Annotated in this window: 49 protein-coding genes (1 of these 49 running past the window's edge); 15 read left to right on the forward strand and 34 right to left on the reverse strand. The window is 60.7% G+C overall.

All coding sequences use genetic code 11. The features are described 5' to 3' along the window. Positions 1–310: 310 nt before the first annotated feature. The 5 genes from GSQ88_RS27820 to GSQ88_RS27840 all read right to left on the reverse strand — a co-directional run bounded on the left by GSQ88_RS27820 (position 311) and on the right by GSQ88_RS27840 (position 5,675). On the reverse strand, positions 311–994 hold the full coding sequence (locus GSQ88_RS27820; protein WP_159011002.1) for a helix-turn-helix transcriptional regulator: 684 nt from the start codon (positions 992–994) through the stop codon (positions 311–313). A 72-nt stretch (positions 995–1,066) separates the two neighbouring features. Next, a complete protein-coding gene (locus GSQ88_RS27825) occupies positions 1,067–1,984 on the reverse strand; it encodes an ABC transporter permease (RefSeq protein WP_159011003.1) in 918 nt (305 codons plus the stop codon). 13 nt (positions 1,985–1,997) lie between these two features. Further along, positions 1,998–3,086: an ABC transporter permease gene (locus tag GSQ88_RS27830; protein WP_159011004.1), complete on the reverse strand. Its 1,089-nt coding sequence runs from the start codon at positions 3,084–3,086 to the stop codon at positions 1,998–2,000. Continuing rightward, complete coding sequence (locus GSQ88_RS27835) at positions 3,083–4,687, reverse strand: ABC transporter ATP-binding protein (protein ID WP_159011005.1); 1,605 nt, start codon at positions 4,685–4,687, stop codon at positions 3,083–3,085. Before GSQ88_RS27835 ends, GSQ88_RS27830 begins: the two co-directional genes overlap by 4 nt. Positions 4,688–4,694: 7 nt before the next feature. Further along, positions 4,695–5,675: a BMP family protein gene (locus GSQ88_RS27840; RefSeq protein WP_159011006.1), complete on the reverse strand. Its 981-nt coding sequence runs from the start codon at positions 5,673–5,675 to the stop codon at positions 4,695–4,697. Between the two features lie 309 nt (positions 5,676–5,984). Here GSQ88_RS27840 and GSQ88_RS27845 point away from each other — a divergent pair, with 309 nt between their 5' ends. From GSQ88_RS27845 to GSQ88_RS27855, 3 genes are read left to right on the forward strand one after another with little or no spacing between them, the layout of a single operon-like run. Then, the gene (locus GSQ88_RS27845) at positions 5,985–6,791 is read left to right on the forward strand and encodes a cysteine hydrolase family protein (protein WP_159011007.1); all 807 of its coding nucleotides are present in this window, start codon (positions 5,985–5,987) and stop codon (positions 6,789–6,791) included. A 1-nt stretch (position 6,792) separates the two neighbouring features. After that, positions 6,793–8,004, forward strand: a complete 1,212-nt coding sequence (locus GSQ88_RS27850) for an amidase (RefSeq protein WP_159011008.1) — start codon at positions 6,793–6,795, stop codon at positions 8,002–8,004. Further along, complete coding sequence (locus GSQ88_RS27855; RefSeq protein WP_159011009.1) at positions 8,001–8,693, forward strand: TetR/AcrR family transcriptional regulator; 693 nt, start codon at positions 8,001–8,003, stop codon at positions 8,691–8,693. Before GSQ88_RS27850 ends, GSQ88_RS27855 begins: the two co-directional genes overlap by 4 nt. 9 nt (positions 8,694–8,702) lie before the next feature. Here GSQ88_RS27855 and GSQ88_RS27860 read toward each other — a convergent pair whose 3' ends face one another. Continuing rightward, positions 8,703–8,957 (reverse strand): GlsB/YeaQ/YmgE family stress response membrane protein, encoded by a 255-nt coding sequence (locus GSQ88_RS27860; protein ID WP_159011010.1) that lies wholly within the window; start codon positions 8,955–8,957, stop codon positions 8,703–8,705. A gap of 116 nt (positions 8,958–9,073) precedes the next feature. Continuing rightward, the gene (thiD, locus tag GSQ88_RS27865; RefSeq protein ID WP_159011011.1) at positions 9,074–9,874 is read right to left on the reverse strand and encodes a bifunctional hydroxymethylpyrimidine kinase/phosphomethylpyrimidine kinase; all 801 of its coding nucleotides are present in this window, start codon (positions 9,872–9,874) and stop codon (positions 9,074–9,076) included. 280 nt (positions 9,875–10,154) lie between these two features. On the opposite strand from thiD, the gene GSQ88_RS27875 reads away from it, so the two are divergent. Beyond that, positions 10,155–10,400, forward strand: a complete 246-nt coding sequence (locus GSQ88_RS27875; protein ID WP_159011012.1) for an Lrp/AsnC ligand binding domain-containing protein — start codon at positions 10,155–10,157, stop codon at positions 10,398–10,400. Positions 10,401–10,465: 65 nt separating this feature from the next. On the opposite strand, the gene GSQ88_RS27880 is transcribed toward GSQ88_RS27875, so the two are convergent. Further along, positions 10,466–11,395, reverse strand: coding sequence for a c-type cytochrome (locus GSQ88_RS27880; protein WP_159011013.1), 930 nt, complete (start codon positions 11,393–11,395; stop codon positions 10,466–10,468). A 244-nt stretch (positions 11,396–11,639) separates the two neighbouring features. Here GSQ88_RS27880 and GSQ88_RS27885 point away from each other — a divergent pair, with 244 nt between their 5' ends. Beyond that, positions 11,640–12,059, forward strand: coding sequence for a CHRD domain-containing protein (locus GSQ88_RS27885; protein ID WP_159011014.1), 420 nt, complete (start codon positions 11,640–11,642; stop codon positions 12,057–12,059). A gap of 68 nt (positions 12,060–12,127) precedes the next feature. Here GSQ88_RS27885 and GSQ88_RS27890 read toward each other — a convergent pair whose 3' ends face one another. The 7 genes from GSQ88_RS27890 to GSQ88_RS27925 form a co-directional block, all read right to left on the reverse strand. Continuing rightward, positions 12,128–13,102 (reverse strand): magnesium transporter CorA family protein, encoded by a 975-nt coding sequence (locus GSQ88_RS27890; RefSeq protein ID WP_159011015.1) that lies wholly within the window; start codon positions 13,100–13,102, stop codon positions 12,128–12,130. Positions 13,103–13,186: 84 nt separating this feature from the next. After that, positions 13,187–14,053 carry an alpha/beta fold hydrolase gene (locus GSQ88_RS27895; protein ID WP_159011016.1) on the reverse strand — a complete coding sequence of 289 codons (867 nt, stop codon included), beginning with the start codon at positions 14,051–14,053 and terminating at the stop codon, positions 13,187–13,189. A gap of 42 nt (positions 14,054–14,095) precedes the next feature. Next, on the reverse strand, positions 14,096–14,542 hold the full coding sequence (locus tag GSQ88_RS27900; protein WP_159011102.1) for a c-type cytochrome: 447 nt from the start codon (positions 14,540–14,542) through the stop codon (positions 14,096–14,098). A gap of 198 nt (positions 14,543–14,740) precedes the next feature. Then, positions 14,741–17,050 carry a xanthine dehydrogenase family protein molybdopterin-binding subunit gene (locus tag GSQ88_RS27905; RefSeq protein WP_159011017.1) on the reverse strand — a complete coding sequence of 770 codons (2,310 nt, stop codon included), beginning with the start codon at positions 17,048–17,050 and terminating at the stop codon, positions 14,741–14,743. Between the two features lie 157 nt (positions 17,051–17,207). After that, positions 17,208–18,737 carry a murein biosynthesis integral membrane protein MurJ gene (murJ, locus tag GSQ88_RS27910; protein WP_159011018.1) on the reverse strand — a complete coding sequence of 510 codons (1,530 nt, stop codon included), beginning with the start codon at positions 18,735–18,737 and terminating at the stop codon, positions 17,208–17,210. A gap of 180 nt (positions 18,738–18,917) precedes the next feature. Further along, positions 18,918–20,069: a DegT/DnrJ/EryC1/StrS family aminotransferase gene (locus GSQ88_RS27920; RefSeq protein WP_159011020.1), complete on the reverse strand. Its 1,152-nt coding sequence runs from the start codon at positions 20,067–20,069 to the stop codon at positions 18,918–18,920. Positions 20,070–20,101: 32 nt separating this feature from the next. Next, complete coding sequence (locus tag GSQ88_RS27925; RefSeq protein ID WP_159011021.1) at positions 20,102–21,121, reverse strand: Gfo/Idh/MocA family protein; 1,020 nt, start codon at positions 21,119–21,121, stop codon at positions 20,102–20,104. Positions 21,122–22,091: 970 nt separating this feature from the next. Between GSQ88_RS27925 and GSQ88_RS27930 the strand changes: the two genes are divergently transcribed. Continuing rightward, positions 22,092–24,023 (forward strand): acyltransferase family protein, encoded by a 1,932-nt coding sequence (locus GSQ88_RS27930; protein ID WP_159011022.1) that lies wholly within the window; start codon positions 22,092–22,094, stop codon positions 24,021–24,023. Positions 24,024–24,681: 658 nt separating this feature from the next. Then, a complete protein-coding gene (locus GSQ88_RS27935) occupies positions 24,682–24,990 on the forward strand; it encodes a hypothetical protein (protein ID WP_159011023.1) in 309 nt (102 codons plus the stop codon). Positions 24,991–25,015: 25 nt separating this feature from the next. On the opposite strand, the gene GSQ88_RS27940 is transcribed toward GSQ88_RS27935, so the two are convergent. Beyond that, on the reverse strand, positions 25,016–26,428 hold the full coding sequence (locus tag GSQ88_RS27940) for a mannose-1-phosphate guanylyltransferase/mannose-6-phosphate isomerase (protein ID WP_159011024.1): 1,413 nt from the start codon (positions 26,426–26,428) through the stop codon (positions 25,016–25,018). A gap of 5 nt (positions 26,429–26,433) precedes the next feature. Next, complete coding sequence (locus GSQ88_RS27945) at positions 26,434–27,414, reverse strand: SDR family NAD(P)-dependent oxidoreductase (RefSeq protein WP_159011025.1); 981 nt, start codon at positions 27,412–27,414, stop codon at positions 26,434–26,436. A 198-nt stretch (positions 27,415–27,612) separates the two neighbouring features. Between GSQ88_RS27945 and GSQ88_RS27950 the strand changes: the two genes are divergently transcribed. Together GSQ88_RS27950 and GSQ88_RS27955 are read left to right on the forward strand one after the other, a co-directional pair. After that, complete coding sequence (locus GSQ88_RS27950; protein ID WP_159011103.1) at positions 27,613–28,584, forward strand: lysylphosphatidylglycerol synthase transmembrane domain-containing protein; 972 nt, start codon at positions 27,613–27,615, stop codon at positions 28,582–28,584. Between the two features lies 1 nt (position 28,585). Further along, a complete protein-coding gene (locus GSQ88_RS27955) occupies positions 28,586–29,596 on the forward strand; it encodes an MraY family glycosyltransferase (protein ID WP_159011026.1) in 1,011 nt (336 codons plus the stop codon). A 33-nt stretch (positions 29,597–29,629) separates the two neighbouring features. On the opposite strand, the gene GSQ88_RS27960 is transcribed toward GSQ88_RS27955, so the two are convergent. The 4 genes from GSQ88_RS27960 to rfaD form a co-directional block, all read right to left on the reverse strand. After that, the gene (locus GSQ88_RS27960) at positions 29,630–31,552 is read right to left on the reverse strand and encodes a nucleoside-diphosphate sugar epimerase/dehydratase (RefSeq protein ID WP_159011027.1); all 1,923 of its coding nucleotides are present in this window, start codon (positions 31,550–31,552) and stop codon (positions 29,630–29,632) included. A gap of 78 nt (positions 31,553–31,630) precedes the next feature. Beyond that, positions 31,631–32,929, reverse strand: a complete 1,299-nt coding sequence (locus GSQ88_RS27965; RefSeq protein ID WP_246785063.1) for an O-antigen ligase family protein — start codon at positions 32,927–32,929, stop codon at positions 31,631–31,633. Next, positions 32,926–34,398: a D-glycero-beta-D-manno-heptose-7-phosphate kinase gene (gene rfaE1 / locus GSQ88_RS27970; RefSeq protein WP_159011028.1), complete on the reverse strand. Its 1,473-nt coding sequence runs from the start codon at positions 34,396–34,398 to the stop codon at positions 32,926–32,928. The genes GSQ88_RS27965 and rfaE1 overlap by 4 nt, the downstream gene beginning before the upstream one ends. Before the next feature lie 62 nt (positions 34,399–34,460). After that, entirely contained in the window at positions 34,461–35,441 is a 981-nt protein-coding gene (gene rfaD, locus GSQ88_RS27975; protein WP_159011029.1) for an ADP-glyceromanno-heptose 6-epimerase, read from the reverse strand. Positions 35,442–35,614: 173 nt separating this feature from the next. Here rfaD and waaF point away from each other — a divergent pair, with 173 nt between their 5' ends. Next, entirely contained in the window at positions 35,615–36,697 is a 1,083-nt protein-coding gene (gene waaF, locus GSQ88_RS27980) for a lipopolysaccharide heptosyltransferase II (protein WP_159011030.1), read from the forward strand. A 9-nt stretch (positions 36,698–36,706) separates the two neighbouring features. After that, positions 36,707–37,249 (forward strand): D-glycero-alpha-D-manno-heptose-1,7-bisphosphate 7-phosphatase, encoded by a 543-nt coding sequence (locus tag GSQ88_RS27985; protein WP_159011031.1) that lies wholly within the window; start codon positions 36,707–36,709, stop codon positions 37,247–37,249. A 10-nt stretch (positions 37,250–37,259) separates the two neighbouring features. Here GSQ88_RS27985 and GSQ88_RS27990 read toward each other — a convergent pair whose 3' ends face one another. Beyond that, on the reverse strand, positions 37,260–38,333 hold the full coding sequence (locus GSQ88_RS27990) for a glycosyltransferase family 4 protein (protein WP_174248133.1): 1,074 nt from the start codon (positions 38,331–38,333) through the stop codon (positions 37,260–37,262). A 130-nt stretch (positions 38,334–38,463) separates the two neighbouring features. Between GSQ88_RS27990 and galE the strand changes: the two genes are divergently transcribed. The 3 genes from galE to GSQ88_RS28005 all read left to right on the forward strand — a co-directional run bounded on the left by galE (position 38,464) and on the right by GSQ88_RS28005 (position 42,219). After that, positions 38,464–39,477: a UDP-glucose 4-epimerase GalE gene (gene galE, locus GSQ88_RS27995; protein ID WP_159011032.1), complete on the forward strand. Its 1,014-nt coding sequence runs from the start codon at positions 38,464–38,466 to the stop codon at positions 39,475–39,477. Between the two features lie 188 nt (positions 39,478–39,665). Continuing rightward, positions 39,666–41,474, forward strand: a complete 1,809-nt coding sequence (locus GSQ88_RS28000; protein WP_159011033.1) for an ABC transporter ATP-binding protein — start codon at positions 39,666–39,668, stop codon at positions 41,472–41,474. A gap of 43 nt (positions 41,475–41,517) precedes the next feature. Further along, the gene (locus GSQ88_RS28005; protein ID WP_159011034.1) at positions 41,518–42,219 is read left to right on the forward strand and encodes a fumarylacetoacetate hydrolase family protein; all 702 of its coding nucleotides are present in this window, start codon (positions 41,518–41,520) and stop codon (positions 42,217–42,219) included. A 153-nt stretch (positions 42,220–42,372) separates the two neighbouring features. Here GSQ88_RS28005 and GSQ88_RS28010 read toward each other — a convergent pair whose 3' ends face one another. The 5 genes from GSQ88_RS28010 to GSQ88_RS28025 form a co-directional block, all read right to left on the reverse strand. Next, a complete protein-coding gene (locus GSQ88_RS28010) occupies positions 42,373–44,145 on the reverse strand; it encodes a B12-binding domain-containing radical SAM protein (protein WP_159011035.1) in 1,773 nt (590 codons plus the stop codon). Positions 44,146–44,471: 326 nt separating this feature from the next. Next, on the reverse strand, positions 44,472–44,834 hold the full coding sequence (locus tag GSQ88_RS28015) for a hypothetical protein (RefSeq protein WP_174248136.1): 363 nt from the start codon (positions 44,832–44,834) through the stop codon (positions 44,472–44,474). A gap of 89 nt (positions 44,835–44,923) precedes the next feature. Then, a complete protein-coding gene (locus GSQ88_RS35060) occupies positions 44,924–45,079 on the reverse strand; it encodes a hypothetical protein (RefSeq protein ID WP_174248134.1) in 156 nt (51 codons plus the stop codon). A gap of 206 nt (positions 45,080–45,285) precedes the next feature. Then, positions 45,286–46,746, reverse strand: coding sequence for a flavin-containing monooxygenase (locus GSQ88_RS28020; RefSeq protein ID WP_159011037.1), 1,461 nt, complete (start codon positions 46,744–46,746; stop codon positions 45,286–45,288). 487 nt (positions 46,747–47,233) lie between these two features. Then, the gene (locus GSQ88_RS28025) at positions 47,234–47,959 is read right to left on the reverse strand and encodes a class I SAM-dependent methyltransferase (RefSeq protein WP_159011038.1); all 726 of its coding nucleotides are present in this window, start codon (positions 47,957–47,959) and stop codon (positions 47,234–47,236) included. A gap of 452 nt (positions 47,960–48,411) precedes the next feature. On the opposite strand from GSQ88_RS28025, the gene GSQ88_RS28030 reads away from it, so the two are divergent. Further along, positions 48,412–49,857: a hypothetical protein gene (locus GSQ88_RS28030; protein ID WP_159011039.1), complete on the forward strand. Its 1,446-nt coding sequence runs from the start codon at positions 48,412–48,414 to the stop codon at positions 49,855–49,857. Between the two features lie 109 nt (positions 49,858–49,966). On the opposite strand, the gene GSQ88_RS28035 is transcribed toward GSQ88_RS28030, so the two are convergent. From GSQ88_RS28035 to GSQ88_RS28065, 7 genes are all read right to left on the reverse strand, one after another. Next, a complete protein-coding gene (locus GSQ88_RS28035) occupies positions 49,967–50,950 on the reverse strand; it encodes a phosphatase PAP2 family protein (protein ID WP_159011040.1) in 984 nt (327 codons plus the stop codon). Between the two features lie 168 nt (positions 50,951–51,118). After that, positions 51,119–51,802: a class I SAM-dependent methyltransferase gene (locus GSQ88_RS28040; RefSeq protein WP_159011041.1), complete on the reverse strand. Its 684-nt coding sequence runs from the start codon at positions 51,800–51,802 to the stop codon at positions 51,119–51,121. Between the two features lie 10 nt (positions 51,803–51,812). Further along, complete coding sequence (locus tag GSQ88_RS28045) at positions 51,813–52,811, reverse strand: glycosyltransferase family 2 protein (RefSeq protein WP_159011042.1); 999 nt, start codon at positions 52,809–52,811, stop codon at positions 51,813–51,815. Between the two features lie 185 nt (positions 52,812–52,996). Continuing rightward, positions 52,997–54,559 carry a hypothetical protein gene (locus tag GSQ88_RS28050; RefSeq protein ID WP_159011043.1) on the reverse strand — a complete coding sequence of 521 codons (1,563 nt, stop codon included), beginning with the start codon at positions 54,557–54,559 and terminating at the stop codon, positions 52,997–52,999. Between the two features lie 203 nt (positions 54,560–54,762). Beyond that, positions 54,763–56,166: an adenosylhomocysteinase gene (gene ahcY / locus GSQ88_RS28055; protein WP_159011044.1), complete on the reverse strand. Its 1,404-nt coding sequence runs from the start codon at positions 56,164–56,166 to the stop codon at positions 54,763–54,765. 128 nt (positions 56,167–56,294) lie between these two features. After that, positions 56,295–57,557: a methionine adenosyltransferase gene (gene metK / locus GSQ88_RS28060; RefSeq protein ID WP_210253908.1), complete on the reverse strand. Its 1,263-nt coding sequence runs from the start codon at positions 57,555–57,557 to the stop codon at positions 56,295–56,297. A gap of 69 nt (positions 57,558–57,626) precedes the next feature. Beyond that, a protein-coding gene (locus tag GSQ88_RS28065; protein WP_159011046.1) for a hypothetical protein crosses the window boundary here: on the reverse strand, positions 57,627–57,671 show its final stretch. The gene runs 1,308 nt beyond the window's last position; only the last 45 of its 1,353 coding nucleotides appear in the window; its start codon lies off the right edge, out of view; it ends in the stop codon at positions 57,627–57,629.

Consider the following 57,671-nt stretch of genomic DNA (forward strand, 5'->3'; position numbering starts at 1 on the left):
TACAAAGCAGGCAGCGCAACAGACCAACCTGTAGGGGGTCAATTTTGGACGCCGATCCCCCGGCTTAGGGGGTCAATATTGCAGGCCGAATGACATTGTGGAGACCGGAACGGCACGGGGAGTGCCTGCTGACCGGGGAGCCTACTATTTTATTTTTGCCAGTTAATACCGCGCTTCAGCTTGTTGGTATTTCTGTTGGTATCGGCAGCAATAGGCGCTAAAAATGGCTTAAAATTCAAATGGTTATGGTGTTATACGGTTTCCGGCCAGGGGCACCCTGCCAGTTTCTGTCAGCATGATTCGGGGGCTTTCACTGCGGAATGGACTCCCGGGTTCGCCATTCGCGAAGCATGTCGAACCGGCGGCGCGGATAGCGGCTGTCGGTCATCTTGAGCGAACGAATCCGGTCGGTACGGAAGTGCCGGTAGTCGCGCCGCGTTTCACACCATGCTGCGACGACCCGGATACGTTCGAAAAATCCAAGCGCAATCGGCCAGATCGTGCGCTGGGTATTGTTTTCCTTTTCGTCGGTGTAGGTGATGCGCAACTTGTGCTCGGCCCGGATGGCTCTGCGAATCGTCGGCAATTCGGTATCGCCAGCGGCCGGGCGCTGCGGAGCCACGAGCAGGCTTGAGGTTTCCAGGCTTCTTTGGAGGTCGTCAGGCAATACCGCCGCTATCTTTGAAAGGGCATTCCGCGCCGCCTTGCCGAGCGGTTCATCGGGTTGCGCGGCGACCCAGCGGCCGCCCAGCACCAAAGCCTCGATCTCGTCTTCCGAAAACATCAGGGGTGGCAGCATGAAGCCGGGCCGCAGGATGTAGCCGACGCCAGGTTCGCCGTCGATGTGGGCCCCCTGCGCCTTCAACGTTTCGATGTCGCGATAGAGCGTGCGAAGCGAGATGGAGAGCTCATCGGCCAGCGAGGTTCCTGCGACCGGAATCCGGTGACGGCGCAAGATCTGGATCAGGTCGAGAAGACGTTGAGCGCGCGACATGCTGAATCCCCCTTTCGGGATACTAGCATGTCCTGCTGCCACTTTCTGGCAGCATCCGTCAACATGGGCCTCTCAGCGGCGAAACGGTTCGCCGAGCGTCGCGGGCGCCATCTGGCGGCCGACCAGTCCCCCGACCGCGAGAAGCGCGAGCAGATAAGGCAGCATGATCAAGAGCGCGTTCGGGACGTCAACGCCGAGCGCCGGCAACTGGAACTGCAACGCGGTGGCGGCGCCGAACAGCAAGCAGGCCAGCACCGTGCCGCCGACCCGCCATTTTCCGAAGATCACCGAGGCGATGGCGAGGTAGCCGGCGCCGCGGGTCATGCCCTCCGTAAAAGTGTGGATATCGCCGATCGAGAGGAAGGCGCCGGCCAGCGACGCCATGAAGCCCGCGAACAGCACGCAACCATAACGAATCCGGGTGACCGAAAGGCCTGATTTATCGACCGCCTTGGGTTCGGCGCCGGCCGCGTGGATCGCCAGGCCAATTGAAGTGTAGCGCAACACCAATGCGGTCAGCACGATCAGCGCGATGCCCAGATAAAGCAGCCAAACCTGTTCGAACACCGCGGGCCCCAGCACCGGGATATCGCCGAGCAACGGCGGCTTGATCTTGCCGAGGCCTGGAATTTCCGCGCGCGAGCGCGCCCCGAAGATCTCGCGATAGGCCAGCGTGGTGGCGCCGAGCACCAGGATGTTGATGCCGATGCCGGACACGATCTGGTTAGCGCGCAGCGTGTTGCTGAGCACGGCTTGCAGCAGCGCCACCGGCTGCACCGCGATGATGCCGATCAATAGCCCGATCAGCGGATCGCCGGTGGCCCAGGCCCCGACCGCGGAGGCGAACGCCGACGTCAGCATCATGCCCTCGATGCTCATGTTGAGCACGCCGGCGCGTTCGCTGACCATCTCGCCGATACCGGCCAACAACAACGGCGTCGCGAGCCGGATCGAGGAGCCCAGAAAGACCGCGAACAGCTCCCAGGTCATGTCGGCCTCCCGCTCATTTGCGTTCCCATCGCTCGATGAACAACGCGGCGCCCGCGAGCGTGATCACGATCAGCCCCTGGATCACCACGACCAGCGCGGTGGGCACTTCGGCGACCATTTCCATATTGATGCCGCCGGAGCGCATGAAGCCAAACAGCAGCGCCGCGGCGATCACACCCGTCACCGAACCGCGCGCCAGCAGGCCCGCGACCAGGCCGTCAAAACCATAGCCGGAGGAAAATCCGTCCTTCAGGGTATATTGCTCGCCGAGCAACATCAGCGCGCCGGCAAGACCGCCCAATCCGCCCGCGGCGGCGAGCGCGAAGATCACGGTGCGAGCATAGGAAATCCCGGCGCGGTTCGCCGCCACCGGATTCAATCCGACCGCGCGCAGCCGCAGGCCCAGGATGGTCTTCGACAGCACTACCGCGATCACCACGGCGATCACGATCGCAATCGGCAATCCGATGTGCAGAGGGAACGAATAATCGCCGGTCAATAGCGGAAGTTTTGTCTCTTCGGGGATTTCCAGCGATTCCGGCAAGGTCGCCGAACTGGTCATCGGCTTGCGCAGCAGCGCCGGCGACTGAACGCACCAATAGAGCAACCACACGCCGATGAATGACAACAACAGTGTACTGATCACCTCGTTGGTGCCGGCCTTGATCTTCATGATCGCGGCGATCGCGCCCCACAGCGCGCCGGCGACGACGCCCGCGAGCATCGGCAGGATGAAAGCCAGCCCCAGCGGCAACCCGCTGACATGGCCGTCGAGCGCGACCGCGGTCGCGGCGATGCCGCCGACCGCGATCTGGCCCTCACCGCCGACATTGGTCAAATTGGCGCGATTGGCCAGCACGAAGCCAAAACCGACCAGCGCGAAGGCGATGCTGCGATTGATCGACGCCGCGATCGAATAGGCCGACCCGACGGTGCCATCGATAAAGGCCGCAATGGCGTCACCCACGGGCACGCCGATCAAGGCGATCAGGCCGAGTCCGATCAGCGCGGCAAAGCCGACCGCTGCGATCGGAACCAGCAGCGCGGGACGCAACCTGAAGCGGGGCGCGGCAGCCTTGCCGGTCTGGTCGAGCGCGGTCATGCGTGTACGTTGCCTTGCACGTGTTCTTGCGCGTGTCCCGCCATCATCGCGCCGATATCCTCGCGGCGCGCCGGATCGGCGGCGCAGGCGCCCATGATGCGGCCACGATACAAGACGACGATGCGATCGGCGACGCTGAGCAATTCATCGAGTTCGGAGGACACCAGCAGGATCGCGACACCGCGCGCGGACGCGGCGCGGATGTGATCATAGACGGCAGCAACCGCGCCGACATCGAGGCCTCGGGTCGGTTGCGCCGCGACCAGGCAGGTCAGGTTGGGCAGCGTGATCTCGCGGGCGAGCACGGCTTTCTGCTGGTTGCCGCCGGACAGGCTGGAGAAGGTCGCAGCCGGCCCGCGCGCGCGCACGTCAAATCGCTGCATCATCGCGGCCGCCTCACGCTGCAGCGCGCTGCGCTTGAGGAAGCCGAAACGGGTGAACTCGTCGAGACGGTTGAGATAGATGTTCTCGGCGAGACTCATGCCGGTCACGCATCCCACCGCATGGCGATCTTCCGGAACGATGCCGATACCCGCGGCCGTGATGGCCTTGGGCGCAAGGCCGGTGAGTTCGGCCTCGCCGAGATGAATTCGTCCCTCGGTCGCCGCCATCATGCCCGACAACACCGCGGTCAATTCGCTCTGCCCGTTGCCCTCGACACCGGCGACACCGACGATTTCGCCGCGATCGACAGTGAGCGTAAAATTGTCGAGCCGGGTGACGCCCTGGCTGTCCCGCACCGTGAGCCCGTCGATCTGCAACGCTTCGGTTTTCACGATGGCCGACCGGTCGCGGCGAGCGCGCGGGACCGGGGCGAGACCCAGCACCGAGGCCGCCGAACTGTCGAGCGCCTCGACATTGCCCTGGATCATCGCCCGCACCAGCGCGTCGATATCGGCCGCCGGCGTTGCCGAGGTCGCGACCACCCTGCCGCCGCGCAACACGGTGACGCGATCGGCGATCTTCTTGATCTCGGCGAGCTTGTGGGTGACCAGCACGACCGCCCGTCCCGACGACGCCACGCGGCGGCAGACATCGAGCAGTGCTGCGATCTCATCCGGCAGCAACACCGCGGTGGGCTCGTCGAGCACAAACAACGACGGATCGCGAATCAGGCATTTGACGATTTCGACGCGCTGCCGTTCGCCGACCGAGAGGTCTTCGATCTTCGCATCGGGATCCAGCGGAAGACCGTAATCGACCGCGAGCTTTTCAAGCTGGGCGGCGCATTGCCTGCGGTTGAGAACGCCGCGCTCGCGCCCGAGCAGCACGTTGTCGACCACCGTCATGTCGGGCACCAGGCTGAAATGCTGATGCACCATGGCGATGCCGTGGCCGAGCGCGTCCGCCGGTCCCGACGGCTGAAACGGGACGCCGCGAAACCGCATCGCGCCGCCATCGGGCCGGTGCACGCCGAAGATCAGATTGCACAGCGTCGATTTACCGGCGCCGTTTTCGCCGAGGATGCAGTGGATTTCGCCCGGCCGCAGCTCGAGCGAGACGTCCGACAACGCGGCAAAGCTGCCGAACCGCTTGGTGATCGCTTCAAGCGACAACAACGGCTCGACGCTCGCCGTCTCGATGCCGGACGTCGTGCTCATGACCGAACTAGCCTTTCAGCACGGTGATCTTGCCGGACATGATGTCCTTCATGATCGCATCGAGCTTGGCTTTTTGCTCCGCGGTGCCGCCGCAGATCACCATGCCGGAGGCCTCCGGACCCATCTTGAGGCCGAACTCCTTGTAGCCGGCCTGCCAGGTTCCCTTGACCGCCTCGTCGATCGCGTACTGCACTTGATAGCCCGTGCCGGTGATCGAATACGCCACGTAAAGCGGATCGGTGCCGCAACGATCGGTGTAGCTGCCGATGATGTGGGTGCCCTTTTCCTTGGCGGCCTGTTCCATGCCGCGCAGGCCGAGATTCAGGATGTGATAGTGGATGTCGGCGCCCTGCGCGATCGCCGCAAGCGTTGCTTCCTTCGACTTGGCGACGTCGTCGAAATCGCCGGTGAAATTCGAGGTGTACTTGATGTTGGGGTTGATCGATTTCGCGCCATTGCCGAACTCCTTGCCGGCGTTGACGATCGAGGGAATTTCGAGACCGCCGACATAAGAGATCGCGCCGGTCTTGGATAGCATCGCTGCCGCCGCACCCGCGACATAGGCGATCTCCGCCTGCTTGACGTCGTAGCCGGCGACGTTGGCCGCGGACTCGCCTTCATTGCCGCCGACGATCGAGAAGTGCACTTTCGGAAAACGCTTGGCGATCTTGTAGACCGACGCCTGGGTCTGGCCGCCGACGCCGATCACCAGGTCGTTCTTGCTGGCGAGGTTGGTCAGCGCCTGATCCATGTCGGCGTAGTTGATGTTCTCGATCATCTGCACCTTGATCTTGTCGCCGTATTTCTTCTCCGAGGCCATCAGGCCGTCATAGGAGGATTCCATCCAGCCCTTGTCGGACTTCGACCCCGGGATCAGGATTCCGACCTTGAGCGCGTCGGCGGCGCGAGCGACCGGAGCGAACGTCACCGACAACGCAAACGCAGTTGTGAGCAACGCACCTCGCAGAACCAAACGGCGTGACAGCATGGAAGACCTCGCATTTTGACTGTTGAAATGAAAATTCGTCCGGCGAAAAATAATGAGCAAGCACCATGCCAAATACTTAAGTATTTGAAATAATTATATTAATTATCTGACCCGGCATGCCAAAACAAATAAATGCTTACTTTTTATCCAAACCGCGCGGCGCGTTGTCGGATTCCTGTGCAGAGTGCGGCTTTGGTGTTCGCGCCGACATTGAATCTTCTTGGAGATTTCCGTTGGCAGCGAATTTGCAAAAGCGTTTAGCAAAAGCAATTTACGAGAGCAGCGGATGTGACTGTGAAGGAGGCATCGATGAAGGCGACCGACAAACAGGACGTTCAGGCCGGCGGCCAGCTCGGCTTGGGGCGTCAGTTCGCGTGGTGGGCGAGCGAGGGTGAAGTGAACATGGCGATGGCAGCGCCTGCGCCGCTGCCTGTCACCATCGCCTGCGCGCCACAGAACGTGACCGTCGATCTCCTGCGCACCGCCATTATCGTGGTCGATATGCAGAATGATTTCTGCGCGCCCGGCGGATGGGTCGACCATCTCGGCGCCGACTACCGGCCGGACCGCAAGCCGATCGCACCGTTGCAGCTTCTGTTGCCCGCGCTACGTGATGCGGGCGTGCCGGTGATCTGGGTCAATTGGGGCAACCGCCCGGATTTGGCCAACATGCCGCCGAACCAGATTCATCTGTACAAGCCGGCCGGCACAGGGATCGGTCTTGGCGACCCGCTGCCCGGCAACGGCGCGCGCGTGCTCGAAAGAGATTCCTGGGCCGCCGCCGTGGTCGACGAGTTGAAGCAGGAGCCTTCCGATATCAAGATCGACAAATACCGCATCAGCGGCTTCTGGGACACGCCGCTGGACAGCATCCTGCGCAATCTCGGCGTACGTTCGATCCTGTTTGCCGGCGTCAACACCGATCAATGCGTGCTGCACTCGCTGACCGACGCCAATTTTCTCGGCTATGGCTGCATCCTGGTGGAAGACTGCTGCGCCACCACATCGCCGGATTTCTGCACCGAGGCCACGGTCTGGAACGTGAAGAAGTGTTTTGGATTTGTCACGGATTCAAGCGCGGTCATCACCGCGCTCGGCCAGCGCGCGGGGGCATGAGATGAGACCCGCCGAACCAACAGGCGCCGCTTCCATCGCGCCCGACTTTGATGCTTTCGTGCCGGGCCCGCGGCTGACCGTGGCGCCGACATCAGCCGGACCGCTGAACGGATTGACGTTCGCGGTCAAGGATCTGATCGATGTCGCGGGCACGCCGACCGGCGGCGGCAATCCGGACTGGCTGAAGACACACCAAGCCCCGGCGATGTCAGCGCCCGCCGTGACCGCGCTGCTGGCCGCGGGCGCCACGCTGCACGGAAAAACCATCACTGACGAACTGGCGTTCGGCCTCGAAGGCGTCAACGCGCATTACGGAACGCCGGTCAATCCGGCCTGTCCCGATCGAATTCCCGGGGGATCGTCGAGCGGCTCGGGTGTCGCGGTCGCCGCACGGCTGGTTGATTTCGCCCTGGGGACCGATACCGGCGGCTCGGTGCGCGTGCCCGCCAGTTTTCTCGGGATATTCGGCTTCCGGCCCAGCCATGGCGCGGTGCCGATCGACGGCGTGATTCCGTTCTCGCCGTCTTACGACACGGTCGGCTGGTTCGCCCGCGATATCGCGACACTGAAGCTTGCCGGCGATGCGCTGTTGCCGAAAGCCGATATTGTCCCGATCCGCAAACTTCGCATCGTGCGCGACGCCTTTGCGCTGGCCGATCCCGATGTGTCCGCGATGCTGCGCTCGCGTTGCGAGCGGCTTGGCATTGCCGACGAGGTCACGCTGTTTGACGGCGCGCCGGATGAATGGCTGGAGTGTTATCGTGTCGTGCAATGCGCCGGGATATGGCAAACGCTGGGGCCCTGGATCGACCAGGCGCGGCCGCGTATCGGCGAGGCGATCGCATCGCGCTTTGCCGAGGCCTCCTCGATCACGCCGGCCGAAATCGCCCGCTGGACCCCGGTCCGCGCCTCACTCGCCGAGCGCGTCCACGCGATGCTTGGCGACGGCATCGGCCTGGTGGTGCCGACGACGCCGCGTCCCGCGCTGCGAAAGGATGCAGCACAAGCGGAATTTTCCGATTTCTACCGGCGGGCACTGACGATCACCTCGATCGCGGGCCACACCGGGCTGCCGCAGATCAGCGTGCCCGTCGGCAATGTCGATGGCTGTCCCGTCGGCCTGTCGATTATCGGGGCGTGCGGCCATGACCGCGCCTTGCTCGAGGTCGAAAGCCCCTGGGCAAACCTCGCTTCTTCCAGAGAACACGCATGAGCTATCGCGACCCCACATCCGAAGCCGCGACCGGCAAGCGAACCGCCCCTCCGGCGCGGCGCCCTCGCCGCACCGCCGAACAGAGCCGCGAGCAGATCCTGCGCGCCGCCACCGCGGAATTCGCGGCGCATGGCCTGGCGGGCGCGCGGATCAGCCGTATCGTCAAGAAAGCCGGAAGCAATCCCCGGATGATTTACGAGCATTTCGGCAGCAAGACGGCGCTCTATGTCGCGACGCTGGAAACCACGCTGTCGAAACTGCGCACCGAGGAACTCACGCTCGACGTCGATCACCTCGATCCGCTGGAGGGCCTGCTCAAGCTGTTTGATTTCATGAACGGCCATTTCGAGCGGCACGGCGATCTCGTCAGCCTGCTGCGAACGGAAAACGGGACCAAAGCGCGCTACATGAAAAAATCGTCGCGCATCCACGAGATGTCGTCGCCGGTTCTTGCGATGACGGAGCGGCTGCTGTCGCGCGGCGTCGCCGAAGGCAAACTCGCCGCCGATATCGACCCGCTGCGGCTCTATGTCATGATTGCCGCGCTCAGCCAGTTTCACCTGACCAACGCCCATACGCTCTCAAGCATGTTCGCGCGCGATTTGTCCAATCCGGAATGGCGCGCGAAACGGCGCGCCGATGCGCGCCGCATGCTCGCGGCCTATCTGGTCAATCAGACCGCCGGATAAATGCGCGTCTCAGGTGCGGCCCTTGATCGCGCGCCACAGGAAAATAAGAATGCAGGCGCCGACGAAGCCGGCGATCAGATAGCCGATCCATCCGCCGAGGGCGATGCCGAAAAAGCCCAGCAGGAAATTAGCTACCGCGGCTCCGACGATGCCGAGCACGATGTTCAGGAATATGCCGGTACCGGTCTTCATGAACATCTCGGCAAGCCAGCCGGCAAGGCCGCCAACGATGATCGCTCCAATCCACCCGATTTCTGCGCCCATGGTTTCCGCTCCCCTTTTTTGTTCCCACAACCATAGATGTCGGAGGGCGCCGATTCAAGGTCGTAAAGACCTGGCTAGTAAAGGCTGGGTGGTAAAGGCCGGCCGGTTTCGGCCGTTCAGTAAAACCGGTGGAAATGATGGATCGGCCCGTGGCCGCGGCCGACATCGAGGCGATCGGCCGCGGCGATCGCGGCGCTGATCCAGGCCTTGGCGTGGCGCACGGCGGTTTCCAGCTCCTCGCCCTTGGCGAGGCCAGCTGCGATCGCCGAGGACAGCGAGCAACCGGTGCCGTGGGTGTTTTTGGTGGCCACCCGCGGCGCCCTGAGTGCGACGGTGCCGCCTCCGCCAAAGAGGTAATCGATGCTCTCGCTGCCCTGCCCGTGGCCGCCCTTGATCAGCACCGCGCGGCATCCCATAGCCAATAGCCGCGCGCCCTGGCTGGCGATCGCGGCCTCGCTGGTGGCGACCGCCTCCTCCAACAGCACTGCTGCTTCCGGCAGGTTCGGCGTCACCAGGCCGGCGCACGGAATGAGCTTGGTTCGCAATGTCGCCACCGCGTCCGCCACCAACAGATGATCGCCCGACGTCGCCACCATCACCGGATCGAGCACGATGTTTTTAGGCGACCAGCGCGTCAGGCCGGCGAGGATGGCCTCGATGGTCGCACGATCCGCCACCATCCCGATCTTGACCGCCGCGACGTCGAGATCGGAAAATACCGCATCGATCTGGGCGGTGACAAAATCGGCGGGCACCTGGTGGATGCCGCTGACGCCGGTGGTGTTCTGCGCGGTCAGCGCCGTGATCACGGAGGCGCCATAGACGCCGAGCGCCGAAAACGTCTTGAGGTCGGCCTGCACGCCGGCGCCGCCCGAGCAATCCGAACCGGCAATGGTGAGCGCGACCGGGATCGTCATGGCACTACCTCAGGCATTTCGGGGCGCTTTCCGGCTCATGCCTTGTCCTAACGCGGCGCGGTATTGGCAGCAAGTTCGCTTGCCATAAGGGAGCGAATTTGGCTCTATTGGCGCTAGAGCCTGTTCCGTTTCGATTGTATCGAAACGGGGCTCTAGATTTTTGATTTGACGCGTTTTCTTGACGCGAACCGGTATCCACGGAGCCTGTCATCGGGCGCGCATTCGCGCGACCCGTTGGCTTGAAAACGCTCTAACGCAACGCCCTTCGGAGACGACAGCGATGGTTCCCTTTTTCGTCCAGTTCAAATGCAAGCTCGGCCAGTCCTATGCCGTCGCCAACGCGCTCGCCGAGGCCGAGATCGCCTCGGAAATCTATTCCACCGCGGGCGATTACGACCTGCTGGTCAAATTCTATGTCGATAACGACACCGATATCGGCCACTTCGTCAACGAGAAGGTGCAGGTCATTGCCGGCATCCAGGACACCCACACCATCATCACCTTCAAGGCGTTCGGCACGGGCTAGGCCGCGGGCCGCCCGGCCCAAGAAGCGCTCAAGAACGGCTCAAGTAGCGCGTCGAGTCTTCTCGCTTATCCCTTGTCCGCCTTCTTCGGTTTCGGCGGCCCGTCGACCGGTGGCAGCGACTTGATGTAGGTCGCGATCGCATTGCGATCCGCTTCGCTCAATTGCGAGATGTTCCTGATCACGCTCACCATCGAACCGCCGGCGCTGTCGCCATCGGGCGTCTGTCCGCTCTCGAGAAAATAGGCGATGTCCTTTTCATTCCAGTCGGAAATCCCCTTTTGCGTGATGTTGGGCACAAAGCCTTTGCCGTCCGGATCGGGGCCGCCGGCAAAGCGTTGCGCGGCGACGATGCCGCCGAGGGAATTGCGCGGGCTGTGGCACTCGGCGCAATGGCCGAGACTATTCACCAGATAGGCGCCGCGATTCCACTGCGCCGGGCGCGCGGTATCCGGCATGAACGGCCCAGCGTCCATGAACAGCCATTTCCATATCCCGATATTGCGGCGAATGTTGAACGGAAACGGCACGTCGTGGTCGCGCACCTTGCCCGGCACCGGCGCCAGCGTTTTCAGATAGGCAAACAGATCCCTGATGTCGCTGATCCGGGCATGCGCGTAAGTCGTATAGGGAAACGCCGGAAAATAATGCGTGCCCGAGGGCGAAACCCCTTTTGTCACGGCGGTGACGAATTGCGCCTCGGTCCAGCGCCCGATGCCGTCGGCTGGATCGGGCGAGATGTTGGGAACGTAGAATGTGCCGAACGGCGAGACCAGCGCGAGACCGCCGCCGAGCTTCAGGCGATCGGGCTGGCCGGGCACGGCGTGGCAGGAGGAACATCCGCCGGCATTGAATGTTGTCTGTCCGTTGGCAAGATCCGGCGTATAGGCAGCCTCGGTGACGACCACGACCGCCGACGGGGTTGCGGTGAGCCAGCCAAAGACGCCAAACGCCGCGACGCCGGCCAACACGACAGCAAGGACAATTCGTCGCGACATTCGGAAAATCCTCGGCTAGGCGTCACCATTTGGCGGCTAGTATGGCCGTATCTTCAGCCCTAGACTGCCGGAAAATTCTGGGCGTAGGGCCCGCGGCGGCGGGAATAAAGCCGAAAAGCGTTTGTTTTGAGAAGAGCCGTCGTTTTGAAATAAAGCCGTTGTTTTGAAATAAAGCTTTGGTGTTGAACAGATAACATCGCTTCGAGATCGCACCGTCACAGGTGACGTCAACAGGGAGAGAACCATGCTGAAGACCAAGACCCTACTTGCCACGCTTGCGCTGGGCATCGCCTTCGCCGGCCCGGCCTTCGCCGAGAAGTTGAAGGCAACCCTCGACGGCAAGTCGGAAACCCCGCCCAATGCCAGCGCCGGTACCGGCACCGCCGACATCGATTACGACGCCGCCAGCAAGAAGCTGACCTGGAAGCTGACCTATTCGGGACTTAGCGGCCCCGCCACGGCGGCCCATTTCCACGGTCCCGCCGAAGTCGGCAAGAACGCCGGCGTCGCGGTCGCTATTCCGAACGCCACCACGAGCCCGAACGAAGGCAGCGCCACGCTGACCGATGCCCAGGCCGCCGATCTCCTGGCCGGCAAGTACTACGTCAACGTCCACACCGCGGCCAATCCGGGCGGCGAAATCCGTGGCCAGGTGACCAAGTAGTTTAATACGCAGGCATCGGAAAGGGGCGGACGCGTCAAGCGCCCGCCCCTTTTTGCTAGCTTGAAGATTTACTCGATCCATCCGCGAAGCTTGAACCAGAGCAGCGGCAACAATCCACTGGCAATGATCGCGATCCACGCCAGCGCGTAACCCCATTCCCAATTCAGCTCCGGCATATTTTTAAAATTCATTCCCCAGATGCCCGCCAGCAGCGTCGGGGGAATGCCGACCACGGAGACGATGGTGAGGATCTTGAACAGGTCGTTCTGCTCGATGTTGATGAAGCCGAGCACCGCATCCAGCAGAAGCTGGATCTTGTCGGACAGCCGCGACTCGTAATCGCTCAACGACACGACATCCTTCGACACCGCTTCAAGGCGTATCCGCGAAGACGCGGTAATCCATTCGCGGCCGACATCGTCGGCATAGGAGGCAACGCGACCGGCGCCCAGCAGCACGTCGCGCGCCTTGGCGAGCCGGTCCGCCAAAACGCCGACATTGGCCAGCGCTTCCCGGAGTTTCCTGGTCGAGCGAACCGGCCCTTTGCTCTGCTTCAGCCCTCCCTTGAACACGGACCTGGCCAGCTCATCCGCCGTTGCCCCCAAATGTTCAAGAACGTCCGCGCCGCGGTCGACGACCGCCTCAAGCAGGCTCGTGAAGACGCACATGCCGTTCTTCAGGCTGTCGTCGCCATCGATCCGCGCGGCCACGCTGTCGAAGGCCGGCGACGTGAAAAAGCGCACCGTGACCAGCACAGTCGCGGTGATGACGAACCCGACCGGCGTCAGATGGGCTTCGCCCGAGGCATCGAGCGTGACCACCGGCGAGCTCAGATAAAGCACGTGGTGATCGAGCCTGAGCCGGCTCGAAGCCTCGATTTCGCTCAGTGCGGCTTCCGTCGGCACCCGGATCTTGACGCCGGCTTCGACGAAACGCACCTCGTCTGGCGTCGGGTTCAAAAGATCGATCCAGATGATTTCGGGCGGGAGCTCCGTCCCGGCGGTCGTCCAATCGCCGCCCTGGCTCCGGTACATTTTCAGCACGGCAATGCGCCCTTTTCCGACGGTCCATCATATCGTCATGCCCGGGCATGACGAACTCTTTGGGCTGCAACGTAGCCCTGCCGCTTACGCCGACGCCGGCCGATGCGCTTTCAGGAAGGAATGGATCTGTCGCACCGCGAGCGGAATCCGTTCCTTGGGCTCCTTCCACGGGAACATGCTGACTTCGGCCTTCGGCGCCAGCATCGCGGCTTCCATGGCCACCGCGTAGGGATGGGCCGGGACGTCGTCGGGTAGGATCAGCACCGGCGTGGGGCAATGGCGCACGAAATCACGGCTCACGGTGAAGACGAAGTCAGGGTCGGTGCGGTACATCCGGGTCAGGAATTTATCGACCGTCTCCATCGTGAGGTCGGACCGGCGTTTGACCAATTCCGGACCCCAGTTCTTCATATTGCCGTCATAGAAAAAGTCGCGCGCCTCCGGGCGCGATCCGCTGGGCTGTGCCAGCACCGCCGCGACGATGCGATCGGGCGCCCGCTTCAGCAGGTTCCAGATGAAGGGGCCGCCGATGCAGAAGCCCAGCACCATGAACTTGTCGATGCCCAAATGGTCCATCAGGCCGAGATGGTCGTCGGTGTGGGAATCCCAGGAGCGGTCGATCTCGAGCGGGCCGCTGGACTGGCCGCCATTGGCGTTGCGCAGGTCGGCTGCGATGCAACGGTACTCGCCCTTGAACTCCACCATGGGGTTGAAGGGCGACAGCGGGCCGGACAGGCCCGCGATCGTCGAGTTCAATCCGCCGCCGGCGATCACCAGCAATGGGAAGCCGGAGCCGGCCTCCTCGAAGTGGACGTGAACGTCGCCCTTTTGATACATCCCCATCGCAGCTTCCCCTTGTCCGCCGCGCTGGGCGAACACCCGCGGCGCGGCGGTCATCACGGTCGCCACGGCGCCTGTTGTCAGCATGGTGCGCCTGATCGAGTCAATCATCGACGCCCCTTTGGTCTACGATGATAGCCGGCCTGCGGTAAGCTAGCTGTTCTTCTGACGATAGGTTTCGTGGCAGCCGCCACATTGCTTGCCGATCAACGGAAGCGCCACCTTCAGCGAATCGAGATCCTTGACCGAGGCTTTGGCCTCGCTCACGACCTTGCCGAAGCTGGTGGCATGCTCGGCGAAGCCGGCCTTGTCGTCCCAGACTTTTGCCGTGGAGCTGTAATCGCCGTCCGCTTTGAGACCCTTGATGCTGTCGGGAAACAAGGTCGGCAGCTTCTTGGCGGTATCCTCGAATTGCGCGAGCGCGGCATCGACGGTCGCCTGATCATAGGGCTTCTCGCCCTTGACCATCGCCCCCAGCGCGCCGGCGTTCTTGCCGTTGCCCTTCATCTGGGTCTGCGCCACCTTGACCAGGTCCTGCTGCGCGACCACCGCGCCGACACCCAGCAACAACGTTCCGACAACCACGACAGTCCGCATCATCATTCCGGTCCCCTTGTTTTCCTGGTCGCGCGATCGCCCGACCAGCCACGACGTATTTATAGTCATTCTAACACCGCTGTCAGGGCTTCATTCCAGATATTCGATCTGATCCGGGAGCATGATGGATACGTCCGATCGGCAACCTCTCCCCGGCAGGGAGAGGTCGCCGATCGGATGAACCGATTCAATCAATCCGCTCTAAAGGCTATGCCGGCGCTGCTGTTCGCGGATCGCGATCCAGACCCGCTCCGCGGTCGCGGGCATGTCGATGTGATCGATTTTGTACTCGCGCCACAGCCCCTCGATGATGGCATTGACGATGGCTGGGCAGGAACCGATCGCGCCGGCCTCGCCCGCGCCCTTGACACCGAGCGGATTGGTCTTGCAGGGCACGTTGTGGGTCTCGAACACGAATAACGGGCCGTCGGCCGCGCGCGGCAGCGCGTAATCCATGAAAGTGCCGGTGACGAGCTGACCGTCCTTCGGATCGTAGACCGCCTGCTCCATCAGCGCCTGGCCGATGCCCTGCATGGCGCCGCCATGAACCTGGCCGGCCAGCAGCAACGGGTTCAAGGTCACCCCGAAATCGTCGACGATGACATAGTTGACGATTTTGATGATTCCGGTCGCAGGATCGATCTCGACCTCGGCGACATGGGTGCCGTTGGGGAAGGTGCCGTCGGCGCTGGCAAAAGTTGCGCTTGCATTCAGCTTCGATGAATCGGCGCCCGGCCGTTTGGCCAGGTCCGCAAAGCTGACCGCACGATCGGTGCCGGCGATCCGCACCATTCCCTCTGAGATCTCGAGGTCGCCGGCGCTGGTTTCCAGCGCTTCGGCGGCGATCTCGCGCAAATTGGCCCCGAGCGTGCGGGTGGCGCGCTCGACGCTGACGCCGCCGGAGGGAATCGACGCCGACCCGCCGGTGCCAAGGCCGGTGGCGATCATGTCGGTATCGCCCTGGAAGATGTGAACGCGCTCGGGCAAAAGGCCGAACTGCTCGGCGACAATCTGCGCGTAAGCGGTCTGATGGCCCTGCCCGCTCGACTGCGTGCCGATCAGGACCGTCACATCGCCATTGGGATCGAGCCGGACGTTGGCGGTCTCCTCGCCCATCGTGCCGCAGACCTCGACATAGGTCGCAAGCCCGATACCGCGCACCAGGCCCAGCTTCTTGGCGGCCTTGGCGCGCTTGGGAAATTCCTTCCAGTCCGCGATCTCCATCGCCCGCTTCATATGCGCGGTGAAGTCGCCGGAATCGTAGACCTTGCCGGTCGCCGTCGTATACGGCATCGCCTTCGGCGTGATGAAATTCTTGCGCCGGATCGCATCCGGCGTCATCTCGAGTTTGCGCGCGGCGGCATCGACCAGACGCTCGACCACATAGGCCGCTTCAGGACGGCCGGCGCCGCGATAGGCATCGACCGGCACGGTGTTGGTGAAGACGGTGCGGACGCGGCAGTGAAATATCTGGATGTCGTAGAGGCCGGGCAACATGCCGGCGCCGCCATGCGGAATATAGGGACCGAAGGTCGACAGATAAGCGCCCATGTCGCCCATCAGGTCGACATCCATCGCCAGGAATTTGCCGTCCTCGGCCAGCGCCATCCGCGCCGTCGTGACATTGTCGCGGCCTTGCGCGTCGCCCATGAAGTGGTCGGCGCGATCGGCGGTCCACTTCACCGTCCGGCGCAATTTTTTTGCGGCGACCGCGATCAGGGCATATTCGCGGTATGGAAACAGTTTGGTACCAAAACCGCCGCCGACATCCGGGCAGATCACCCGCATCTTCTCGACCGGTATCTTCAGCACGTTCTGGCACAGGATATCGCGCAGCCGATGGCTGCCCTGGCTGCCGATGGTCAGGGTCAGATGATCGCGCCTGGCGTCGTATTCGGCGACCGCCGCGCGCGTCTCCATGAAGTTGGTGACGATGCGCGGATTGACGATCGAGACTTCGGCGACCGCATATGCCCCAGCGAACACGGCGTCGGTCGCCTTCTTGTCGCCGATCGGCACGTCGAACAGCACATTGCCGGCATGATCGGGCCACACCTGCGGCGCGCCCTTCTTCACGGCGTTGACGGCGCCGACCACCGCGGGCAGCGGCGCCCAATTGACGTCAATGGCCTCGATCGCATCGCGGGCCTGATCGATGGTTTCGGCGACCACGAACGCAACCGCGTCGCCGACATGGCGCACTTCACCCTTTGCGAGGATCGGATAGGCCGGACCGGTGAACGGGTTGTCTTCGAGATTGAACAGGCACGGCAAACCGCCGAGATCGGCGACATCCTCCGCCGTGAGGATCGCGCCGACACCTGGCAGGCCGCGCGCCTTCGCCGCATCGATGGTGAATTTCGCATGCGCGTGCGGCGAGCGCAGCACCAGCGCGTGCAGTGCCGCGGACGGCGCATGGTCATCGGTATAGCTGCCCTTGCCGCGGATCAGCTTGTCGTCTTCCTTGCGCCGCACACTTTGACCGACGCCAAATTTAACGGGAGCAGCCATTCATATCTCCAATTGCAATCGCTGTTTTGCTGCATATTGCAGCGGATCGAAGGGGAGCGCAAAGGGTTTAGCCGCGCATACGATCACCGGAACACCTCGTCGGTCAAAGAAGCCGTCATCCCCGGGATGACGGTTCCTATTGTCCAACGCTGACAATTTAGCTGCGCACCAGTGACCTCAGCCAGCCGGTACCGAACAGCAACAGAATGGAGCCGGCGTAGACGATCGCGCCGACCGCGATCAGCACCAACAAGGTGGTCTCGTCGCGAAACGCGGGCAATTGCGCGAGGTAGGCGCTTGCGAGTTTCGCAGCTGCCCAAAGTGCCGCCGCCAGCACGGCGCCGGATGCGGCGAACTTCGCCAGCGATTTTATCAGCGCGCGATCGAGATCGAGGTAGCCGGCCCGCACCGCGAAGCCGAGCACCAGCAAGAGATTGATCCAGGCGCCGACCGCGGTCGCCAGCGCCAGGCCGACCTGCGCCAGCGATGCCATCAGCAGGACCTTCAGGGCCAGATTGGCGGCGAGGCCGGTGAGCGACGCCTTCACCGGGGTCGCGGTATCCTTGCGGGCGTAGAAGGCCGAGACCGCGCTGCGGATCATCACGAACGGAATGAGGCCGACCGCATAGGCGGCGAGCGTGGCGCCGGCGGCCGCGGCATCGGCCTTGGTGAAGGCACCGCGCAGGAACACCGCGCGCATGATGATTTCAGGCACGGTGATGAAGGCGGCGACGAACGGCACCGAGGCCAACAGCGTGAATTCAAAGGCCCGGCGCTGCGCCGCCGCGGCTCCGGCGTCATCGCCGGCCGTGATCCGCCGCGACATTTCCGGCAGCAACACCGTACCGATCGCAATGCCGATGACGCCGATCGGCAACTGATAGAGCCGATCGGCGTAATACAGCGCCGACAAGGCGCCCGCCGGCAGAAAGGTCGCGATGATGGTGTCGGCAAAGATCGCGACCTGGGTTCCCATCGACCCCAAGGTCGCCGGGCCGATCGCGCGAAAGAAGGCGCGGACGTCTTCGTCGAGCCCAAGCTGTGCAAAGCGCGGCAGGCCGCCATGACGGCCGAGATCGCCAGCCAGCAGGAAATACTGCAGGAAACCCGAAATCAGCACGCCCCAGGCCGCGGCATGGCCGACGCTCGGAAAAAACGCCGCAAGCGCCAGGGTCGCCATCATCGAGATGTTGAGAAAGATCGATGCCGCCGCGGCGCTGGCATAGCGATGCATCACATTGAGCATGCCGCCGTAGAGCGTCACCAGGGTGATCAGCAACAGATAGGGAAACGTGATGCGGGTCAGCTCGATCGCAAGGCGGCGCTGTTCGGAATCATCGGCAAAACCGGGCGCCAGAATGCCGATGACCTGCGGCATGAACAGCCACGCCGCCACCAGGAGAACCACTTGCGACAGGAACAGCAGCGTGAAGATGTGGCTTGCGAACAATCGCGCCGAGCCCTCGCCGCCCTTGCCCTGGACATGGGCATAGGCAGGAATGAAGGCAGTGTTGAAGGCGCCTTCGGCAAAGATCGCGCGAAAATTGTTCGGCAGCCGCCACGCCACGTAAAACGCGTCCGCAACCGGCCCGGCGCCGAGAAACGCCGCGAGCATGATATCGCGCGCGAGGCCCGTCAGCCGCGAAAGGAGCGTATAGCCGCCGACGGTGAAGATACGACCGAGCATGCGCCGCTTCTAGAGCCTTTTCCGTTCCGATGGAATCGGAACGGGGCTCTAGCCTTTTGTTTTGACGCGTTTTCTTCACGCGAACCGGTGCCCACGGAGCCTGTCATCGGGCGCGCGTTCGCGCGACCCGTTGGCTCGAAAACGCTCTAGCGCATACGGCGGCGCTTCAAAACGGCGAAATCAGGACGAAAGCGCGCCACGCACAGCCCTGATGATCCGCTCCTGCGTCGGCTCGTCGAGATAGGCATGCATCGGCAAGCTGATGACATCGTCGGAGAGCTGCTCGCTGACCGGCAAGCCGCCCTCGGCGACCGGATAATCCCGGTAGGCGGTCTGCTGATGCATCGACTTCACGTAATAGATCGCGGTCGGAATGCCCTGGGCCTTCAGCGCGGCGGCAAAACCGTCGCGGTTCACGCCCTCGGGCAGCCGGATGGTGTATTGCGCCCAGACCGAGCTGCAGCCGGCCGCCAGATGCGGCACGGTCACGACATTGCCGAGGCCGCGCGCATAGCGCTCGGCGACCTCGTTGCGCGCGGCGATTTCGTCGTCGAAGATCTTCAGCTTCTCAAGCAGGATCGCGGCCTGCATGGTGTCGAGGCGGCCGGTCAGACCCAGCCGGACATTGTCGTATTTGTCCGAACCCTGGCCATGGACACGGATGCTGCGCAAGGTCTCAGCTAGGTCGGAATCGTCGGTGAAGATCGCGCCGCCATCGCCGAAACAACCCAGCGGCTTTGCCGGGAAAAAGCTGGTCGCGGTGGCATGGCCCAGAGTGCCAAGCCGGCGGCCTTTGTAGCGGGCGCCAAAGCCTTGCGCGGCGTCATCGAGCACGAACAGGCCTTCGGCTTCGGCGACCGCGGCAATGGCGTCGTGATCGGCGCTCTGCCCGAACAGATCGACCGGAATCACCGCCCGGGGCTTGAGGCCCTGTTTCTTGGCCGCCACGATGCCTTTTTTCAGCGAGGCGGCGTCGATGTTGAAGGTCGCTTCGTCGACATCGACGAATACCGGTGTTGCGCCGGTCAGCGCCACCGCTTCGCCGGTCGCGCAAAAGGTGAAAGAGGGGCAAATCACCGCATCGCCGCGGCCGATGTTCTTTGCCATCAGCACCATCAACAGCGCGTCGGTGCCGCTGGCGCAGCTTACGACATGTTTGGCGCCCGAGAACTCGGCGAGCCGCGCCTCGAGCTCGGTGACTTCCGGACCGTTGATGAACAGGCAATGGGTCAGCACGCGGGCGACCGCTTCGTCGATCGACTTGCCAAGCCGGCGGCGCTGCGCGCCGATGTCGATAAAGGGCACGGGATTCGGGGGGATGTGCTGGTTCATGAAGCCTTCTTCGACAACAAGTTGAGAGCGGATCAGCCGACGGCGCGGCGCGGGCCCTTGAGGGACGAAGCGGCGGCGGCGGGCCGTGCCGGGGTTTCCAGGCAACGGATCGCTATTTGGAGGCTGGCGACGCCTTCATCGCCAGTCACCGCGGGCACGCCATTGGTGCGCACCGCATGGAGGAACGCGATCAACTCGGCGCGCAGCGGCTCATCATGGCCGACCGGCAGATGGCGCATCGAATAACTGCCGTCCGGCTTGAAGCCGAAGCACTCGGTGACCTGGCGGGTCAACAGATCGCCCATCACATATTTGCCGCGGGTCGCGACCGTGACGTTGCGCGCCTTGAACGGCGTCAGCCAGTTGGTGTTGATATGCGCGAGCACCCCGGAGGCAGTGCGGAACTGCAACAGCGCGATATCCTCGCGTTCGGCCACCGCGCTCGAGAGTTGCGGCTGCACCTCGACGATATCGGACTCGGTGAACCAGCGGATCAGATCGATGTCGTGCACGGCGAGGTCGATGACCACGCCGACATTCGACATCCGCGGCGGGAACGGACCGACCCGGGTGATGGCGATCGAAAGGATGTCCTCGCCCGATATCGCCTGCTTGATGGCGGCGACGGCGGGATTGAAGCGCTCGACATGGCCCACCATCAGCGTCACGCCGGCTTCGCGGGCCCTGGTGACGATCTCCTGGCCTTCCTCGACCGAGGAGGCGATCGGCTTTTCGACCAGCACATGAATCTTGCGCGCGATGGCGGCGAGCGAAAGCTCGTGATGCAGATGCGTCGGTGCCGCGATGGTCACGGCATCGACGCCCTCGGCGACCAGTTCGTCAAAACTCTCGAAGGTGCGGCAGCCGGTCAGTTCGGCGGCCCGGGTCCGATGCGCCGGCAACGGATCGACGATCCCGACCAATGTCGTATCCGGCAGGCCGGCCAGCACGCGGGCATGGTTGCTGCCCATCACGCCGGCGCCGATGACCCCGATGCGCAGCGATTGCTTCGCGTCGCTCTTTCCGCCCGATGCGGACCCTTTGGAACTCATCCCGTCAAACCCCAATGATAGCCATATAATAGCTTCGTCTTGAACGCCCCGGTGGTTCTCCTAGCATGCCGCCACAAATGTGGCGAATGCCGAGCACGCATCCCGAACACGTTTTGATTCAAAGAATTACACCCGACGAATCAGAGCGATGACGCGAACATCGACATTCCCTGCTATCCTGGAAAACAACAGGGAAATCACGTGATTCAAGCCGTTTTACACCTCCAGAAATCGCAAAAGAGTCCCTTTCCGGCAGCTTCTTCCGGCAAAATAGAGGCGGCAATTCAGTAAGGGCGTTTTTGAGGCGTAACAGGGAGAACTCCTTGAAGAACAGGAAGAAATCTGGAAACAAAGGGTCCATTTCTTGCACACCATGTTTCGCGTTCTCGCCGATTAATTCCGTGCTGGCCTGTTTTAACCCTAAGTGGCCTATTTTGATTTCAGCAGTTACCCTAGTTCGAGTTCACTGCGCGGACTCAAAAATCGAGCGGCCACAACCGCGGAGCAGTGATGTAATCATGAGACGAAGCGGCCAGGAAGTTCGTGGTTTGCTTGCGGCTGAGCGACACCTCGGCTTCAACGTGTCGAGCACGCAGGCCGGCTCCTCAACAGCGGCATCTTATCGGCTTTGGTCGAGGTCGCAACGATGAACACGAGCGGACGGGATCGATACCGATCCCCGTACTTGATCCACTGCGCCTGCCGACGGGCCACATTAAGATGATTCCGCTAGGCGGCAAGTCGATCTATCCAAATCGCGAGAGACCAACTCGATGCGTCGATCGACACAGGTCGTTGTCGGCAGCCTTGCCCGCCAACTCTTCTGTGAAGATTCACAACATCTGCCAACCACGGGATTTAGCACGGGAAACGGTCTAGCTTCGAGGACCCAGCTCACGGCGTTCTTGAGTGGAAATCATTTAGTATGATTCGGGTTGGACCCTTGGAATTAGATTGAGACTCCTCGTCAATGTCGATAGCGCAGCAATATCAAAAAATGGCTCCCAACGCGTATCGTCGCGATATCGACGGCTTAAGAGCGATTTCCATCATCGTCGTGGTAAGTTACCATGCCTTCCCTACAGTCGTTCCAGGTGGATTTGTCGGTGTAGACGTATTCTTCGTTATATCCGGCTATTTAATTACAAAGATCATCTTGGATGGGTTGGCAGTAGACAACTTTGCAATTTCTTCTTTCTACGCGCGGCGTATTCGACGAATCTTCCCTGCCCTGCTCGTTGTTCTCTGTACGACCTACGCTGTCGGCTGGATCGTACTACTGCCCTCGGACTTCAAGAAGCTGGCCGAAAACATCGTCGGCGGTGCGGGCTTCTTCTCTAATCTTCTTCAGCTGCGAGACGCGAATTATTTCGATCCCGACGCATTAACGAATCCGCTTTTACATCTCTGGTCCCTGGGCATTGAAGAGCAATTTTACATTCTATGGCCGCTGCTCTTGATCGTCTGCAACGGACCGCGCCGATTCATTGCCCTGACTTTGATCGTTGCGATTCTGTCCATGGGAACAAACCTCTATCTTGTCATCAGCCACCAACAGACAGCGGCGTTTTATTCACCCATCAGCCGCGCATGGGAGCTACTGATAGGAGCGCTGGCTTTACAAAGGGATACTCGCGAGAACTTAGATATATCGGGCTTTTGGCGTAATGTAGCGGGCGGGATTGGCTTCCTATTGATTATAGGAGCTTCCTTACTGCTAGATAAAACTTCAAAATATCCCGGATGGTGGGCGCTGATACCGGCCCTAGGTACGTTACTTTTGCTAAATAGCGCAGGGTCGATTGTAAACCGACATCTACTCTCTCACCCCAAGACAGTAATCTTTGGTCTCATTAGCTATCCCTTGTACCTCTGGCATTGGCCACTCCTGACGTATCTCGGGATTTTGCGAAATGACAACCCAAATTCGCTCGAAATTGTCGTCACGGTTGTTATCTCGATCATGCTTGCGTGGGCTACATTTCGCTTTATCGAGTCGCCCGTGCGGCAGCGAGGCCCCGTAACGATTTACCTCGCAGCCGGCATGACATCGATCGGGGTCATCGGACTATGCACGATAGTGGGTAACGGCTTCGGCTTTAGATTTCCGTCCCAAGTAAGAGATATTGCCGCGCTGCGCACGAGAATTTCTTCCAAGAACAACACAGGCTTTCGCGAAGCCTGCTTTCTTGATCGCGACGACAGTTTGCTAACGCCGCGGGGACAGTGCATTGAGAGCGGAAGAGGTCCATTGATTTTCGTTTGGGGGGACTCAACGGCCGCGACACTTTATCCCGGCTTGAAGAAAGAACAGCAATTTAACGCGTTTCGAATAGCTCAATTTACTGCGGCTAGCTGTGCGCCAGTTGTTGATTCAAGCGAGACAACGGTTCGCTCTACCTGCGCCGCGATCAACGATCAGACCCTTGGCTTTGTGAAGACTTCCTCCCCAGATATCGTACTCTTGCACGCCATGTGGAACGAAAAAAGCGATTTTGAGAACCTTCATAACACCATCTCCCAACTAAAATATATCGGCGTACCGCGAATCGTGATTCTTGGCCCCGTTCCTGTCTGGAAGCGCGAACTTCCGTTCGATCTAGTCAATGCTTACCGCTGGCAACGCTCGCTGCCGAATAGAATGACCAGCGGCGTCGCCGGCTCGTCGGCAGATGCGGTTATGGAGAGATTTAGTAACAGTCAGAACGTTGAATATATTTCGGCCTGGCACATCTTTTGTAACTCGGAGGGGTGCCTCACCCGCCTGGGGCCGTCAGCCGACGATGTCGTGACTTGGGACAATGCGCACCTTTCAACACGGGGCTCCGAATTCGCCGTTCACTCCATGATCACTGACTTGCTGCCTACTCATCCCACCGGACCTACAGGAATAACTCGGTGAATTTGACTCCCCGATATCATCCTGTGGTCTCTGGCGAGCTTTCATATTGATCGCCGTGGGTAACGAAACGCTGAAGCGAACAACGACCGCTCAACTTTTTAATTCGTAAGATCGACGCACCTCCGATCGAGACATTGTGTTGATGCTAGCGACGTTCGGCCGAAAAACGGCATGCGCGTCCATCGATATCGACGGGTCTGAACTAGTCGCCCTTGATCGTGAGAAGCCGCTTTATCGCGTCTGGAAGCCGATAGCCTCGGGAAATGCAAATAGCTCGACGACATCCGGCTTCCGTTAGCTCGCCTCCACCGCCGCGACGAACGATTGGCACCTCTTTAGCCGGTTTGCCACCACCGTTTGGGTGAGGCCAGCCTACTTACGCTTGTAGATCGGGAAGGCCCGCAAGGTGCCGCGAAGAATGAAGCGTCGAGTGGTTATGGGTAGCCGATGGCTGAATGTTCGTGGAATATCGTTCGCTACCGCGCGCTACGGCAGGAGATGCCAGAAGTCTGCAGTCAAAACGCGATCGAAGCCATACTGCGTAGGATTGACCTTCCAGGCTTACCGCAGCGTCCAAACAACTGGCGCAGGACCACACAAAAACAAAACGCAGAACAATGGCGCAGCGATCCAGTAGCGAACGTCAAATTGAAACAAGATGGCCAAACACGGCATCGACGAAGGCTCGCTCAATGCCGAAGTGTTCGTGCAGGCGCACGAGTGGTTCATTGTGCTCGACAACCTGATTCAGTCGGCACAAACGCGACGCGTGCTACTGTTCAGAGAAATCAATGGGCCACGCTCTCTTGGGAGATCAAGCGCCGTGGCGCGCCAAAATGCGGCAGCACACCCCTCAGTAGATATCAGACGTCACTCTGTCGGAACGCGTAAATTTGGTCGACGCAACTTCGCAACTAGGCGGGAATTTAAGCCACAGCCTCTCAACTCCCGTAAAAAGCTCAGCTGACGTCTCACTGCCGGATACTGTTCGATCACGACCGCTGATAATCGTCCTCGATGCGGATGATGTCGTCTTCGCCTAGATAGCTGCCGGTCTGAACCTCGATCAGTTCCAACAGAATCTTACCGGGATTTTCCAAGCGGTGGATGGCACCGATCGGGATATAAATCGATTCATTCTCATGCACGATCTTGACCAGCTCATTGACGGTCACGCGCGCGGTGCCGCGCACCACAATCCAGTGCTCGGAGCGGTGATGGTGCTTTTGCAACGAGAGCCGCCCGCCCGCCTTCACCGCGATGCGCTTGACCTGGTGACGGTCGCCATTGTCGACCGATTGATAGCTGCCCCAGGGACGATGCACCTTGAGATGGCTTTCGGTCACTTCCGGCGCCACCGTCCTTAGCCGCGCGACTAGTCTTTTCAACCCGTTGGCGTCCTTCTGGCGCGATACCAGCACCGCGTCCTGAGTCGCCACGACCACGAGATCGTCGACTCCTTCGAGCGCGACCAGCGCCTTGTCCGTCGAGACGTTGCAGTTGCGCGAGTCCTCGAACACGGCGGTGCCCTGCGCGGCATTGCCCTGGCCGTCCTTGTCAGACAATTCCCACACCGCATGCCAGGAGCCGACGTCGGACCAGCCGTACGACACCGGCACCACCGCGGCGCGCGCGGTCTTTTCCATTACCGCGTAATCGATCGAGATCGCGTCGGCCTTCGCAAATGATTCCGGATCGAGCATAACAAAACCGAGATCACGTCCGGCTTTGTCGATGGCATCGCTCACTACCTGCACGCTGCCGGCATCGACATTGCGGTATTCGTCGAGCAGCACGGAGGCACGGAACATGAAGTTACCGCTGTTCCAGAGATAGCCCGCCTTGATATACTCGGCTGCCGTTGCCGGATCGGGTTTTTCCACGAACTTTGCGACCGAGCGGACGTCACCGGAAATGATCTCGCCGGGACTTATATAGCCATATTCGGTGGCGGCGCGCTCGGGCTCGACCCCGAAGGTCGCGATATGTCCGCTGCTGGCGACGACCAATCCCTGCCGGCAGGCAGCAAGAAACGCCGCAGTGTCGCCGACCACGTGATCGGCGGCGAGCGCCAACACTGTCGCCTCGTGATCGCGCGTTTCCGCAAATACCGCGCCAGCGACGATCGCCGGACCGGAATCTCGGCGCACCGGCTCAAGCAGAATATCAGCCTCGAGCCCGATCTCGGTTAATTGCTCCAGCACCATAAAGCGATACGCCGTGTTGGTGATCACGATCGGACGCTCGAACAGCGCCTTGTCCGACACCCGCAGGATCGTATCCTGAAACGTCGAGCGCTTGCCGAACAGCGACAAGAACTGTTTCGGACGGACCTCGCGCGAGGCCGGCCACAGCCGTGTTCCAGCGCCGCCGCACATGATTAGTGGAATAATTCGTCGGTCCATCAGCGTCAAACCTTGTAGTGGTCGCGATACCACGCGACAAAATCCGCAATGCCGTCCTTAATGGAGGTCTCGGGCTTCAAACCGGTGTCACGTATCAGCTCTTCGACATCGGCGAAAGTTTCCGTGACATCGCCGGGCTGCATCGGCAGCATCTGTTTGATCGCCGCGCGGCCCAATGCCTTCTCCAACAACTCCACCACGTGCATCAGATCTTCCGGATGCTGATTGCCGATGTTGTAGATCCCAGCTGGCGCAACTCCATTGCCGGCGGGAATGCGATCGATCAAACGTAGTACTATACGGGTGACGTCATCGATATGGGTAAAATCGCGGCGCATCTTGCCGTGGTTAAAAAGCCTGATTGGGGCGCCTTCAAGGATGGCCTTGGTGAACAGGAAAATCGCCATATCGGGTCGCCCCCACGGCCCGTAGACGGTAAAGAACCGCAGGCCAGTGACCGGCAGGTGGTAAAGATGGCTGTAGGAATAAGCCATCTGTTCGTTTGCCTTCTTGGTCGCGGCATAGAAACTGACCGGACGGTCGGTCTTGTCTTCAATCGAAAACGGCACCTTGGTGTTCGCGCCGTAGACCGAGGATGACGATGCATAGAGCAGATGACCGCATTGATTGTGCCGGCATCCCTCCAGCACATTGGCAAAACCTTCGAGATTCGCTTCCACATAGGCATGGGGACGATCAATCGAGTGACGCACGCCGGCCTGCGCGGCCAAGTGGATTACCCTCTCGAAGCGACATTTGGCAAATAGCGCGGCCATCGCCTCGCGATCGGCAAGATCGGTTTGCACAAAGCTGAACCGCGAATTCTCACGCAGGATAGCGAGCCGTGCCATTTTCAGTGCCGAATCATAGTAATTATTGAGGTTGTCCAGACCGACTACATCTGCGCCTTCGGCCAGCAGTTGCTTGGCAACATGAAAGCCGATAAATCCGGCTGCGCCCGTTACCAATACTGTCCGACCTGACATCGTATCCTCAAAAGAGTACGGTTCAACTGCGCCGCACCAGCCGGCTTCCTTGACCCCGCCGTGTTGGCGGGTCGCAATACCCCGATTTTGAGGCTATTGCCAGATCTGCATCAAAGCCATACCAAAGGCTTAAGTGTGGCGCGCCTCCGCCGGCTGCGTCATTTCTGGACCATCCCTATCCCGATGATCACGGAAGCCATGCGCCGGATCCTGCTTTCGATAATGAAAATATTGGTCTCCGGAGCGCTGCTGTATTTCGCTCTGAGAAAAGCCAATTTTTCGGACCTCACGTCAAGGATCGACATCACGAGCCTTTTTTGGATCGGGTTGGCAATCATTGTGACATTTCTGCAGGTTTTTATCGGCGCCTTGCGCTGGCGCGAAATCTGCGCGGATTGCGCCGCTCCGCTCACGACGACGCAGGCGATGCGTTTCAATCTGATCGGGTCGTTCTTCAATCAGACGTTGCCGTCGGCTATTGGTGGCGACGCTGTTCGGTTATGGCTACTCGCGCGCACCGGCGCAGGATGGCGCGCGGCGACCTATTCGGTCTTCGTTGATCGCGCGGTCGGCTTAATAGCGCTTGCGACCATCGTCGTCGCGAGCCTGCCCTGGAGTTACAAGCTTATCGAGGACCCTGCTGGTCGGTCCGCGTTGCTATTCGTCGGTTTTGCTGCGCTTGCGGCCGGCGTATGCTTTCTCATCCTAGGAAGGCTACCCTGGCCTTGGTTGAAACGCTGGTGGGGAACGCAACATTTCTACGCCTGCTCGGTAATTGCGAATCGCTTGATTTTCAGTCGCGATCACGGGGCTACGCTAGCTCTGCTATCGCTGCTAATCCATGTTCTCGCCGCAGTTATTGCCTGGTGCGTGGCGCGATCGATAGCCGCACCGGTGTCGCTAGAGCAGGTCTTGCAGTTGGTCCCTCCGGTGATGCTCATCACGATGATTCCGCTCTCAATTGCCGGTTGGGGGATCCGCGAAGCTTCTATGGGACTTGCATTCGGCTACGCCGGTTTGGCTACGAGTGAAGGTGTCAACGTTTCGCTGTTGTTTGGTGCGGTATACTTCATAGTCGGCGCGTTTGGTGGTCTAATTTGGATCTTCAGCGCAGAAAAGGCTGCGCAAGGCATTCTACCCATCGCGATCCCCGACGACGGCCACGTTTAGAATGACAATTTCTGAATCCTTCCTAGCCGCTTTCGCTGTTTTGGCTGCCGCTGTTGTCTCGGCCGGCATGATTTGGGCGCTTCGACCCTTCCTCTTACGTCATGCGCTTGCTAAGCCAAACGCGCGGTCATCTCATCGGGTTCCCACGCCGCAGGGAGCAGGTATAGCGGTTATTGCGGCGACGCTGACGGTCTCGGGAAGCCTAATCATCTTTACCGGCTCGGAAGCATTGAATATCCCCATAGCGGTCTTCGGTGCGTCATTGTTCATTTCAATTGTAGGTTTTGCCGACGACGTCAAATCTATCGAAGCGCTACCGCGGTTGATGCTGCAGGCCGCGGCCGTCGCCGTAATTATTTTCGCGTCATCAAGCGACTTACGAATCCTTCCGGCCTGTCCACACTGGATCGAAAGCTGCATCCTGCTGCTGGCAGGCGTTTGGTTCGTAAACCTCGTAAATTTCATGGACGGCCTCGACTGGATGAGCGTTGCTGAGGTTGTCCCGATCACCGGTACGATGGTGATCCTCGGCTCGCTCGGTAAATTCCCCCCTACTGCAACCATCGTTGCCGCGGCGCTCTGCGGTGCGATGCTTGGATTCGCCCCTTTCAACCGTCCTGTGGCAAAAATCTTTCTCGGAGACGTCGGAAGCTTACCGATCGGTTTGCTGTTAGGCTGGTGCCTGTTGCAACTCGCCTATCATCAGCAATTCACCGCCGCGCTGCTGCTGCCGTTGTACTATCTGTTCGACGCTACTATAACTTTATCGCGACGCCTGATAAGGCGCGAACGATTCTGGGCTGCCCATCGCTCGCATTTCTACCAACGCGCAACCGACAACGGCTTTACCGTTTGGCGGGTGGTGAGCGAGGTGTTTGCGCTCAACCTAGGTCTCGCAGTGTTGGCGGTCGCATCGACCATGACGCAATCTGTCACAACAAACGTTCTGTTTTTGGTGCTGGGAAGCATTGCAGTCAGCCTCGTTTTGCTCCGGTTTTCGAGACAACGATAGGTGCGTTCTCGAAAACTGTCGGCCACAACGAGCTTACGTGTTCGTTTCAATTGCCGAGCCCAACCCGAATTCGGGGATGGCTTCCTTCAAGACTTCCTTGATGGCGGTCCGATCGTCTTTCTCGATCGCCAACTCTAGCGCTTCGATCCATTTTCGTAATGTCTGCATCGGAGGTTCGTTCGGCTTCGCCGCCATGATCCCAGCAATTCCAATCTCAATACTAGGCTCTTCGTGCGTAAAGAGGATTTCGTTCAATCTCTCACCCGGCCTCATCCCAGTGAACTCGATCTCAATATCGTAACCAGGCTGCAGACCCGATAATCGAATCATTCGTTCGGCCAGCTCGACGATTTTAACCGGCTGCCCCATATTGAGCACGTAGACGGAGACGTCTGGACGGATCGGGGTCATAGCATGCGTCGCGGCGGTGATCACCAAGTCACAGGCCTCGCGGATAGTCATGAAATATCTAACCATATCGGGATGTGTGACGGTCACCGGTCCGCCCGCCTCGATCTGCGCCTTGAATTTCGGAACAACGGATCCGTTCGACGCCAGCACGTTGCCGAACCTAACCGAAATCAGCCGCATACGTTGCCTGTCGTCAGGCTGACACGCCAGATCGTGATCAAGCGCCTGACAGTACATCTCGGCAAACCGTTTCGTGAGCCCCAACATCGAAACCGGCTCTATTGCCTTATCGGTCGAGATCATGACCATGGCCTTGGCACCCGAAGCCAGGGCGGCATCGGCGACGACGACCGAACCAAAGATATTGGTTTTGACCGCCTCGCTCCAATCGCGTTCGAGAATAGGTACGTGCTTAAGGGCGGCCGCGTGGAACACGATGTCGGGTCCGAACTCGTTCATGAGCCGTTCAATGCGTCCGCGATCTCGGATATCCGCAATATGACCGGTAATCACAGCTTCCTGCTTCTGTGCCATCAGGCTCTCAATAACGGCGTAGAGCGCAGGCTCGGAATTTTCGATCACGAGTAATCTAGCCGCACCAAATGTCACAACTCGGTCGCAAATCTCCGATCCGATTGAGCCACCACCACCGGTGACTATGACCGCTTTGTCCTTCACCAGCGCCTCGAGCCGGGCATAGTCGATTTTTTCACTTGAACGCAGCAACAAATCCTCGACCGCAACCGGGGTTAGCCTTGGCGCCTCGCCGCTTTCAAGGGATGGAAGACGGCTAACGATCAAACCCAGCCGACGCGCGCGCATCAGAACGGACTCGGGGTGCGCCTCAGGCTCGAACGCAGATGGCGCCATGACGACGCGCACGACTGTTTTACCGCGCCGCGCAAGATCGCGAACAACGTCTTCGATATCGTCGATTCCACCCAGTATGGGGATATTTCTGATCAACTGCCCCAAATCCGCTCGCGATGGCGACAGCAGGCCGACGGGCCACAATTGTTTGACAGCGCCACTTTCGATTCCACGCAACAGAATCTCGATATCGGCAGCGCGACCGATAAGCAGGGTTGGCGAGGCGTCATCGGTCCTCGCATGATGAAGCGCCCGGGTATAGCGAAAATAGCGGTAAGCAAAACGCAGCGCGCTCAGGAAAAATACTTCAAGAAACCAATAGAGAACGATCGTGACCTTGCCGAGAAAGAAGCCGCCATAGACGTTGGGCGCCACAAAAATATAATCGAGAATCAGCAGCGCGACCGTTAACACGGTCGCTGTGCGCAAAATATTCAACGCATCGGGCAGTGAGATGAAGCGCCATTTCGTGGTTGTCAGATTGAAGGCATAACAAACGAACACACTAAGCATGACAAAGTAAGGGAGAATGCGCAGTAGAAGCGGCAAGCGATCCCAGAACGTCTCACCTTCGAAGCGAAGGTAAAAACTGCCTAGAACCGCAAACGTGGTCGCAAGCACGTCGTGAGTCGCGATTAGAAAATTGCGATAAGTTAGACTTGATAATCGCGTCATTTCAGTAAACGCCCACCCTGTACCGGGTTTGAATGAACCCGCGGGTTGTTAACCTATCCCGATCCCGCATGCCAGCCATTACGCTTTGACGGATTTTCGCCGGAAAAGCGGCGCATCGCTCGACGCGCTCTTCATCGCCATTCCACCTGCGACACCTACACCCAGCACATACATCCACCCTTCGTGGAAATCGAATAGATGCGAGTTGAACAACGAACTCATGATGTTCTGCAAAACGACAAGCAACCCGATCCACGAGGAAAGGCTTGTTCCTTGAAATAACATGAAGTGAAAAAACCACATGGCGTAAAGCACGACACAGCCTAACAGACCCCATTGAACGGCAACATTAAGCGTCTGATTGTGCGGGTTGCCGATAACATCTGCCGAGGCGCCACTCTGACCGATCGCGTCGCGCTCGAATAGTTGTTTGGTCGACCCGGTGCCGTTGCCAAACAAGGGAGCATCGGCAAAAAAATGCAGCGATTTGCGCCAATACTCAAGTCGAAGACCGGTCGAACTCGCGGCGTTTTTCTCATGGTAATATTGGTATTCAAGTTCAACAGCATCCACCCGCTCTCGCAAATAGGGCGATGTAATCCAGACCAGGACTACCACCGCCATAGCTCCGGCAAATAGCAGTGCCATCGCACCCCGACTAAGATGCAGTGCTCCGAACAACACCAGCAGAATTGGCATATAGACCAATGCGGTACGTGCCGAGACCACGAACATCATGTTGGTAAAGAAACCGAGCATGAGCGCGGCACAAGCGGCAGCCAGCGCAAAGCGTCGCCGATTCAACAGCGACAGGGCGACAGGAGCCAGAGCAAAGAAGCACAACGCAAATTCTTGGCTTTGGTCGATATAGTTCTTGACGGGAACGCCCGGACTCGCCGTTACCGTCACCTTGAATTCCGGCGCGAACAGCACGAGCCAGGAAAGTCCCATCAACAAAGAACAAGAAACAAGAAAGGCGACGAATATCCATGCAGCACGTTGCGAACGCTCAAAATGATAGAGCAGAAAAGGTATCGCGAGCAATTTAGCCACCGGATTGATCCCATGAAGTCTTGCCGGCCAGGGGCTGGCGGACCAAGTCGTTCCAACGACGGCAAGCGCGAAAAATATCAGAGGCAACATGGCAGCCGGTTGCCTCAACGAGCGCAGAGCGGAACTCCACGCCAGCGTGGGAATCAATGCGAGAACCCATAACACCATGAAGATCGCAACACCGGATGTCGACCACGGCAGCGCTAGTGCAACAAGTACGGCCAATACGTCCACTGTCAGCATTTGCGCTGCTGGATCGCGGAACATTCCGAAGGAAGCGCGGTACGGCAAAAGGCTTGATACTCTGCTCGTATGCTCAGTCACGGTTGGCTCTCACGCGCACGCTTCACGAGAGACGTCGTGCTAAAACCTTCGACAATATCGACCAGCATGATCTCTCCTCCGTGAGCGGCAACGATTTCGTGGCCGACCACCTGCTCGCGAGCGTAATCGGCGCCTTTGACCAACACACTTGGCCGGATTTGAACAATCAAATTTATCGGCGTCTCTTCCTCAAAGACTATGACTAGATCGACCGCCTCGAGTGCCGCCAACACCTCGGCACGTGCGAGTTCGTTTTGCATCGGACGGCCGTCACCCTTGAGACGCTTGACCGAAGTGTCGCTATTGAGGCCGACGATCAGCCGGTCGCAGGTCGCGCGCGCCGCCGTCAGCAGTTTGACGTGGCCGGGATGAAGGATATCGAAACAGCCATTGGTGAAGCCGATCCGCAATTCCTGCTTGCGCCACGCCACAAGCTGCGCCTCGAGTTCGCTGGCGGAGCCCATGATTTTTTCTTCGGCCGCGAGGAACGCATGCGGCAGGATCTTGCGGCGCAGCTCCGCCGAACTCACCACGGCCGCGCCCTGCTTGCTGACCGCGACCGCAGCGGCCGCATTGGCCATCCGCAATGCGGCTTCCCAATCGGCCCCGGCCGCCAGCGTCACCGCAACGACCGCGGCGACCGTGTCGCCGGCGCCCGAGACGTCGCGCACCCTGACCGGCAGGCCCGGGACATGAATGACGTCGCCATTGCGCGGCACCAGCGTCATGCCGTGCTCGCTTTGCGTCACCAGGACGGCCGCGCAATCGGCAAGCTGCATGATCTCCCGGGCGCCATCGGCGATGCTCTGCTCCGTATCGAGGCGGCTGCGGGTGGCTTCGGCGAACTCCTTGCGATTGGGCTTGAGCAAGGTCGCGCCGCGATAAATCGCCAGATTGGGGCTTTTGGGATCCACGATCACCCGCTTGCCGAGTTTTCGCGCAGCGTCGATCACGTTGCGTATCACGCGCGCGGTCAGCACGCCCTTGGCATAATCCGACAACAACACGATGTCGGCGCGCGGCAATAGCGGCAGGATGGCGTCGATCAGTTTCTGTTCGGTCGCAACCGAGGCCGGCGCCGTCGATTCCCAATCCGCGCGCAGCATGTGGGTGGAGAAATGTTCGGACACAAAGCGTACCTTGCGCGTCGTCGGCCGGGTGGGGTCGCACACCAGCACGCTCTCGATCAGGCTTTCGCGGCCGAGCTCGGCCTTGAGCCTCGCGCCAGCCTCGTCCTCGCCGACCATTCCGACAAAGATGCAGCGCGCCCCGAGCGAAACGATGTTGCGCGCGACGTTGCCGGCGCCGCCGATATCGGTCTCGCTGCGCTGGACCGCAATAACCGGCGCGGGAGCCTCCGGGGAAATCCGCGACACCTCGCCATAGACGAATTCGTCGAGCATGAGATCGCCGACGCAGAGCACGGTCTGGCAGGTCATCGCATGCGACAGGGCATCGAAATCGAACATCGGAACTCGTTATCTGTTGCAGGGCTTTTTTGCGGGCTTATTTGTTGCAATATCTGTGCAAGTCAGCGGAAACGATCGGGCCGGTCGAGAAAATCTTTGACATAAGCGCCAACCGCGTCTTCCAGCGCCGTAAAGCCGGCATTATAGCCGGCGCGCCGCAGCCGATCGACATCACTTTGTGTGAAATACTGGTAACTATCGCGGATCGCCAAGGGCATGTCGATATAATCGATATTGGGCCGCGTCCCGAGCGCGGCGTAGGCTGCGAGCATCAAATCCCTGAAGCTGCGGGCGTGGCCGGTTCCGACATTGAAGAGGCCGCTGACCGACGGCGTCGCCAGCAGCCACATCATCACCCGCACCACATCGTCGACATAGATGAAATCGCGCCGCTGATCGCCGTCGGCGATGCCCTCGCGGTGCGACTTAAACAGTTGCACCGTGGCGCCCGATCTGAGCTCGTCGAAGCGCCGCGCCAGCACGCTCATCATCGGGCCCTTGTGATATTCGTTGGGGCCGAACACGTTGAAGAACTTCAGCCCGACGCATTGCGGCGGCAGCGGCGCGCCGCGCGCCGAGCGCTCGGCCACCGCCATGTCGAACAGATGCTTGCTCCAGCCGTACAGATTCATCGGCCGCAGCATCTTCAGCGCCGGCGGCGACGGATCGTCGACGAAACCTTGCCCGCCGTCGCCATAAGTTGCCGCCGAGGAGGCATAGATCAACGGCGTCGGATGGGCGGTGCACCAGTCGAGCAGCCGCATCGAAAGCCGGAAATTGGTCTCTATCACCAGATCGCCGTCGGTCGCCGTGGTTTCCGAAATGGCGCCGAGATGGATGACGGCGTCGAGCCGGCGGCCGTTCAACCAGGCCGGCAGTTCCGCCGGCGGCACGATGTCCGCGAGCTGGCGCTTGGCCAGATTGCGCCATTTGCCGTCATGGCCGAGCAGGTCGCACACCACGACATCGGCGCGGCCCGCGTCGTTCAGCGCCGCGACGACGTTCGATCCGATAAAACCGGCGCCCCCGGTTACCAGTAACATGAGAGATCCTGCCCTGCTTGCACGACGGCAGCTTTGCCCCACTCCAGCGCCGCAGGCAAATCGAGCTGTGGGGCGTGGTGAAGGCCGAAGGGCCGACCTTGTTTGACTTTGACCCGCCGCGGCGGAGCGGTTACCGACAGGGCGGAATCCAGCCTGGACCGATTTTATAAGATATGAACCAAGATTCGCGCTATCAGCCGACGGCGACCGACCAGGACGACACCCGGCCGATCCTGATCGTGCCCTATATGTGGATCGGCGACTTTGTCCGGGGCCATACCGTGGTGCGGGTGCTGAAGCAGCGCTGGCCGAACCGCCCGGTGGATCTGCTGGTGACGTCGCAGCGGGCCCCGCTGGTCGATTATATGCCCGGCGTCCGCGCCGGCGTGGTTTGGGACCTGCCGAGGAGCCGGCTGGCGGTCGCCAAACAATGGGGCCTGGCCAACCGGTTGCGGACCAATCAATACGGCACCGCGCTGGTGTTGCCCCGCACCTGGAAATCGGCGATCGCGCCGGCACTGGCCGGGATTCCGGAACGGGTGGGATTTGTTGGCGAAGCTCGATTCGGCCTGCTCAACCGGCCGCGTTGGGGCGAACGGCGGCTACCTCGCTTCATCGACAAGAACGCCGCGCTCGCGCTGCCGGACGGAGCACCGCTGCCGCCAGAGTGGCCGGTGCCGCAATTGCTGGTTCCGGCTGAGGAAACCAGCAGCTGGCGGCAGGCCCACGGGCTGGGCGCCGGCCTCGCCGTGGCGCTGGCCCCGGGCTCGGTCGGCGCCTCCAAGCGCTGGACCTATTACGCCGAGGCCGCACGCCTGCTGGCGCAACAGGGGCTCGACGTCTGGGTGGTCGGCGGCCCCGACGAGAAGGCGCTGGCGGCCGAGATCGTCGCATCCGGCGGGCCCCAAGTGCGTGACCTCACCGGCACCGACCTGCGCAACGGCATTCTGGCGATGGCCGCGGCCAGCCTCGTGATCTCCAACGATTCCGGCCTGATGCATATCGCGGCCGCGATCGGAACGCCGACGATGGGCATCTTCGGCCCGACCAGCCCTTATCACTGGGCGCCACTGAACGGTCTCGCGGCGACGATCCAGACCAAAACCGTGGTGCCGTGCCAGCCCTGCCACCGCCCGGTCTGTACCCAGAACGACCATCGCTGCATGCGCGACATTCCCGCCACCGACGTGGTCGCCGTTGTCCAGCGCGTGCTCGCCGTAGCGACGTCGCGTCAACGCCACCGCCAACAGGACTGACGAACAAAAATGAATGCCATCGCCCCTCTCCGCGTCGCGCCAAAGCCCGCCGCGTTCCTCGACCGCGACGGCGTCGTCAATTACGACGACGGCTACATTGGGAGCCACCATAGGATCCGCTGGATGCCGAATGCCGCCAAAGCCATTCGCCGACTCAACGATGCCGGCTATCTCGTGTTCTTCTTCACCAATCAGTCCGGCGTGGCGCATGGTCACTTTACCGAAGACGAACTCAACACGCTGCTCGACTGGATGCGCAGCGAGTTGGCCGCGCAAGGCGCGCGGATCGACGACGTCAGGTATTGCCCGCATTTTCCCGGCGGCTCGGTCGCCGGTTATCTGGAGGATCATCCCTGGCGAAAGCCGAGCCCTGGCATGATCCACGACCTGATGCAACATTGGCCGGTGCGACACGCCGGCAGTTTTGTCATCGGCGATCGTGCGACCGATATCGAAGCCGCCCAGGCCGCAGGGCTGCCGGGCTTTCTGTTCGCCGGCGGCGATCTCGATGCGTTCGTCGTGGATGTGATGGCGCGAACGTGCGTCGCGTAGCTACCCCTCTCTATCTCTCCCCCCGCAAGGGGGCCGGAGAAGAGAGCGCGCGATAAACTTCCGCGATCCGGTTGGCTTCGACATCGAGACTGAATTGCGCCAGCGCCCGCGCGCGCCCGCGCGCGCCCATCGCGGCGCACACAGCGGGATCGCGCATCAAGGGCTCAAGCGCTGCGACCAGCGCATCGACGTCGCCGGGCGGCGTCAGCACGCCGGTGACGCCGTCCTCGACCACGAGCTCGGCCGCGCCCGCGCGTGACGCCACCAACGCGGCGCCGACCGCCATCGCCTCGATCAAGGTCAACCCAAAACCTTCGTTGCGCGAGGTGAACGCATAGATCGTCAGCCGCTGATACCAGCGTTGCACGTCCTCGATCGGCAACTCGCCGGTGATGACGATGCGCGAGGCGAGCCCGGCCGCCTCGATGCGTTTTTTCAGATCGTTGCCAAACGACGTCTGTTCCACCGCTATTGCGCCGACGATTACCGCGGTGAAATCCGGATGGCGCGGCAACAGACGGCACATGGCGTCGACGAACACATCGGTGCCCTTTTGTGTGCGCACCCGGCCGAAGCAGCCGATCGCGTAACGGCCCGGTAGTCCTGCTTCCGCGAAAGCCGCCGCGCGATTTTCCGGCGGCGCGTAGCGGTCGGTATCGACGCCGTGGGGAATCACGGTCGCCGCGCGTTTGAGAAACGATGCGGAGATATCCGAGGTCGCTATGATAGCGTCCATGCGCCGGATCAGCCAGCGCGTAATCCAGCTATGGTGACGCTGCGCCGCCGACGTAAATACCAGCTTGAACGGCCAGCCGAGAGCTCGCAGCAGCACGCCGACAATCATCTCGTTGTTGCGCCGCGCGTGCCAGATCAGCGGCGTCCGGCGGCGCCATACTTTAAGAAGATCCGCCATCCCCATCCGCGCGATGCCGTCGGGCGCATCGGAACCGAACCATGCGGCGCGCAGCAATCGGGCCAGTTTCGGCGCCACCATGCGGTTGGTCGCGGTCACGCCGGAATAGCGCCGGTGCTGATTCGGCACGATCAGCTGCAAATCACCGGCAAAATCGTTATCGATCGGCACGTCGGGCTCCGTTTCGCCGATGTCCTATACGCAACATTAAGCATAGTGACCAGTTCACTTCAGCCGAAACCCACTCTTCACCGCAAGCCGGATAGCATCGCCATCCGAGAATAAGAAGAAGGGTGAGCTCATGACCGTGCTTGTCACCGGCGGTGCCGGCTACATCGGGAGTCACATGGTTCAGGCGCTGGTGGAGGCCGGCGAAAGCGTTGTCGTGATCGACAATCTCTCCACCGGCTTTTCCGCCTACCTGCCCGAAGGCGTTCCCTTGTTCATCGGCGATGCCGCGGACGAGAACCTGGTCGAAGGCGTGATCGCGGCGCACGGCGTCGAAAGCATCATCCATTTCGCCGGCTCGGTGGTGGTACCGGACTCGATGCGCGACCCGCTCGCCTACTACCGCAACAACACCATGACGACGCGCAGCCTGCTGAACGTCGCGGTGAAATGCGGCGTCAATCGTTTCATCTTCTCGTCGACCGCGGCGGTCTACGGCAATCCGGATCAGGTGCCGGTTCCGGAGCATGCCGCCACCCGGCCGATGTCGCCTTACGGCTCCTCGAAGCTGATGACCGAAATCATGCTGCACGACGCGGCGTCCGCGCACGGCATGAGCTATGTGGTGCTGCGCTACTTCAATGTCGCCGGCGCCGATCCGCTGGCGCGCATTGGGCTGGCAACCGTCGGCGCGACCCATCTGTTGAAGATAGCGGTCGAGGCCGCCACCGGCCAGCGCGCCAAGATCGACGTGTTCGGCACGGATTATCCGACGCCGGACGGCAGTTGCATCCGCGACTTCATCCATGTCGCCGACCTCGCGCAGGCCCATCGCGCGGCCTTGTCCTATCTGCGTGACGGCGGTCCCTCGACGACCCTGAACTGCGGCTATGGCCGCGGCTACTCGGTGCTGGAGACCATCGAGGCGGTGCGCCGGGTTTCCGGGCGCAATTTCGCGGTTCAATATGCCGCACGCCGGTCCGGCGACATCATGACCATGGTGGCCGATACCAGCCGCATCCGCTCGACGCTGGACTGGGCGCCGCGCTACGACGATCTCGAGACCATCGCGGCCCACGCGCTGGCCTGGGAGGAGAAGCTGTTCCGCGAGCGCCACGGCGAGCCGCGGCACGCGGCATCCGCCTAGAATTGCGGCTGGAATCAAGCCCCGAAGTCAAGGCCTGTACCAGGCTTGATTCGGCTTGAAAAACGCCGACATAGCGGGCAATGAGTCATCCCTAGCAGCCCTGCCTGGCAGCCCTGACGCGTAGGGCCGGTTGCCGGCGATATCCGGCTGCTTGGCGCCGTCGATGTGGCGCCGTCAATGGAAAGCGGATGACGGAACTTCCAAAGAAGATCACGGACGACCCCTATGGCGCGGCGATCCTGGTTCGCCGCCTGATCACCGAACAGGGCGCGGCCTATTGGCGGCGCTATTTGCTGGCGTTCGCGCTGATGGCGGTTTCGGCCGCGACCACCGCCGGATCGGCCTATCTGCTCGGCGAGGTGATCAACCGCGCCTACATCGACAAGGACGTCCGCGGCATCATGATCCTGTCCGGGGTCATCGTCGTCATCTTCATCGTCAAGGGAGCGGTGACCTACGGACACAGCGTGATCCTGTCGCAGATCTCCAACGCGATCCTGGCCAACAACCAGCGGCAATTGTTCGGCAAGCTGATGACCGAAAGCATCGCGTTCTTTTCACTGCGGCATTCGTCGGAATTTCTGGCGCGACTGACCCAGGGCGCCAATTCGGTGACCCAGGTTCTGAGCCTCTTGATCAACGCGGTCGGGCGCGATCTGTTGTCGCTGATCGGGCTCGTGATCGTGATGGTGACCCAAGACCCGCTGATGTCGGTGCTCGGCTTCCTGGTGGCGCCGCCGGCCATGATCGTGCTGCGCAAGCTGGTCAAGCGGATCAAGGGTCTCGCGCATAACCAGTTCAGCGGCACCGCCGACATCATGGAGACCATGCAGGAATCGCTGCAGGGCATCCGCACCGTGAAAGCCTTCACGCTCGAACGGATCATGCGCGAGCGCATCGACGTCTCGATCAGCGCGGTCGAGCGCAACGCCAACAAGATGGCGCATGTCACCAACCGTTCGAGCCCGCTGATGGAAACGCTCGGCGGCTTCGCCATCGCAGGCGCATTGATGTATGGCGGCTATCGCGTGGTCGCGACCGGAGCGACGCCCGGCCAGTTCTTTTCATTCCTGACCGCGTTCCTACTGGCCTATGAGCCGGCCAAGCGGCTGGCCCGGCTGAACATCGAGCTCAACAGCAATTTGATCGGCGCCCGCAAGCTTCTCGAAATCGTCGACAGTCCGGCCACCGAGCCCGCAGACGACGACCGGCCGCAATTGAAGCTGACCGAGGCGCGGATCGAATTCCGCGATGTCAGTTTTGCCTATCGGCCGAACGAGTCGGTGCTCAATCGCATGAGCTTTATCGCCGAGCCTGGCAAGGTCACCGCCCTGGTCGGCCCCTCCGGCGGCGGCAAGTCGACGGTGCTGGCGCTGTTGCTGCGGTTCTATGAGGTCACCGAGGGCGACGTCCTGATCGACGGCCAGGCCATCTCGGGCGTGTCGCGCAACTCGCTGCGGCACCAGACCGCCTATGTCGGACAGGACGTCTACCTGTTTCGCGACACCATCCGCGAGAACATCGCCTTCGGCAAGGTCGGCGCCAGCGAGGCCGAGATCGTTGCCGCGGCGAAGGCCGCCTGCGCCCACGAATTCATCATGGGCTTTCCGCTCGGTTACGACACCCCGGTCGGCGAGCATGGCACGCAGCTTTCCGGCGGCCAGCGGCAGCGCATCGCGGTCGCCCGCGCGCTGGTCAAGAACGCGCCGATCATCCTGCTCGATGAAGCGACCGCAGCGCTGGATTCGGAATCCGAAAAGCAGGTGCAGGAGGCGATCGAGCATCTGTGCCAAGGCCGTACCACCATCGTCATCGCCCACCGCCTGCACACCATCATGCATGCCGACGCCATCCTGGTGGTCGAGGGCGGCGAGATCGTCGAGCGCGGGCGGCATGACGACCTACTGCGGCGCGGCGGGCGCTATGCCTCGTTCTTCCGCTTACAACATCGTGACACCGGTCCCCTCACACTGGCGCCGGTCAGCGCAACCGCGTAGAATTAATTTCGATTTTAGTCCGTAACCCGCCGAGACCCCTTTCATGAACGCCACATCGTTTGTCATTCCCGCCCTGCCGCAAGCCTCGATCCCGGTCGCCGGCGAACAGAAATCGTTTCCCGTTCGCCGCATCTGGTGCGTTGGGCGCAATTATCTCGAGCACATCCGCGAGATGGGCAATGACGAGCGCGCGCCGCCGTTCTTCTTCGCCAAGCACGCCGACATGATCGAGCCGGACGGCGCGACCATCCCCTACCCGCCGCTGACCAAGGACCTGCATCACGAGGTCGAATTGATCGTCGCGATGAAAAGCGGCGGCCTCAACATTCCCGCCGACAAGGCGCTCGACCATGTCTACGGCTACGCGGTCGGCATCGACCTCACCCGCCGCGACCTGCAGATCGCCTCGCGCAAAAAGGAACGGCCCTGGGAGATCGGCAAGTCGTTCGACCATTCCGCTCCGTCTTCGGCGATCCAGCCGGCCTCCAAGATCGGCCATCCCTCGAAAGGCAGGATCTGGCTCTCGGTGAACGGCACCGAGCAGCAGAAGGGCGACCTCACCGAACTGATCTGGAGCGTGCCGGAGATCATCTGGCAGTTGTCGCAGCAGGTCGCGCTCGCCGCCGGCGATATCATCCTGACCGGCACCCCGGCGGGTGTTTCGCAGCTTAAGCCCGGCGATAAGATCGAATGCGGCGTCGACGGCGTCGGTACCCTGAAAGTCTCGATCGGCGAGCCCGAATAGGACCTGAAGCGTAGGACTTGCCGGCGGGTTAGGGTTTGTCACAGGGCGCGCATTTCGCGCGACCTGTGATTAATCGGCTATGGGCTTCAAACCGCTTTCTGTCCTTCGCCGCATTCTCCATCTCAAATGTAACGCGCTGCAATACCCTTCAAATCACGAGCGGCCGACCGCGCCAGTCAGTGCGGCGACTTTCTTGATATGGGCGGCAGCTGTCCGGCCACCGGCAGTCTTGGTTACGAGATCGAACTTCTCATCATCATCGTTACCCACTGGCATGAGCGCCAGATCCTTGTACGATCGCGCATTAGGGTCGCGCGCAATCGCGAACACCCACACTAATAGCCAAGCTATCATGCCGGCAAGAATCGCCTGCTTTTTGATGGTACCACCAAGGAAGCGCGGCCAGAAAATCCATGCACTCTCTTGCGGAAGACCAAGCCGACGCTCCGATGGATGCTTTAGGCGTAAAATCCCTCCCTGGAGCGGATGCACCTGTTCGAGCCGATCGGTTGTCGAAAACGTCAGCAGGTATTTTGCCAGATTAAGAAGCGGCACACCATTCACGGCCGCTCTCCGCAGCAGCGTCTTCATGTGCGTCGGCGTGTAATAGAGCGACCATGCCTCGTGGTAGATATCGCGCCATTCTTTCGAACTCATGACGGAATGAGCGGTACAGACGTGTTCGGTATCATAGATATTAAGATCAGGGCTCATGGCGACGCCATTTTTCCATAGGGTCTGGTGATCTTCCGATCCAGGCAACGGGGTCAAAATAAAGAACTCGAGCAGATCGACCGGCAGTTCCTGCTGAATAATTGCGATGTCGCGCCTGATTGTCGCGGGCGTATCCGCCGGAAAACCCAAAATATAGCCTGCAAACGTCACAATGCCCTGCGCCTTCCAGGCGAGTAGCATTTTTCGATATTCCGTGATTTTGTTTTGACGCTTTTTTACTGCGGCCAGATTGTCCGGATTTATGTTTTCGAGACCGATAAAGACCTTCGTAACGCCAGCTCGCTTCGCCTTCTCTATGAAGTTTGGGATTTTGTGACAGAGCGTATCGACCTGGATGAGTAAGCGGATCGGAATTCGATCGCTTTCGCGCAGATCAATCAGGCGATCAAAAATCGACTCCCATTCCTTGTTGCGCGCAAAATTGTCGTCGGTAATAAAGAAACTGCTGACGCCCTGTGCAAAGTTCAGCCTTACGAGCTGCTCAATATCGTCCGGCGATCGGTAACGCGATTTGCGGCCTTGAACATTGATGATCGTGCAAAAAGAACATTGATAGGGGCAGCCACGTCCTGCGTCGAAACTCGCGCTCTGACCGAGAGTGCGCATAATATGCCGCTTCGGCAGGAACGGGGTCGGCGTACCATCAATCGACGGCAGATCGTTCATAAAATTGTAAAGGGGCTTGATCTGGCCCGCGGCTGCATCCCTTAACATGATTTCGAGGCGGCCCTCGGCTTCACCTGCGAATATGGCGATACCTATGTTTCGGCAAGCGTCGAGATCAACAGCATGTCCGTCGAGCATGGATAGGCATCCTGAGACGTGGAATCCTCCAATGGAGACGGCAATTCCGGCCGCCCGGAATGGCCGCCCAATGTCGAGCGCGCGGGGATACTGGTTGGATTGCACCCCTACGAGGGCGACACAGCCAAAATTTCCGTGACGGCGAAATCTCTCGATAAGCGCCGGCACACCGATCCGGGTGTTGATCTCGTCCATGACCACGATGTCGATAGCAATGTCCGGACCCAGGACCTGTCGCTCGGCGCAATCGGCTGCAATGCTGTAAATCGAGGCGAGTGAATTTGACGGACTCATTGCTCGCCACCAGCGGATCAGATATCCGTCGTCATCATAGTGCGACGGTTTGATCAGGATTAACTGGAAGCGCGATCGACTATCGTGAACCATTCTTCGGACCTTCCTCAGCAGAGCCCCGCTCAGCGGTGAAGGTGCCGAACTTGATGAACTCACTCTGTATTCATGGTATTCATGTCGCCGATATGAAGGTCACCACGTTCAATTAGCTAAAACCTAGCACTTTGCGACGAACAGCGAGTGCTTGGCTTGCCGGAAACGCCCCCGGCCCACGACTATTTCGGGCGAATCGTCGATCCGGATGGAACGGCGCCGCTCTGTCGACACGCATGAACGAGTTTTCGCTGCGGGATTCCAACAGATACTACGTCACTATCAGCGCGCTCGACGCGGCCTGATCCAAAGACGCCGTAGGCCGATCAGCCGCAATTCCAGACCGGGCCGATGGGGGTCTGCGTCCAGCACGGTCCGAAACTGCCACCGTTGTAGCGGCCGCCGCCGGTGAAGCCGGGCCGACCGAAATAGTACTGGTTGCCGTCATACCCGTAATAGCGGGGGGTCGGGTCGATATACCAATGACGCTGTTCGCGGCGCGCCGTGCGCAGCACCTTGGGGTCCTGGTCGAACAGCGGAAGGCTGTTGCTCAGCGGCTGATGATAGCCCGGCAGGAAGCCATAGCCATGCCAGCGCGACGCCGGCCGCTTGTGAGCCGGCGCAGCGGGTGCGGCGACCGACAACAGCGACAGAACCACAGCAATCAATAGACACACGAAGCGCGACATGAGGCCATCATAGACAGTCGGCTGCGCGAAGGCCATTCAATTTCGAGTGCAAATTCTTGGCGCGCGGCAAGCCGCGAAAGCGCGCTGCTCTAGGCCCGCGACATCGCCTGCAGACCCTTGAAGGTCAGGCGCTTGGGGTCCGTTACGCCGGCCAGATACATCCTGCGGATGAAGGCTGCGACCGTGTCCCGATCGCAATCGGTCAAGGCCACGACGGCATCGATGGCAATTCGCTGGGCGTCCATGGGCTTCCTCTTAACGACAGCAGCCTCAAGCCGCTCAGCGTAGGCCTCACCGGTTAATCCGGCGTTAACCGTGCGGCCAGGATCGCCGATTCGGCGCCATCGGCGTATACGCAAAACAACGCATAGGAGGTTCGAACGCGGATGCCGCGGCTCAGGCCAAGAATATACATTCCGCACGGACCCCGACACGACGCCCGTGCCGCGCATTACGAATACTGCATCACCCCGTCATCGACCTTGCCGAACCGCAAGGTGACGATATCGAGCGCGTAGTTCTGGTACAGCCGCCATGGCCGCTTCGACCCCTGCTTCGGCATCTGCGCGATCGAACGCTGCACATAGCCCGAGGTGAAATTCAGCGAGGGCAATTCGGTGACGGTGGGATCGACATTGTGCGGCATGCATTGCTTGTAGCCGTGGCGGTCCATGTAATTGATCAGGCGGCAGACATATTCGCAGGTCAGGTCGCATTTCAGCGTCCACGACGCGTTGGTGTAGCCGAACGCCGACGCCATGTTGGGCACATCCGAATACATCATGCCCTTGTAGTTCAGGGTGCGCGCGAAATCGACGGTGCGGCCATCGACGCTGACCTCGAGGCCGCCCAGAACCTGGAGGTTCAAGCCGGTCGCGGTGACGATGATGTCGGCTTCGAGTTCACTGCCGTCCTTTAGCCGGATGCCGTTTTCGGTGAAGGTCTCGATCTGGTTGGTCACCACGGACGCGCGCTTGTCCCGGATCGCGCGGAACAGATCGCCATCGGGCACCAGGCACAGCCGCTGATCCCATGGATTGTAGCGCGGCGTAAAATGCGTGCCGATATCGTAATCCGGCCCCAGCGCCATCTTGACGCCGCCGAGGATCAACTGCTTGACCCGCTCGGGCTCGCGCCGCGAGAGCTGGAAGAAATACATCCCGAACAGCACATTGCGCCAGCGGATCAGATGATAAGCGAGCTTCGCCGGCAGCTTGGCGCGCAATTTGTTGGCGACCGGATCCTGCGCCGGCCGCGCCACCACATAGGTCGGCGAGCGCTGCAGCATGGTGACATGCGCGGCCTGTTTCGCCATCTCCGGCACCAGCGTTACCGCGGTGGCGCCAGAGCCGATCACCACCACGCGTTTTCCGGCGTAGTCGACGTCGTCGGTCCATTTCTGCGGATGCACGATGCGGCCGGCAAAGTCCGCGGCACCCGGAAAGGCCGGCGAATAACCGTTCTCGTAATTGTAGTAGCCCGAGCACATGAACAGGAAATTGCAGGTGAAGCGCACGGTCTCCGTAGAGCCCTCGCCTGCGGTGCGTTCGGCTTCGACCGTCCAGCGCGCCTCCGGCGTCGACCACAACGCGCGCTTGACCCGATGATGATAGCGGATGTTCTTGTCGATGCCGTTCTCGGTAGCGGTTTCGCAGACATAATTCAGGATTCTTGGGCCGTCCGCGATCGCCTTGGGTTCGGTCCACGGCTTGAACGAATAACCGAGCGTGAACATGTCGGAGTCAGAGCGGATGCCGGGATAGCGGAACAGGTCCCAGGTGCCGCCGATGCAATCGCGGCTCTCGAGAATCACGTAGCTCTTGGCCGGGCATTTTTGCTGCAAGTGAAAGCCCGCGCCGATGCCGGACAACCCGGCACCGACGATGACGACGTCGAAATGTTCAGATGGCATGGCGTTCTCCCGGCAGCCACTGTCCGACCGCCGACAGCGTCAGTCAATCGCCAAAACGGTGCTTTCCTAATTCGGACACTAGCGGCGCGGAATTAGGACACGTCGCGTTTTCGCGCGTTCCACCACCCAACAATTGCGGGTGGCCCTCCAAAACCAATCACGACCAAGATCACGGCCCAGTTTTTAAGAAGGTAGCCTTGCGCGACCAGGAATTGGGCCAAGCCCCCCGATACGAAGAATCCGGCAAAGGCCGCGATCCACTGTGAGGGCGTAAAGTCGAGGCCCTCTCTAACTGGCAAACTCATATTAGACACTCACCAAGGCAGATTAGGACGCGCATCAGTTGCGGTAACGGGTTCCAGTCGGTAAGCTACCCAAAATTGCGACAGGGGTAAATGCCGACGCCGGGGTTGTCGCTTGCTGAATTTATGGATCAGCAACAGGCGGTCGATTATTTCAGGACCAACTGTATGCCGGCGCCGACCGGCTATTGGCTTTTCTGGATGAAGACCATCAGCATCGTCTTGAACGCGTTCGGGCTCAGGCTGTGCAGCCACGAAAACAGCCGGAACACAAAGGGGCTGTCGAAGTGATAGGACGGCGAGGCATCCCAATAGTAGGAAGCCTGCCTGAACCGCGGCTCCGGAAACAGCCGGCTAATGTCGCACAGCGTGTTGAGCCGGTAGAACGCCGGAAACACGTCTTCCTCCTTGCGCCCGGGCTGGGCGCCACGCAGGACGCGGGATCGCAGCGAATCCGGCAGGAAGCTGTTGGCCAGCGCAATATAACCAAAGCGATTGGGGGTGCGCGCGCAAATCCAGCCGCCCGGCTTGAGAACGCGCACGAAGCTTCGCGCGATCGCCTCGGGATCGCCGAGGTGTTCGAAGGTGAAATCCGACAGGATCAAATCGACCGAGCCATCCGGCAATGGAAGCTCGGGACCGGAAATCACGATGGCGCGGTCGATGGCGGGGTTGGTCGTCACGGCGCTGTCGATATCGACGCCGATGACCTCCTTCACCTTGCCCCTGAGGCTCGTCAAACTGCGCCGGTAGGCGATCGGATCATCGACGTGGATCCGGCCGCGGCCGGCGCCGAAATCCACGACCACGAAATCAGGCCGCAACAGCGCATTGACGCGCTGGTAGAACTGGATCGTTCCGTCGTAACGGTCGAACCCGCCCGCGAAGATTTCGGGCAGCGAGGCAGTCATTAGAAAGATCTCCCGAAAATAATTTCAGGCACGGTCGTCGTCTATCGTAGGCGTGATCAGTAACCCGGCTCGGACAACGCGTACAGGCCAACCCGCCGGGACGCGAGACACGATCACCGTTAGTGTTACTTCGCCTTCTTTCGCGGCAAAGGCTACCACTGGCAAGCCGCCTTGAACGCGCGTTACGACACAGCACGGAACCGAGCGGGAGTTCGAGCGCGTGCCGGCCGTTGCAAGGGATGCAGGGGAACTGCCGGCAGCGTGCGGAATCGCCACTGGAGCCCCGTTCCGATGGAATCGGAACGGGGCTCCAGTCTTTTGTTTTGACGCGTTTTCTTGACGCGAACCGGTGGCCACGGAGCCTGTCATCGGGCGCGCATTCGCGACCCGTTGGCTCGAAAATGCTCTAGTGTTAAAATAGAATTAGCACTGTCGCTTTACCGTCGCCGGCCATGAGCGACGAGGTTATCACCAGCACGACGAAACACATCCCCGCGCGAGCCACGCTTCCCTGGCTGGTCGGCGCGGCTGTCTATGCGGTATTGCTGACGCTCGGCCCGCGGTTGCTGAGCGACCCGGACAGCTATTCTCATATCGCGGTCGGGCGCTGGATCATGGCACACGGTGCCGTGCCCACGAACGACCCGTTTTCGTTCTCGATGCACGGCGCGCCCTGGATCTCTTTCGAATGGCTGTCCCAAGTCTTCTACGCGGCAGCATATGACTTCTTCGGTTGGAACGGCGTGGCGGCGCTGGCGGCGGCGGCAGCCGCGCTGGCCTTCGGTCTGCTGACCCGCTTCCTGCTGCGGGAACTTTCGCCGACACCGGCGCTGCTGATGGTCATGGCGGCGATCGTATTGTTGGCGCCGCATCTACTGGCGCGGCCGCACATGCTGACGCTGCCGATCATGATGATCTGGGCGGCGGCGCTGGTGCGTTGCATGGACCGGCGTGCACCCCCGCCCTATTGGGCGCTGCCGCTGCTGGTGTTGTGGGCCAATCTGCACGGCAGCGTGGTGCTGGCACTCGGCCTGATTGGACCGGCCGTGCTTGAGGCGCTGCTGGGCCAGAAGCGTAGCGAATGGCCGCGCGTGCTGTTGCGCTGGCTGCCGTTCATCGCCCTGGCGGTCGTCGCCTGCTGCCTGACGCCCTACGGGCCGGAGTCGCTGCTGATACCACTCACGACGCTCGGCCTCGGCGATGCGCTGCAATGGATCGGGGAATGGCGACCTCAGGACTTCGGCCATTTCGGCGCCTTCGAGTTGCTGCTGCTGGCGGGCATCTTCGCGCTGTCGCGCGGGGTGACGCTGCCGGTGGTGCGGATGCTGGTGGTGCTGGGCCTGATGCATTTTGCACTGGCCCAGGTACGCAATGCAGACCTGCTGGCGATGCTGGCGCCGCTCTATTTGGCGGCGCCGCTGGCGCGGCAGTTGGGCACGCGGGTCGACGATGACGCTGCCGGTTCGGCACGCGCCGTGAACCTGACGGCCCTGGCCGTGATGATCGTGGCGACCGGGCTGGCGCTGGGCAGTGACATGCGCCCGCCGCAGCGGAACACACCGGAGGCGGCCGTGGCGAATGCCGGTCTCGCCAAGGCGGGACCCGTGCTCAACGATTATTCGTTCGGCGGCTATTTGATCTTCGCGGGCATTCCCACCTTCATAGACGGCCGCGGCGAATTGTATGGCGGCTCATTCATCGCGCGCTACAATCGCGATATCTCGCTGGCCGACCTGCCCGATTTTCTCAAGCTGCTCGACCAGTACAAATTCGGTGCGACGCTGCTCGCGCCGGACACGCCGGCGGTAGCGCTGCTCGACCGCCTGCCGGACTGGCAGCGCGTCTATAGCGACGACGTGGCGGTGGTGCACCGGCGGCGGGATGCGCCGAAACAATAGCTCAGCCGAAAATAATTCAGACGGCACCAGAAGTCTGTGAACTCTCTCATGGGAGCGCGATGAGAGAAGCAACATCCGCGACGAGCGGATAAAAAACGAGAACGCCGAACTAAGACTCGAGGGTGGCCAGAGCGGCGGACTTGACGGTCTGTTGCCGTCGCTGCCAATTTGCAACACTGAAATTCAGGAATTTTCCTTCGCGCACAACGACGCAAGAAAAAATAATCGCAACGAGTCCTATTGCGCCGCCGGCGATCATATCGGTCAAAAAGTGCGCCCCCTGCACGGGAATCGTCAAAAAGCAAAGGCTCTGAACAACCAGCGTAATCCAGCGCACCGGCGTGTTCCACGCGGCCCAGAGATAAAGAATAACTGTGGTTGTATGAAAACTGGGAAACGAGATTGCCCCCGAGGGTATCACGTCAGCGTAAATATCGACTATCCCGGCCCTGAGCGCATCATAGGTGGCCTTGTAGTCTGAAAACTGCACCAAAAGGCCGGGATGCAGCGAGGCCTTCATTCCATGTTGCACATAGGCTCCATAAGAAGGAGTAACGATGGCAATCAAGTAAACGATGCTCAGGGAAACCGTGGATGCGATCAAGAAACGCACCAATGTCGATATGCGCTGATATGCTGCAAGAACCACGACGACGAAAAGAGCATAATAAGGCCAGCACAGATAGGCCATGCGGCAAGCCATGCCAAAGAACGGATGGTTAACGTGCCATTCGAAATATTGAATCCAGTTAAAGCCCAAACCCGAGTCGATCTGCGCCAAGGCTTGGTCGATAAAAGGATAAGATCTGCCTATGTAGGATGGGCCCAGATGAGCAAGTATATTGATCTGGCTTAAAAGGCAGATGTTCGCAAACGCAAAAGCGGCTGCCGACAATGAAATCCAGTTTTTGAGAGAGAAAAACAAACCGCCAACCGTCAACACCCCACCGGCCGCCAGGGAGACGATGATATCCGTTGTAAGATGAATGCCTTGAGGCATGGCTGAAATCAGCCAGAAATCGAAGGCCATCGCCGAAAACGTCACTATATAGGCGGCGAAAAAAGGCCGCAGAGCAGGGTGAAATTTCGGCATTTCTCTCCTCCTTGAATGTAAGAAAGGCCAGAAGGTCGTAAAGGAAACGTCAACAGCGCAGCCGGATATGCCTTCTACAAATAGCGTTCCACTCGGCTGAGCCGCTGAATGCCAGGCGACGGTCAACCCGGCCAGGATGCGCCGAAGAAAACTCAGCCGAAAAATGGCTCAGGCGGTGCCGAAAGCGGCGTATTGCGCGCCGAGCGGCACGTTGCCTAAAGCGCCTTCGACACGGCGCGCGGACTTTACCTCCCAGGGCAATAGCAGGAAATAACGTGCGCCGATCTCGCGAAAGCCGGCGGCTGCCATCAGTTTCCGCGTCGTGCCGGCACCAAGCAGGACGGCGTCACGGTCGAATTCGCAGCGCGAAACGGCAAGCCGGGTCAGCGGATTGAGCGGATTGTGCTCGATGACGCAGATCAGCCCTCCTGGCCGCACCACGCGCCGCATTTCGCTGATGAAATGCGCCCATTCGGCCGGCGCGACGTGGTGCATCACGCAGATCGCGGTCACCAGATCGAAGGCGGAATCGTCGAAGGGAAAGTTGCTGCCGTCGAAGGCGCGGTAGTCGACATCGCGGTTGTCCGCGCGCGCCTGTGCGATGCTGGCCGAGGAAACGTCAATACCGCAGAGACGGCCGACCATGCCGTGCAGCAGAGGATGAAAGCTGCCGACGCCACAGCCGACATCGAGCATCGCGGGCTTTACCGGCCCGAGCCGCCGCGCGATCAATTCGCGCAAAAGATCGGCCTTGGCGCGCATGAAAAAACTGTGCGGCAGGCCGGAAAAATCGATCGACGACTGGACTACGTCCCGGTAGTTGCTGCGATAGCCGTCGAACAATTCGGTCATGCGCGTACGCTCATTCGTACACCGCCCGCATCGCGGGCTGTATCGCCGCGGCCAGTTCACGCTCAAAGCCGAGCCGCTCCTGCACGACATAGAGCGGACGGTGCTTAACCTCGGCATGGATGCGGCCGACATAAAGTCCGACGATGCCGGTCATCAGCATGTTCATGCCGCACAGAAGCGAAACGATCACGATGGTCGAGGACCAGCCGGCAACCAGATGGCTGTCGTTGCTCATCCATAACACCGCCACCCAGCCGCCGTAGAGCAGCGCCAGGCTCGACACCACGAGCCCGCACCAGATCGCCAGCCGCAAAGGCGCGTCGGAAAAGCCTAGCGCCGCATTGACGGCGAGCCGCGCCATCTTGAAAAGCGGATATTTGGTTTCGCCGGCGACGCGCTCAAGGCGATGGAAAGCCACTTCGGTCTGCTTGAAGCCGAGCCAGGCGATCATGCCGCGCACGAAACGGTCCCGCTCGGGCATCTCGCGGAGCACGTTGAGCACCTTGCGGTCGATCAGGCGGAAGTCGCCGACGTCGGCCGGGATGCCGACGGTGGTCATGCGGCCGAGCATCCGATAGAATACATGGGCGGTGGCGCGCTTGAACCGACTTTCGCCCGCACGCGACAGGCGGCGCGCATAGACGACGTCGTAGCCTTCCTCCCATTTGGCGATCAGTTGCTCTACGACTTCAGGCGGATCCTGTAGGTCGGCGTCCATGACGACAATCGCCTTGCCCTGCGCCGCGTCCATGCCGGCGGTAATGGCGATCTGGTGGCCGAAATTGCGTGACAGGCCGATATAGCGGTAGCGCGGGTCGCGCTTGACCAACGCTTGCAGCACGATAGGGCTGGAATCGCTGCTACCATCGTCGACGAAGATGGCCTCAGCCGGACCCTGAAGCCGGGCCAGCAACTGGTCAAGCCGGCGCAACAGCACCGGCAGCACGGCTTCCTCGTTAAATACCGGGATGATGAGGCTGTAGCAGATCGGCTGGGAATCGATCGGCATAAGACAGGTTCCACTCCATTGAATGGGCGGAAGTCTAGAATGCCGATAGTTAAGACGGCCTTGCCCGGCGGTTAAGAACCAGGTTGTTTTGATACGGTTTGGCCCGGTACAGCCAAGGCAAAAGGGGCAATTGGAGCGCGGCAGGGATACCGGTTTGCGTCAAGAAAGCGCGTCAAAACAAACGACTAGGGCGCGCGCTTGATTTTATAGAGAACAAAGCGCGCGGACCCGTCCACTTCCTCCAGCAGGTCTGGCAACGGGTTCGCCACACTCGGCCCCAGCACATAGAGATAGTCGTAATCCCGGTACCAGGTGCGGACGAAAGCCGGCGTTTCGAGCACCGTTTGGCTTGCCGCGATCGCGACAAGCGCGCGTAGCGGAACCGGACCGCCATAGGGGATGGCGAGACGCCGGATGGACGAGCGCGCGCGCACCGGCTGCTTGCCAACCTCGGTGAACAGGTTCGGTACGAAGGCATCGGCATAATGCACCGCCAGCGTCGGAGCATAGGCCATCGGATACTGCGTGAGGTCGTTGAATGGCGGGTCGTAGCCCTCTCCGCTGCTCGCAACCAGCAACCGTGAGCCGCGGTCGATTTTCTGGAACGATGAGATGACATCGGCGTAATCCGCACGGTAGGGCAGCCAGACCGCATAAACTGTCGCCAGGTTGGCGAGCGTGATGCCGGTGACGATGGCAAGCGCAGCAGCGGTCCATCGTCGGCTGGGCAGTGACAGCGAGCAGAAGGCCGGCATGATCAAAGCCGCCGCGGGGATCAGCCGGAGGTCGACAAACGAGGTGCCGAACAGGTTCGACGGGATCGCAAGATAAAGCAGCGAGAAACCAGCCGCGAGCCAAATCCCGGCGGGTTCGAGCTTCAGGATGCCACGCTTGGCCGCGAAATACAGCGACGCCAGCAACGCCAACATAGTTGCCGCCGATACCGTTAAATTATAGCCGTTCATGATGCGAAAAAGCCAGATCGGCTTGAATGCGAAATTCCAGGTCGAGCCCTCGCCTCCGATCGAGCCGGCGGTCAAATGCATCACCGTGAGTAATAACAGCACCGGTACCGCGAGTATCGCAAGTCGCAACGCGGCATCGCGGTATGACGCTTTCCGATCGTGGGCACGCCACAGCTCGCAGAACCCGAGCGTCGCACCATAGATGCCCAGCGAAAAAAAATGCGCTGCAAATAATCCCACAACGAAAAGCGCATTGGCGATGAAACGCACGCGCCATCCACGTTCCACCACCGTCAGATAAGCGGCGACGCCCCACAGCGTGACGCCCAAACCAAATTCGAAATTCAGGAAGCCCCACGTAAACGGCAAGCAGTAGAGAAACATCAGCGCCGCGAAACCGGCGAGATGGACCCGCCCCTTCACGACCCGTTCGAGCAGCAGCGCGCCGCCGACGATCAATAATTGGCTCAGAAGCAAAAACAGCCGCGTGGCATTTTCGACGCCAGTTAACCGCGCCATCCGCGGGACCATCAGATCCATCGCCAGATTGGGATAGAGCGCCCAGGCCACCTCATAATACGGGTTGGCATCGGGAGTGCCGCTCCGGCTGAGAATATACATCCGGGCGAGGTGATTGAGATAATCCACCATGGCCGGTATCGGCGTCAGTAACACCGGGAGAAGCGAGGCGGCGGTCAGCAGCGCAAAAACGACAATCGCTATCGACCGATCCGAGCCAGACCGCGTCCAAGCCGTGATGACCCGCCAATCGGAAAGAACCATGTTATCGGACTGCTATCTCGGTCTATGCCCCGGTCCACCGCATATCGACACGGGCCGCGGCATCGCGCAACAGGCCGAAGAAGCCCCGAGAGCATGTTTCAACCAAGTTGAAGCATGCTCGTCGGTGATCTTGTCGCTTGAGCATGATCTGCGGGCAAACGCCTCGCGTTTGTCGCAGCATCAAGCTCCAAGCGGTAGATTTCTCAATACCGGTAGTGATCCGCCTTGAACGGGCCTTCCGGCTTGACGCCGATATAGTCGGCCTGGTCGGGCCGCAGCTTCGTCAGCTTCACGCCGATCTTGGCGAGATGCAGCCGGGCGACCTTTTCGTCGAGCGATTTCGGCAGCACATAGACCTTCTTGCCGAATTTGCCGTCCTTGTTGTTGGCGAACAGCTCGATCTGCGCCAGCGTCTGGTTGGTGAAGGAAGCCGACATCACGAAGCTCGGATGACCCATGGCGTTGCCGAGGTTCACCAGACGGCCTTCCGACAGCAGGATGATGCGATGCTTGTCGGGGAATTCGATCTCGTCGACCTGCGGCTTGACGTTGGTCCACCTCAGGTTCTTCAGACCCGCGATCTGGATCTCGTTGTCGAAATGCCCGATGTTGCAGACGATGGCGCGATCCTTCATCGCGCGCATATGCTCGATGGTGATGATGTCCTTGTTGCCGGTCGCGGTGACGAAGATGTCGGCGCGCGGCGCGGCCTCTTCCATCGTGACGACTTCATAGCCTTCCATCGCCGCCTGCAGCGCGCAGATCGGATCGACTTCGGACACCATGACGCGGCAGCCGGCCTGGCGCAGCGAGGCGGCCGAACCCTTGCCGACGTCACCGAAGCCCGCGACCATCGCCACCTTGCCCGACATCATCACGTCGGTGCCGCGGCGGATGCCGTCGACCAGCGATTCACGGCAGCCATACAGGTTGTCGAATTTCGATTTCGTCACGCTGTCGTTGACGTTGATCGCCGGGAACAGCAGCTTGCCGCTCTTTTCCATTTCATAAAGGCGATGCACGCCTGTGGTGGTCTCTTCCGAGACGCCCTTGATGTTCTTGGCGATCTCGGCGAACCAGCCTTTCGGCTTCTCCTTGAGGAGCTTCTTGATCAGCGCGAAGAACACTTCCTCCTCTTCCGAACCGGGCTTGTCGAGGAACGCGACATCGCCGTTCTCGGCGCGCAGGCCGTGATGCACCAGCATGGTGGCGTCGCCGCCATCGTCGAGGATCATGTTGGGCGTACCGCCGCCGTGCCAGTCGAACAGCTTGGCGGTGTAATCCCAATACTCAGTCAGGGTTTCGCCCTTGACCGCGAACACCGGAATGCCGGCCGCGGCGATCGCTGCCGCCGCATGATCCTGCGTCGAATAGATGTTGCAGGAAACCCAGCGGATGTCGGCGCCGAGTGCGGCCAATGTTTCGATCAAAACCGCGGTCTGGATCGTCATGTGCAGCGAGCCCGCGATCCGCGCGCCCTTCAGCGGCTTGGTCGGGCCGTATTCTTCCCGCGTCGCCATCAGGCCGGGCATTTCGGTCTCGGCCAGCGAGATTTCCTTGCGGCCGAAATCGGCGAGCGAGATGTCCTTGACGATGTAATCGGTCATGTAGTGGTTTTCCCAAACAGAGTAATGCGGACCTATCGATACGATAAGAAGCGGAACGCTTTGTGACGATCTGCGCCGCTAAATGCGCGGCAGTCTCTCCCCGCAAGCGGGGAGAGACGAAGACGAAACTAGAACGCGCCCTTGAGCTGGCTGACGAGGTCAGTCTTCTCCCAGGAGAAGCCGCCGTCCTTTTCCGACGCACGGCCGAAATGGCCATAGGCCGCGGTGCGCTGGTAGATCGGGCGGTTCAGCTTGAGCGTACGGCGGATGTTGGTCGGCGTCAGCCGGAACAGCTGCGGCAGGATCTTCTCGAGCTTCTTCTCGTCGACCTTGCCGGTGCCGTGGGTATCGACCAGCACCGACATCGGATCGGCAACGCCGATCGCATAAGCGACCTGGATGGTGCAGCGATCGGCCAGACCGGCCGCGACCACGTTCTTGGCGAGATAGCGCGTGGCATAAGCGGCCGAGCGATCGACCTTGGTCGGATCCTTGCCGGAGAATGCGCCGCCGCCGTGCGGGGCGTAACCACCGTAAGTATCGACGATGATCTTGCGTCCCGTCAGGCCGCAATCGCCGTCCGGTCCGCCGACCACGAAATTACCGGTCGGATTGACCAGGAAGTCGGAACCCTTCTGCGGCATCCAGCCCTTCGGCAGCGCCGATTCCACCGCGGTCGAGATCATGTCCTTGATCAGGCCGGGCGAGTATTTCTTGCCGTTGCGGCTCTTCTCGTTGTGCTGGGTCGAGACCACGACCTTGGTGCAGCCGACCGGCTTGCCGTCGACATACTTCACCGTGACCTGGCTCTTGGCGTCGGGCTGCAGATCGGCCAACTGGCCGTTGCGCCGCTTTTCCGACAGCACTTTGAGGATCTTGTGCGCGAAGTAGATCGGCGCGGGCATGTAAGAGCCCTTCTGGTACACTTCGCTCTCGGTACAGGCGTAGCCGAACATCATGCCCTGGTCACCGGCGCCCTCTTCTTCGCCGCTCTTCTTTTTCTTGGCATCGACGCCCATCGCGATGTCGGGCGACTGGCCGTGCAGCAGCACTTCGACGTCGGCGCCGTGATAGGAGAAGCCGTTCTGGTCGTAGCCGATGTCCTTGACCACATCGCGCGCGATCTGGGTGATCAGCTCGCGGTCGACCACCGACTTGCCGTGGATGGTGCGGAACAACTGGCCGCGGCCCTCGCCGGCGATCACGATCTTGTTGGTCGTGCACAGCGTCTCGCAGCCGAGCCGGGTATTGACCGCGCTGTTGTCGGCAATGCCGAGTTCGACGTCCTTGGTGAGGAAAGCGTCGAGGATTGCATCCGAGATTTGATCCGAGACCTTGTCCGGATGGCCTTCTGAAACCGACTCGCTGGTGAACAAATAAGACTCGCGCATCAACCAAACCCCTTTTTTTCCGCCGGACCTCGGCGGTCCTTTTCGTGTGTGTCCGTGTGTTTCGAAATGTCAGTCGCGACGGCGCGAGATGACGTAGGATTCATCGTAGAACCA

This window comes from Bradyrhizobium sp. S69, from assembly GCF_009766005.1.
GTDB lineage: Bacteria > Pseudomonadota > Alphaproteobacteria > Rhizobiales > Xanthobacteraceae > Bradyrhizobium.

What these genes read in the sequence shown, in the direction of transcription:
- GSQ88_RS27880 (WP_159011013.1), bottom strand. Translation starts at nt 11,395, where the DNA reads ATGTCGCGACGAATTGTCCTTGCTGTCGTGTTGGCCGGCGTCGCGGCG.
- GSQ88_RS27960 (WP_159011027.1), bottom strand. Translation starts at nt 31,552, where the DNA reads ATGACGCGATTATCAAGTCTAACTTATCGCAATTTTCTAATCGCGACT.
- GSQ88_RS27935 (WP_159011023.1), top strand. Translation starts at nt 24,682, where the DNA reads ATGGCCAAACACGGCATCGACGAAGGCTCGCTCAATGCCGAAGTGTTC.
- GSQ88_RS28005 (WP_159011034.1), top strand. Translation starts at nt 41,518, where the DNA reads ATGAACGCCACATCGTTTGTCATTCCCGCCCTGCCGCAAGCCTCGATC.
- waaF (WP_159011030.1), top strand. Translation starts at nt 35,615, where the DNA reads ATGAACCAAGATTCGCGCTATCAGCCGACGGCGACCGACCAGGACGAC.
- GSQ88_RS28020 (WP_159011037.1), bottom strand. Translation starts at nt 46,746, where the DNA reads ATGCCATCTGAACATTTCGACGTCGTCATCGTCGGTGCCGGGTTGTCC.
- GSQ88_RS27940 (WP_159011024.1), bottom strand. Translation starts at nt 26,428, where the DNA reads ATGGACCGACGAATTATTCCACTAATCATGTGCGGCGGCGCTGGAACA.
- GSQ88_RS28040 (WP_159011041.1), bottom strand. Translation starts at nt 51,802, where the DNA reads ATGACCGAATTGTTCGACGGCTATCGCAGCAACTACCGGGACGTAGTC.
- GSQ88_RS27930 (WP_159011022.1), top strand. Translation starts at nt 22,092, where the DNA reads ATGTCGATAGCGCAGCAATATCAAAAAATGGCTCCCAACGCGTATCGT.
- GSQ88_RS27945 (WP_159011025.1), bottom strand. Translation starts at nt 27,414, where the DNA reads ATGTCAGGTCGGACAGTATTGGTAACGGGCGCAGCCGGATTTATCGGC.
- metK (WP_210253908.1), bottom strand. Translation starts at nt 57,557, where the DNA reads ATGCGCGAGTCTTATTTGTTCACCAGCGAGTCGGTTTCAGAAGGCCAT.
- GSQ88_RS27840 (WP_159011006.1), bottom strand. Translation starts at nt 5,675, where the DNA reads ATGCTGTCACGCCGTTTGGTTCTGCGAGGTGCGTTGCTCACAACTGCG.
- GSQ88_RS27825 (WP_159011003.1), bottom strand. Translation starts at nt 1,984, where the DNA reads ATGACCTGGGAGCTGTTCGCGGTCTTTCTGGGCTCCTCGATCCGGCTC.
- murJ (WP_159011018.1), bottom strand. Translation starts at nt 18,737, where the DNA reads ATGCTCGGTCGTATCTTCACCGTCGGCGGCTATACGCTCCTTTCGCGG.
- GSQ88_RS35060 (WP_174248134.1), bottom strand. Translation starts at nt 45,079, where the DNA reads ATGGACGCCCAGCGAATTGCCATCGATGCCGTCGTGGCCTTGACCGAT.
- GSQ88_RS27985 (WP_159011031.1), top strand. Translation starts at nt 36,707, where the DNA reads ATGAATGCCATCGCCCCTCTCCGCGTCGCGCCAAAGCCCGCCGCGTTC.
- GSQ88_RS27900 (WP_159011102.1), bottom strand. Translation starts at nt 14,542, where the DNA reads ATGATGCGGACTGTCGTGGTTGTCGGAACGTTGTTGCTGGGTGTCGGC.
- GSQ88_RS28015 (WP_174248136.1), bottom strand. Translation starts at nt 44,834, where the DNA reads ATGTCGCGCTTCGTGTGTCTATTGATTGCTGTGGTTCTGTCGCTGTTG.
- GSQ88_RS27950 (WP_159011103.1), top strand. Translation starts at nt 27,613, where the DNA reads ATGCGCCGGATCCTGCTTTCGATAATGAAAATATTGGTCTCCGGAGCG.
- GSQ88_RS27955 (WP_159011026.1), top strand. Translation starts at nt 28,586, where the DNA reads ATGACAATTTCTGAATCCTTCCTAGCCGCTTTCGCTGTTTTGGCTGCC.
- GSQ88_RS27905 (WP_159011017.1), bottom strand. Translation starts at nt 17,050, where the DNA reads ATGGCTGCTCCCGTTAAATTTGGCGTCGGTCAAAGTGTGCGGCGCAAG.
- GSQ88_RS28000 (WP_159011033.1), top strand. Translation starts at nt 39,666, where the DNA reads ATGACGGAACTTCCAAAGAAGATCACGGACGACCCCTATGGCGCGGCG.
- GSQ88_RS27845 (WP_159011007.1), top strand. Translation starts at nt 5,985, where the DNA reads ATGAAGGCGACCGACAAACAGGACGTTCAGGCCGGCGGCCAGCTCGGC.
- GSQ88_RS28050 (WP_159011043.1), bottom strand. Translation starts at nt 54,559, where the DNA reads ATGGTTCTTTCCGATTGGCGGGTCATCACGGCTTGGACGCGGTCTGGC.
- ahcY (WP_159011044.1), bottom strand. Translation starts at nt 56,166, where the DNA reads ATGACCGATTACATCGTCAAGGACATCTCGCTCGCCGATTTCGGCCGC.
- rfaD (WP_159011029.1), bottom strand. Translation starts at nt 35,441, where the DNA reads ATGTTACTGGTAACCGGGGGCGCCGGTTTTATCGGATCGAACGTCGTC.
- GSQ88_RS27850 (WP_159011008.1), top strand. Translation starts at nt 6,793, where the DNA reads ATGAGACCCGCCGAACCAACAGGCGCCGCTTCCATCGCGCCCGACTTT.
- GSQ88_RS27830 (WP_159011004.1), bottom strand. Translation starts at nt 3,086, where the DNA reads ATGACCGCGCTCGACCAGACCGGCAAGGCTGCCGCGCCCCGCTTCAGG.
- thiD (WP_159011011.1), bottom strand. Translation starts at nt 9,874, where the DNA reads ATGACGATCCCGGTCGCGCTCACCATTGCCGGTTCGGATTGCTCGGGC.
- GSQ88_RS27860 (WP_159011010.1), bottom strand. Translation starts at nt 8,957, where the DNA reads ATGGGCGCAGAAATCGGGTGGATTGGAGCGATCATCGTTGGCGGCCTT.
- GSQ88_RS27895 (WP_159011016.1), bottom strand. Translation starts at nt 14,053, where the DNA reads ATGATTGACTCGATCAGGCGCACCATGCTGACAACAGGCGCCGTGGCG.
- GSQ88_RS28030 (WP_159011039.1), top strand. Translation starts at nt 48,412, where the DNA reads ATGAGCGACGAGGTTATCACCAGCACGACGAAACACATCCCCGCGCGA.
- GSQ88_RS28025 (WP_159011038.1), bottom strand. Translation starts at nt 47,959, where the DNA reads ATGACTGCCTCGCTGCCCGAAATCTTCGCGGGCGGGTTCGACCGTTAC.
- galE (WP_159011032.1), top strand. Translation starts at nt 38,464, where the DNA reads ATGACCGTGCTTGTCACCGGCGGTGCCGGCTACATCGGGAGTCACATG.
- GSQ88_RS28035 (WP_159011040.1), bottom strand. Translation starts at nt 50,950, where the DNA reads ATGCCGAAATTTCACCCTGCTCTGCGGCCTTTTTTCGCCGCCTATATA.
- GSQ88_RS27885 (WP_159011014.1), top strand. Translation starts at nt 11,640, where the DNA reads ATGCTGAAGACCAAGACCCTACTTGCCACGCTTGCGCTGGGCATCGCC.
- GSQ88_RS27835 (WP_159011005.1), bottom strand. Translation starts at nt 4,687, where the DNA reads ATGAGCACGACGTCCGGCATCGAGACGGCGAGCGTCGAGCCGTTGTTG.
- rfaE1 (WP_159011028.1), bottom strand. Translation starts at nt 34,398, where the DNA reads ATGTTCGATTTCGATGCCCTGTCGCATGCGATGACCTGCCAGACCGTG.
- GSQ88_RS27920 (WP_159011020.1), bottom strand. Translation starts at nt 20,069, where the DNA reads ATGAACCAGCACATCCCCCCGAATCCCGTGCCCTTTATCGACATCGGC.
- GSQ88_RS28010 (WP_159011035.1), bottom strand. Translation starts at nt 44,145, where the DNA reads ATGGTTCACGATAGTCGATCGCGCTTCCAGTTAATCCTGATCAAACCG.
- GSQ88_RS27875 (WP_159011012.1), top strand. Translation starts at nt 10,155, where the DNA reads ATGGTTCCCTTTTTCGTCCAGTTCAAATGCAAGCTCGGCCAGTCCTAT.
- GSQ88_RS27925 (WP_159011021.1), bottom strand. Translation starts at nt 21,121, where the DNA reads ATGAGTTCCAAAGGGTCCGCATCGGGCGGAAAGAGCGACGCGAAGCAA.
- GSQ88_RS27820 (WP_159011002.1), bottom strand. Translation starts at nt 994, where the DNA reads ATGTCGCGCGCTCAACGTCTTCTCGACCTGATCCAGATCTTGCGCCGT.
- GSQ88_RS28045 (WP_159011042.1), bottom strand. Translation starts at nt 52,811, where the DNA reads ATGCCGATCGATTCCCAGCCGATCTGCTACAGCCTCATCATCCCGGTA.
- GSQ88_RS27855 (WP_159011009.1), top strand. Translation starts at nt 8,001, where the DNA reads ATGAGCTATCGCGACCCCACATCCGAAGCCGCGACCGGCAAGCGAACC.